The organism is Nocardia niwae NBRC 108934 = DSM 45340 (assembly GCF_001613465.1).
Taxonomy (GTDB): domain Bacteria; phylum Actinomycetota; class Actinomycetes; order Mycobacteriales; family Mycobacteriaceae; genus Nocardia; species Nocardia niwae.
The window spans coordinates 1-57,671 of sequence record NZ_BDCK01000021.1 but is presented as its reverse complement, the minus strand read 5'-3'; the positions used below and the strand labels follow the sequence as shown (position 1 = coordinate 57,671).

46 protein-coding genes and 4 pseudogenes (1 of these 50 running past the window's edge) are annotated in these 57,671 nt (G+C 68.1%); 17 read left to right on the top strand and 33 right to left on the bottom strand.

The window, feature by feature from the left end:
- The 4 genes in view from NNI01S_RS14075 to NNI01S_RS14060 are tightly spaced (each overlapping or abutting the next) and all read left to right on the top strand, a layout consistent with a single transcriptional unit that may run on beyond the window.
- A protein-coding gene (locus NNI01S_RS14075) for a hybrid fatty acyl-AMP ligase/type I polyketide synthase (RefSeq protein WP_157114785.1) crosses the window boundary here: on the top strand, positions 1–86 show its final stretch. It extends 9,919 nt beyond the left edge of the window; the window shows 86 of its 10,005 coding nt (coding positions 9,920–10,005); its start codon lies off the left edge, out of view; the stop codon is at positions 84–86.
- Complete coding sequence (locus NNI01S_RS14070) at positions 83–2,347, top strand: thioester reductase domain-containing protein (protein WP_245676110.1); 2,265 nt, start codon at positions 83–85, stop codon at positions 2,345–2,347. The genes NNI01S_RS14075 and NNI01S_RS14070 overlap by 4 nt, the downstream gene beginning before the upstream one ends.
- A complete protein-coding gene (locus NNI01S_RS14065; RefSeq protein WP_063020535.1) occupies positions 2,347–3,444 on the top strand; it encodes an alpha/beta hydrolase in 1,098 nt (365 codons plus the stop codon). The genes NNI01S_RS14070 and NNI01S_RS14065 overlap by 1 nt, the downstream gene beginning before the upstream one ends.
- Positions 3,441–4,691, top strand: a complete 1,251-nt coding sequence (locus tag NNI01S_RS14060; protein WP_245676109.1) for a glycosyltransferase — start codon at positions 3,441–3,443, stop codon at positions 4,689–4,691. The genes NNI01S_RS14065 and NNI01S_RS14060 overlap by 4 nt, the downstream gene beginning before the upstream one ends.
- On the opposite strand, the gene NNI01S_RS14055 is transcribed toward NNI01S_RS14060, so the two are convergent.
- Positions 4,674–5,663, bottom strand: a complete 990-nt coding sequence (locus NNI01S_RS14055) for a Gfo/Idh/MocA family protein (RefSeq protein ID WP_063020534.1) — start codon at positions 5,661–5,663, stop codon at positions 4,674–4,676. The two genes, NNI01S_RS14060 and NNI01S_RS14055, sit on opposite strands and share 18 nt — an antisense overlap.
- Positions 5,664–5,709: 46 nt before the next feature.
- Positions 5,710–6,354 carry a TetR/AcrR family transcriptional regulator gene (locus NNI01S_RS14050; protein WP_063020533.1) on the bottom strand — a complete coding sequence of 215 codons (645 nt, stop codon included), beginning with the start codon at positions 6,352–6,354 and terminating at the stop codon, positions 5,710–5,712.
- A gap of 158 nt (positions 6,355–6,512) precedes the next feature.
- Here NNI01S_RS14050 and NNI01S_RS14045 point away from each other — a divergent pair, with 158 nt between their 5' ends.
- A complete protein-coding gene (locus NNI01S_RS14045) occupies positions 6,513–7,925 on the top strand; it encodes an NAD(P)/FAD-dependent oxidoreductase (RefSeq protein WP_063020532.1) in 1,413 nt (470 codons plus the stop codon).
- The gene (locus NNI01S_RS14040) at positions 7,918–9,705 is read left to right on the top strand and encodes a hydroxysqualene dehydroxylase (protein ID WP_063020531.1); all 1,788 of its coding nucleotides are present in this window, start codon (positions 7,918–7,920) and stop codon (positions 9,703–9,705) included. Before NNI01S_RS14045 ends, NNI01S_RS14040 begins: the two co-directional genes overlap by 8 nt.
- A 24-nt stretch (positions 9,706–9,729) precedes the next feature.
- On the opposite strand, the gene NNI01S_RS14035 is transcribed toward NNI01S_RS14040, so the two are convergent.
- Positions 9,730–10,509 carry an alpha/beta fold hydrolase gene (locus NNI01S_RS14035; RefSeq protein WP_063020530.1) on the bottom strand — a complete coding sequence of 260 codons (780 nt, stop codon included), beginning with the start codon at positions 10,507–10,509 and terminating at the stop codon, positions 9,730–9,732.
- 542 nt (positions 10,510–11,051) lie between these two features.
- Positions 11,052–11,465: a DUF7144 family membrane protein gene (locus NNI01S_RS14030; protein ID WP_063020529.1), complete on the bottom strand. Its 414-nt coding sequence runs from the start codon at positions 11,463–11,465 to the stop codon at positions 11,052–11,054.
- Positions 11,466–11,690: 225 nt separating this feature from the next.
- Between NNI01S_RS14030 and NNI01S_RS14025 the strand changes: the two genes are divergently transcribed.
- Complete coding sequence (locus NNI01S_RS14025) at positions 11,691–14,309, top strand: helix-turn-helix transcriptional regulator (protein ID WP_157114784.1); 2,619 nt, start codon at positions 11,691–11,693, stop codon at positions 14,307–14,309.
- A gap of 57 nt (positions 14,310–14,366) precedes the next feature.
- The gene (locus NNI01S_RS14020; RefSeq protein WP_063020527.1) at positions 14,367–16,022 is read left to right on the top strand and encodes an alkaline phosphatase D family protein; all 1,656 of its coding nucleotides are present in this window, start codon (positions 14,367–14,369) and stop codon (positions 16,020–16,022) included.
- Between the two features lie 21 nt (positions 16,023–16,043).
- Here NNI01S_RS14020 and NNI01S_RS14015 read toward each other — a convergent pair whose 3' ends face one another.
- From NNI01S_RS14015 to NNI01S_RS13990, 6 genes are all read right to left on the bottom strand, one after another.
- Positions 16,044–17,186 carry a metallophosphoesterase gene (locus tag NNI01S_RS14015; RefSeq protein ID WP_063020526.1) on the bottom strand — a complete coding sequence of 381 codons (1,143 nt, stop codon included), beginning with the start codon at positions 17,184–17,186 and terminating at the stop codon, positions 16,044–16,046.
- Positions 17,187–17,262: 76 nt separating this feature from the next.
- The gene (trpB, locus tag NNI01S_RS14010; protein WP_063020622.1) at positions 17,263–18,504 is read right to left on the bottom strand and encodes a tryptophan synthase subunit beta; all 1,242 of its coding nucleotides are present in this window, start codon (positions 18,502–18,504) and stop codon (positions 17,263–17,265) included.
- 168 nt (positions 18,505–18,672) lie between these two features.
- Positions 18,673–19,896, bottom strand: coding sequence for a serine hydrolase (locus NNI01S_RS14005; protein WP_063020525.1), 1,224 nt, complete (start codon positions 19,894–19,896; stop codon positions 18,673–18,675).
- 83 nt (positions 19,897–19,979) lie between these two features.
- Entirely contained in the window at positions 19,980–20,159 is a 180-nt protein-coding gene (locus tag NNI01S_RS14000; RefSeq protein ID WP_174554399.1) for an OsmC family protein, read from the bottom strand.
- Positions 20,160–20,239: 80 nt separating this feature from the next.
- Positions 20,240–21,721, bottom strand: a complete 1,482-nt coding sequence (locus NNI01S_RS13995; protein ID WP_063020524.1) for a phospholipase D-like domain-containing protein — start codon at positions 21,719–21,721, stop codon at positions 20,240–20,242.
- Between the two features lie 105 nt (positions 21,722–21,826).
- Complete coding sequence (locus NNI01S_RS13990) at positions 21,827–23,038, bottom strand: NAD(P)/FAD-dependent oxidoreductase (protein WP_063020621.1); 1,212 nt, start codon at positions 23,036–23,038, stop codon at positions 21,827–21,829.
- A 495-nt stretch (positions 23,039–23,533) separates the two neighbouring features.
- Between NNI01S_RS13990 and NNI01S_RS13985 the strand changes: the two genes are divergently transcribed.
- Positions 23,534–24,730 (top strand): L,D-transpeptidase, encoded by a 1,197-nt coding sequence (locus NNI01S_RS13985; RefSeq protein ID WP_157114783.1) that lies wholly within the window; start codon positions 23,534–23,536, stop codon positions 24,728–24,730.
- Positions 24,731–24,896: 166 nt separating this feature from the next.
- Here the strand turns inward: NNI01S_RS13985 and NNI01S_RS13980 are convergent, their stop codons facing one another.
- Entirely contained in the window at positions 24,897–25,682 is a 786-nt protein-coding gene (locus NNI01S_RS13980; RefSeq protein WP_063020523.1) for an HpcH/HpaI aldolase family protein, read from the bottom strand.
- 487 nt (positions 25,683–26,169) lie between these two features.
- Here NNI01S_RS13980 and NNI01S_RS13975 point away from each other — a divergent pair, with 487 nt between their 5' ends.
- Complete coding sequence (locus NNI01S_RS13975; RefSeq protein WP_063917460.1) at positions 26,170–27,513, top strand: amidohydrolase family protein; 1,344 nt, start codon at positions 26,170–26,172, stop codon at positions 27,511–27,513.
- Positions 27,514–27,711: 198 nt separating this feature from the next.
- Here the strand turns inward: NNI01S_RS13975 and NNI01S_RS33460 are convergent.
- The 8 genes and pseudogenes from NNI01S_RS33460 to NNI01S_RS13945 form a co-directional block, all read right to left on the bottom strand.
- Positions 27,712–27,957, bottom strand: a pseudogene (locus NNI01S_RS33460) (PadR family transcriptional regulator); the annotation flags it as partial.
- Positions 27,936–28,357: pseudogene (locus tag NNI01S_RS33455) on the bottom strand (3-hydroxyacyl-CoA dehydrogenase family protein); the annotation flags it as partial. The pseudogenes NNI01S_RS33455 and NNI01S_RS33460, both read right to left, overlap by 22 nt.
- 73 nt (positions 28,358–28,430) lie before the next feature.
- Positions 28,431–30,266, bottom strand: coding sequence for an acyl-CoA dehydrogenase (locus tag NNI01S_RS13970; protein ID WP_063020522.1), 1,836 nt, complete (start codon positions 30,264–30,266; stop codon positions 28,431–28,433).
- A gap of 443 nt (positions 30,267–30,709) precedes the next feature.
- The gene (locus tag NNI01S_RS13965; protein ID WP_063020521.1) at positions 30,710–30,925 is read right to left on the bottom strand and encodes a hypothetical protein; all 216 of its coding nucleotides are present in this window, start codon (positions 30,923–30,925) and stop codon (positions 30,710–30,712) included.
- Between the two features lie 193 nt (positions 30,926–31,118).
- Entirely contained in the window at positions 31,119–32,708 is a 1,590-nt protein-coding gene (locus NNI01S_RS13960; protein WP_063020520.1) for an FAD-dependent oxidoreductase, read from the bottom strand.
- Positions 32,705–33,601 (bottom strand): alpha/beta fold hydrolase, encoded by an 897-nt coding sequence (locus NNI01S_RS13955; RefSeq protein ID WP_063020519.1) that lies wholly within the window; start codon positions 33,599–33,601, stop codon positions 32,705–32,707. The genes NNI01S_RS13960 and NNI01S_RS13955 overlap by 4 nt, the downstream gene beginning before the upstream one ends.
- Positions 33,598–34,452 (bottom strand): alpha/beta fold hydrolase, encoded by an 855-nt coding sequence (locus tag NNI01S_RS13950; protein WP_063020518.1) that lies wholly within the window; start codon positions 34,450–34,452, stop codon positions 33,598–33,600. The genes NNI01S_RS13955 and NNI01S_RS13950 overlap by 4 nt, the downstream gene beginning before the upstream one ends.
- Before the next feature lie 237 nt (positions 34,453–34,689).
- A complete protein-coding gene (locus NNI01S_RS13945) occupies positions 34,690–35,595 on the bottom strand; it encodes a LysR family transcriptional regulator (RefSeq protein ID WP_063020517.1) in 906 nt (301 codons plus the stop codon).
- Between the two features lie 633 nt (positions 35,596–36,228).
- Between NNI01S_RS13945 and NNI01S_RS13940 the strand changes: the two genes are divergently transcribed.
- From NNI01S_RS13940 to NNI01S_RS13930, 3 genes are all read left to right on the top strand, one after another.
- Positions 36,229–37,242 (top strand): zinc-dependent alcohol dehydrogenase, encoded by a 1,014-nt coding sequence (locus tag NNI01S_RS13940; RefSeq protein WP_169812968.1) that lies wholly within the window; start codon positions 36,229–36,231, stop codon positions 37,240–37,242.
- A complete protein-coding gene (locus NNI01S_RS13935) occupies positions 37,229–38,389 on the top strand; it encodes a DUF3500 domain-containing protein (protein ID WP_063020515.1) in 1,161 nt (386 codons plus the stop codon). The genes NNI01S_RS13940 and NNI01S_RS13935 overlap by 14 nt, the downstream gene beginning before the upstream one ends.
- 288 nt (positions 38,390–38,677) lie before the next feature.
- Positions 38,678–39,415, top strand: a complete 738-nt coding sequence (locus NNI01S_RS13930) for a TetR/AcrR family transcriptional regulator (protein ID WP_084488787.1) — start codon at positions 38,678–38,680, stop codon at positions 39,413–39,415.
- 123 nt (positions 39,416–39,538) lie between these two features.
- Here NNI01S_RS13930 and NNI01S_RS35290 read toward each other — a convergent pair whose 3' ends face one another.
- Positions 39,539–40,036: a TetR/AcrR family transcriptional regulator gene (locus tag NNI01S_RS35290; protein ID WP_063020514.1), complete on the bottom strand. Its 498-nt coding sequence runs from the start codon at positions 40,034–40,036 to the stop codon at positions 39,539–39,541.
- Positions 40,037–40,487: 451 nt separating this feature from the next.
- Here NNI01S_RS35290 and NNI01S_RS13920 point away from each other — a divergent pair, with 451 nt between their 5' ends.
- The 3 genes from NNI01S_RS13920 to NNI01S_RS13910 all read left to right on the top strand — a co-directional run bounded on the left by NNI01S_RS13920 (position 40,488) and on the right by NNI01S_RS13910 (position 44,616).
- Positions 40,488–40,919, top strand: coding sequence for a type II toxin-antitoxin system Rv0910 family toxin (locus NNI01S_RS13920; protein WP_084488785.1), 432 nt, complete (start codon positions 40,488–40,490; stop codon positions 40,917–40,919).
- 266 nt (positions 40,920–41,185) lie between these two features.
- Entirely contained in the window at positions 41,186–42,235 is a 1,050-nt protein-coding gene (locus NNI01S_RS13915) for an MCE family protein (protein WP_063020617.1), read from the top strand.
- Positions 42,236–42,402: 167 nt separating this feature from the next.
- Positions 42,403–44,616 (top strand): bifunctional 3-(3-hydroxy-phenyl)propionate/3-hydroxycinnamic acid hydroxylase, encoded by a 2,214-nt coding sequence (locus NNI01S_RS13910; RefSeq protein WP_169812967.1) that lies wholly within the window; start codon positions 42,403–42,405, stop codon positions 44,614–44,616.
- A gap of 378 nt (positions 44,617–44,994) precedes the next feature.
- On the opposite strand, the gene NNI01S_RS13905 is transcribed toward NNI01S_RS13910, so the two are convergent.
- Genes NNI01S_RS13905 through NNI01S_RS13895 form a run of 3 tightly spaced genes read right to left on the bottom strand, consistent with a single transcriptional unit; the run spans position 44,995 to position 47,521 of the window.
- Entirely contained in the window at positions 44,995–46,131 is a 1,137-nt protein-coding gene (locus NNI01S_RS13905) for an NAD(P)/FAD-dependent oxidoreductase (protein ID WP_063020511.1), read from the bottom strand.
- Positions 46,128–46,325 (bottom strand): ferredoxin, encoded by a 198-nt coding sequence (locus tag NNI01S_RS13900; RefSeq protein ID WP_063020510.1) that lies wholly within the window; start codon positions 46,323–46,325, stop codon positions 46,128–46,130. The genes NNI01S_RS13905 and NNI01S_RS13900 overlap by 4 nt, the downstream gene beginning before the upstream one ends.
- 11 nt (positions 46,326–46,336) lie before the next feature.
- Entirely contained in the window at positions 46,337–47,521 is a 1,185-nt protein-coding gene (locus NNI01S_RS13895; protein ID WP_063020509.1) for a cytochrome P450, read from the bottom strand.
- A gap of 232 nt (positions 47,522–47,753) precedes the next feature.
- On the opposite strand from NNI01S_RS13895, the gene NNI01S_RS13890 reads away from it, so the two are divergent.
- On the top strand, positions 47,754–48,419 hold the full coding sequence (locus NNI01S_RS13890; RefSeq protein ID WP_063020508.1) for a TetR/AcrR family transcriptional regulator: 666 nt from the start codon (positions 47,754–47,756) through the stop codon (positions 48,417–48,419).
- Positions 48,420–48,483: 64 nt separating this feature from the next.
- On the opposite strand, the gene NNI01S_RS13885 is transcribed toward NNI01S_RS13890, so the two are convergent.
- The 10 genes and pseudogenes from NNI01S_RS13885 to NNI01S_RS13840 all read right to left on the bottom strand — a co-directional run.
- Positions 48,484–48,819, bottom strand: coding sequence for a DoxX family protein (locus NNI01S_RS13885; RefSeq protein ID WP_245676108.1), 336 nt, complete (start codon positions 48,817–48,819; stop codon positions 48,484–48,486).
- Between the two features lie 608 nt (positions 48,820–49,427).
- On the bottom strand, positions 49,428–50,075 hold the full coding sequence (locus tag NNI01S_RS13880) for a TetR/AcrR family transcriptional regulator (protein ID WP_063020506.1): 648 nt from the start codon (positions 50,073–50,075) through the stop codon (positions 49,428–49,430).
- Between the two features lie 176 nt (positions 50,076–50,251).
- Positions 50,252–51,016, bottom strand: coding sequence for a glucose 1-dehydrogenase (locus NNI01S_RS13875; protein WP_063020505.1), 765 nt, complete (start codon positions 51,014–51,016; stop codon positions 50,252–50,254).
- A gap of 76 nt (positions 51,017–51,092) precedes the next feature.
- The gene (locus NNI01S_RS13870; protein WP_063020504.1) at positions 51,093–51,938 is read right to left on the bottom strand and encodes a helix-turn-helix transcriptional regulator; all 846 of its coding nucleotides are present in this window, start codon (positions 51,936–51,938) and stop codon (positions 51,093–51,095) included.
- Positions 51,939–52,073: 135 nt separating this feature from the next.
- Positions 52,074–52,325, bottom strand: coding sequence for a helix-turn-helix domain-containing protein (locus NNI01S_RS36520; RefSeq protein WP_369689667.1), 252 nt, complete (start codon positions 52,323–52,325; stop codon positions 52,074–52,076).
- A 91-nt stretch (positions 52,326–52,416) separates the two neighbouring features.
- A pseudogene (locus tag NNI01S_RS36515) lies at positions 52,417–52,851 on the bottom strand (AraC-like ligand-binding domain-containing protein); the annotation flags it as partial.
- Between the two features lie 390 nt (positions 52,852–53,241).
- Positions 53,242–54,486, bottom strand: coding sequence for a cytochrome P450 family protein (locus NNI01S_RS13855; protein ID WP_063020501.1), 1,245 nt, complete (start codon positions 54,484–54,486; stop codon positions 53,242–53,244).
- A 292-nt stretch (positions 54,487–54,778) separates the two neighbouring features.
- Positions 54,779–55,147, bottom strand: coding sequence for a hypothetical protein (locus NNI01S_RS13850; protein ID WP_063020500.1), 369 nt, complete (start codon positions 55,145–55,147; stop codon positions 54,779–54,781).
- Positions 55,148–55,309: 162 nt separating this feature from the next.
- Positions 55,310–56,572 (bottom strand): hypothetical protein, encoded by a 1,263-nt coding sequence (locus tag NNI01S_RS13845; RefSeq protein ID WP_157114781.1) that lies wholly within the window; start codon positions 56,570–56,572, stop codon positions 55,310–55,312.
- Between the two features lie 408 nt (positions 56,573–56,980).
- Positions 56,981–57,671: pseudogene (locus tag NNI01S_RS13840) on the bottom strand (lytic transglycosylase); the annotation flags it as partial.

Below are 57,671 nucleotides of genomic sequence, written 5' to 3'. Positions count from 1 at the left end.
TCGGCGGCGGCGACGTCGATGCCGAACGGCTCGAGCCCGAGGTGCCGCTGGATCGCCTGCGGACGTTCCGATCCTGGGCGCAATGATCATGGCCGACAAGGAGTTTCCTGTGCACAGCGCGAACGGCGAGTCCCCGCGAGCGGACCGGCGCGACCTCGCCGAGGCCATCGAGCGCGGCGGCGGCCTGGACGTGGCCGCGTTGCTGGCGCGCGCGGGCGGAGAGGCGCCCACCACGACCGCGGCGACCGAACGTCCCGGGGAATGGGATCTCGATTCGCTCACCGCGGCGGTCACCCAGGTGGCGAACCGATTCACCGCCGAGACCGTCGGGCCGGAAACGGATTTCTTCGACGGCGGTGGCACGTCGGTCGCCGCGGTGCAGTTGGTCGCGACGCTGGCCGGCGAGCTCGGCGTGCAGCTCGACCTGGACGACGTGTTCGCCGACGCCCGTCCGCGCAGGCTGGCCCAGCGCTGGCTGGGCGCCCATCCCGAAGCCGCGCGACCGGTCACGACCGTGGCGGCGCCGGACGCGGTGGACGAGCAGCTCGCGCAGCTCATGTCCGATGTCGCAGGCGCCCACCGGCTCCCCTTCGCCGACCCGCCCGAGCGTGTCGTCCCGCGTCGTGTCCTGCTCACCGGCGCCACCGGCTTCCTCGGCAGTCATCTGCTGCTGGATTTGCTGCGCGGCAGCGACGCTCATGTCGTCTGCCTGATCCGCGCGCAGGACGAGGCGGCCGCCCTCGACCGGCTGGCCGCCGCGCTGAGGCGGTTCCTGCTGCCGTGGTCGGCGGAAGTCCGCAGGCGCGTGACGGTGCTGACCGGCGATCTGCGCGAACCGGATCTCGGCCTGTCCGAAGACCGCTGGGCCACGCTGGCGCAGGACGTCGACGCGATCGTCAATGTCGGCGCCGCGGTCGACTTCCTGCGCGGCTACCGGTCCCTGCGCAGCGGCAACGTCCTCGGCCCGTTGACCCTGGCGCGGCTGGCCGCCACCGGCAGGCCGAAACCGCTGCACCACGTCTCCTCGATCGCGGTGTTCAACGAGCTCGGCATCGCCGCGATGGGCGAGGACGATCCGGTGGCGAACGTCGGCAAACTCGTGATCGGCTACGACCGCACGAAGTGGGCCGCCGAGGCGGTCATGCGGCGGGCACGCGAACACGGCGTCGTCGTCACGGTGCTGCGCCCCGGCGGAATCGGCGGACACCGCGAGACCGGCGCGCACAATCCGCGCGACCTCAACAGCGGCATCATCGCGGCACTGTCGCGGTTCGGCACCGTCCCCGCGTTGCGCAATCTGCATGTCGCCCCGGTGGATTGGGTGAGCAAGGTCGCGGCGGCGATAGTGTGCGCGCCGAGCGCCTGGGGACACAACTACCACCTCACCGGCACGCCGACCACGCTGGAGCAGATGCTCGGCGAGTCGGCGGCGATCGGCCTCGACATGCGGGTGCAGCACTGGGCCGCCTGGTGTGACGAGGTGGTGGAACGAATCCGCACCGAGCCGGTGCCGGAGCTGGAGTCGCTGGCGCAGGTGCTGCAGAGCCACGTCGCGCGCCACCCGCTGGAGACGATGGCCTCCGCTCCCGCCGCGGGCGACGAACGCACCCGGGCTTTCCTGCGCGCCCACAACCTGCCCGAGCCGGTCCGCTACGGCGCCCAGTCGCAACGCAAGACGCTGGAGATGCTCGCGGGCACCGGCCTGGCGCGGCTGCCGCAGCCGGAGGACACACCCTATCTGTGGTTCACCGAGACGCTGGTGGGCACGCTCGGGCCCGTCGACGCGGCCGCGGATACGTCCTGCACGCTGAATCTGCGGCTGTCCATCGCGAGCACCCACCAGCTGGCGGCCGGGCGCACAGTCGATGTGAGCGGCGAGATTCGCTGCGCGCGGCTGCACGACGAACCGCTCACCGTGTCCGGAGTGCTGTCGGTGCGCCCGCACGACGGCATCCCGGTGCGGCACGGCTGGAAGCATCCGCTGATGCACTACCGGCTGTCGCTGCGGGATGCCGAGGGCGGCGCGTGGTGGCTGTCCGGCTACAAGTACGCCGAGGCGCGCCGCACCGTCGTGCGGCAGGCGCGCACGCTGACCGTGGAACTCGGCCGCACCGGCGAACCGGCGAGCCTCAGCGGCGAGGTCGCCGTCCCCCTGGAGACCTACCTGCGCGATCAAATCGACGGCATCCACGTGGATCCGCGCTTGTCCGAGCGGCAGCGGCGGACCGCGAAACTGTTGTGGCTGAGCTGGTTCGGATCCCAGCTCGGCAAGGGCCTGCTGGAACCGGCGCTGCGCGTGGGCACCGAGCTGCTGGATCTGCGCCGGAACGCGAAGGAGTCGCGCTGATGCTCACCCCCATCCGCCCGGGCGCCGCGCCTGCCGTGGAGGAGATCCCGTTCCAGGCCGCCGACGGCATCCGGCTGGGCCTGCGTCGCGTCGTGGTCGACGACTCCGACCGGCCCGCGGTCCTGCTGGTTCACGGCCACGGAGTGTCCTCGGACATGTTCCTGCTACCGGAGATCCGCAACGTCGTCGACACGCTGCTCGACGCGGGATACCAACCGTGGCTGCTGGATTGGCGCGGCAGCTGCCGCCTGCCCTACAACGCCGCCGGGCCACGCTTCAGCTTCGACGACGTGGCGCTCTACGACCTTCCCGGCGCCGTCGAGCAGATCCGCGCGCGCATCGGCGAGCGCCCGCTGTTCGTGGTCGCGCACTGCGTCGGCGCCTTGGCGCTGTCGATGAGCCTGGCCGCGGGACTGATACCAGGCCTCGCCGGCGTGGTGGCCCAAGGAGTCTTCCTCACCCCCAAGGTGAGCAACTCGGTGCGGATGCGTGTGCTCGTGGGCGGCGAACTGCTCGGCTCCCGCGTCCACCACGTCGAGTCGGACTTCCGCAAAGTCGGGCTGTGGTCGCGCAAGACGCTGCTCTACGCCATGCTCACCCGGAAAGGCGAATGCACCGATCCCACCTGCCGGATGGTGCACGGCGGCTGGGGCATGGGTGTGGAGCTGTTCGTGCACGACCATCTCGATCCGCGCACCCACGACCGCCTGGCGGAGCTGTTCGGGCCCATCCCGGTCCACGTGCTTCCGCAGTTGCGGCGCATGGAGCTGGCGCACGCGGTGCAACGCTGGAACGACAACGACGACCGCTACCGCGCGCTCCCGGAGAACGCGCTCGACCACGCCGACCGGATCGATTGCCCGGTGCTGCTGTTGTCGGGCAGCCGCAACGAGGTCTGGCTCGATTCGAACAAGTTGTGCCACGACGTGCTCGGCGCCCGCCATCCCGAGCTGGACGTCCGCTACGTGGAGGTCCCGTCCTACGGTCACCTCGACACCTTCCTCGGTCGCGGCGCAGCCCTGGACGTGTACGGGCACATCCTCGAATTCCTCGACGGCTGCCGGCATCCCGCCCCCCGAGCGCAGGGCGCCTTGTGAGCGAACCGGAGGGCGGCGGCCGCGCGCTGCGCATCGCCATGTTCACGGACTTCCACCCCGCCACCCTCGGTGGGATCCAGACATCGATGCGCGCGCAGCGCACGGCCCTGGAACGGCTGGGGCATCAGGTCACGGTATTCACCATTCCCGCACCGGAATCCACGCCGCCGGACCCCGGTATCGTCGTGCTCGCGACCACGGGCGGAGCGACGGTGAACGGCTATCCGGTCGCCCTGCCCACTCGCAGGAACGCACGCCTCGTCGACGCGGTGTTCGCCGAGCGCGGCTTCGACGTCGTGCACGCGCAGACCACCTACGGCGCGGGCGTCGCCGGGTTGCGCGCCGCACGCCGCCACGGCCTTCCGGTTGTGCAGTCCATGCACAGTCGCGACGACTCGTTCATCGAACGCAATTCCCCGTTCCCCTACCTCGCCGCGCTCACCATGCGCGTGCTGCACGGTGCGTTCGTCGGCCTGCGCAAGACGATGCCGCGCCTGCCGGAAAGCCGCACCGCGCGGCACGCCTGGCGGCCGCTGGTCGCCCAGGCACAGGCCGCGGACCAGGTCGTCGTGCCGACCCGGCATTTCGCCCGGCGGCTGGCCGCGCACGGCGTGGACCGGCCGATCCACGTGGTGTCCAACGGTGTCGACGACGACCTGGTCCGCGCTCTTCCCGAGCGCACCGGCGGGCACGACGCCCGGCTGCGAGTGCTCTGGTGCGGCAGGTTCTCCGCGGAGAAACGGCCGCTGGACGCCGTCGAGGCGGTGCACCGGGCGCCGGGCTGCACCCTCGACATCTACGGTGCGGGAGCGCTGGAGCCGCGCCTGCGCGCGGTGATCGACCGGCTCGGGCTGAGCGACCGGGTCCGGCTGCACGGCGAGGTGAGCCAGGCGGAGTGCCTGACGGCCATGCGTTCCCACGATGTGCTGCTGTTCCCGTCCGCGGGGTGCGACACGCAGGGGATGGTGCTGCTCGAGGCGGTCGCGGTGGGTCTTCCAGTGCTGCACTGCGATCCCGACGTCACCGAAACAGTCCCCGAGGGTGGGGAATTCCGGGCTCGTGATTCCTCGACCGGCGCACTGGCCGAGGCGCTGCGCGTGCTGGCGCAGCAGCCGGACCGGCTCGACGCCATGCGGGACGTCCTGGCCCGCCACGCCGACCGGACATTGCAGTCCCGCTTCACCGAACGCCTGGTGGCGGTCTATGCCGAGGCGATCACCGCCGCCTCGTCAGGACGGTTGCCGTAGCGGCAGTCCCGCGGCGGCATAGATCGCATCGATGACGGTCATCGTCGCGACGGCGTCGTCCGGCGAGGTCGGCACCGGCTCCCCGTGCCGCACCGCCGCGAGGAAGGCGTCGAGCTGGTAGGCGTAGGTGCTGCGGCGCGAAATCTTCTCCGTGCGCCTGCCGCGCTCCGATCGCACCCACAGCCTGCGCGGCAGTTGCGGCGCCACCGGGTTGAGCAACCGCAGTTCACCGCGTTCGCCCACCACGCGTGCGCCGATGCGCAGCACGTCCGACGACCACATCGAGCAGCGCACCCGGCCGGTGTGACCGGACGGGAAACGCAGTTCCGCGCTCATCGCGCGGTCGATGTGCGGGCCGCGCAGCTTCGCGGTGGCCGCGACGACCTCCGGTTCCTCGCCGCCGAACACCCGCGCCATGTGGACCGCGTAGCACCCGGCGTCCATCAGCGCGCCACCGGCGAGCGCGTAGTCGTAGCGGATGTCGGAGAATCGCGGCAGCGGAAAGCACATCGCGGCCTCCACCCGCACCAGCTCGCCGAGTTCACCGGAGGTGATGATCTCCTCGGCGCGCCTGGTCATCGGGTGGTAGCGGTAGTGGAACGCCTCCATCACCACCCGGTCCGACGTCGCCGCCAGCGCCGCGACCTCCCGCGCCTCGGCGGCGTTGGCGGTGAACGGCTTCTCGCACAGCACGTGCTTGCCCGCCTCGACGGCTTCCTTCGTCCACCGCCCGTGCAGGCCGTTCGGCAGCGGGTTGTAGATCGCGTCCACATCGGGCGCGGCGATCAGCGCGGCGTAGCTGTCGAAGACCTGTGCGATGCCGTGGTCGCGCGCGAACGCACGTCCGCGTTCCGGCTCACGCGCGGCCACGGCGGCGACCATCACGCCGGGGTTCGCCCTGGCGGGTCGCACGACAGCGGCGGGGGCGATACGGGCGGCGCCCAGGATGCCGATCCGCAGGGGTTGCGTCATGGGCGCGACTGTAGCAATGAAAGCGCCTGTGCGGCCGGGTGTTCCGTCAAGGCTGGGGAGCGTCGCCGTACACCGTCAACCAGATCGCCCGGCCCAGCGCCTCCGCGAGCGCGTCGTCGCTGACGCCCGAACCGGAGGAGAAGCTGGCGGCTATCGCGCGTTCCACCATCGAGGTCAGCACCACGGCGGTGGCCTGCGGGTCGATCGCCGGGCTGATCCGGCCCGCTGCCCGGTCGGTCTCCAGCCGCGATCGCACCACCCGCACGAACGAGGCGACCCGGCCCCGCCAATACGCGCCGACGTCGCGGTCGTAGGCCGCCACCTCGCTCAGCGCCAGCAGCAGCGATCGGTGCTCGCGGAACCCCGCGATCATGGTCCGCACGGCCGCCACCACACCCGCCTGCCGTCCGGTGTGCTCGGCGCTCCACCAGCGCTCGGCGGCCTCGAACAGATCCGCCGTGGCCAATTCGGCCATGCGGATCAGCAGCCGGCTCTTGTCCGGGAAATACCGGTAGAACGTCGACCGCGCCGACTGCGATGCGGCGGCGATCCGGTGCACGGCGATCTCGGTGTAGGGCGTGCCGTCGGCGAGTAGCTCCTCCACGGCGGCCAGGACGCGTCGCTCGAACTCCGCGCGCCGATCGTCGACCGGTTTGCGTGCGTTTCTGGGGACACGGGTCAGCGAGGGCATCCGGCTCCTCTCTGCGGCTCCGGGCCGCTTGCTCGGCTGTGCCGGGTGGGTACGTCCTCCCATTCTGCCGACACGGCACCGATATTGACATTCGGACGGCCACCGCTCACCATCGATCGGACACAGTGTCCGAGACTATGTGACCGAGGTGTTCGGGCATGCGCGGAACCCCCTCTCCGGCAATCGAGTACACCGACGTGGTGGTGGTCGGCGCGCGCTGCGCGGGCTCCGCGGCCGCCGTCGCGTTCGCGCGGGCAGGCCGCGAGGTCCTCGCGCTGGACTCGGCGCGTTTTCCCTCCGACACCCTCTCGACGCATCTGCTCTGGCCCGCGGGCCTGGCCGAACTGCGCCGCGTGGGCGCCCTCGAGCGTGTCCTCGCACTCGGTGCGCCGCCGCTGACCACGGCCTTCGCCGACGGCGGCGGCTATCAGGTCCGGTCGTCGTTCACGCCGGTCGACGGGGTGGATTACGCGATGTGCGTGCGGCGGACCGGATTGGACGCCGCGCTGGTGGCCACCGCCGTGGACGCCGGTGCGCGGATTCGCGAAGGTGTCCGGGTCACCGACCTGCTGTGGTCCGGTGATCGCTGCGTCGGCGTCCGCTATGCCGACGGAGGCGGCGCTCGTGAGGTGCGCGCCCGCCTGGTCGTCGGAGCCGACGGACGCCGCAGTACGGTGGCCCGGCTCGTCGGCGCCATCCGGCCCCGGCTGTCCGCGCCGAGCGGGCGGGACTGCTACTTCGCGTACTGGCACGACGGCGCGGCCGACCGGCGGCACATCGCGGCCCAATGGCGGTCCGGTCCCGATCTCGGCACCGCGTTCCCCTGCGACGACGGCCTGCTACTGAGCCTCGTCCAGCCACCCGCGCACCCCGGCGAACCGGGCGCGGGGCGCGCCGAGCGCCGCTATCACGAGGCGATCGAACGGCTGCCGGGACTTCAGCTACGCCTGCGGGACTGTCACCGGGTCGGGCGAGTGCGTTCGGCCACCCGCTTGGCCTCCTACTTCCGCCGCTCGACCGGCCCGGGCTGGGCGCTGCCCGGGGACGCGGGCCATTTCAAAGACCCGGTGACCGCGCAGGGCATCCGGGATGCCTTGCGCTACGGCCGGCTGCTCGGCGAACTCGCCGCGCCGGCCCTCGACGACCCCGAGCACCTCGACACCGCATTGGCCGAGTGGGAACAGCTACGCGATCGGGAATGCCTTGGCGTCTACCAGTGGACCAACCGGCTGGCCCGGGGCACGGCGATGCGTCCCCTGGAGATCGAGCTCTACCGCAGGGCCGCGGGCGACCCCGCGCTGGCCGACGCGGTCACCGAGATCTTCTCTCGCACCGTCCTTCCCGACGATGTCTTCACTCCCGCACGCGCGGCCGCCTTCGCGGCGGGCGCACTGCGCCGATCGTGGCGCGCTCCCTGGCCGGTCCTCGCGGACCTCGCGGGCGAATGCCGCGACGCGGTCTCCGAACGGAGGCAGGCCCGCGCCTTCACGCGCCCTGATCCTGCCGACGCCATCCAGTCCCGGCCGCCGCGGAGCGTTCTCGCGGCATCTTCAGGAGATCGACATGCATGACCCGCGTCCTCGGCCGACCATCGACCTCACCCGCCGCGACCTGTTGCGCGGCACGCTCGCGGCCGGAGTGGCCGTCGCCGCAGCCCCGGCGCACGCCGCCCCCGCATCACGCCGAACACCCGGGCCGCGCACCGCAGGCAAGTCGGTCGCGATACTCGGCGGCGGCGTCGCCGGGCTGTCGGCGGCCCACGAACTGATCGAGCGCGGCTACTCGGTCACCGTGTACGAGCCGGCGTTCCTCGGCGGCAAGGCCCGCAGCATGGGCGTGCCCGGCACCGGCACCGACGGCCGCGCGGATCTGCCCGGCGAGCACGGCTTCCGGTTCTTTCCCGGCTGCTATCAGAACCTTCCCGACACCATGCGGCGCATCCCCTTCCCGGGCAATCCCGAGGGCGTCGCGGGCAACCTCGTCCGGGTCGAGGGCACCGTCGCGGGCTTCCGGGGCAGGCCGCCGATCTACGCGCCGGTCGAATTCGGTGGCCTCGACCAGCTCGACCCTCAGCGGTTGCAGAACACCCTGATCGGCGCCTTCGGCTTCATTCCCGAGCTGCCGCCGGCCGAACTCGCGTTCTTCGCCAAACAGATGCTCGTCTGGTTCACCTCATGCACCGAACGGCGTTTCGGGCAGTGGGAATACGTGACCTGGGAGCAGATCCTGCGCGCCGAGGGCAAGTCACCGGCCTATCGCGAATACCTGGTCAGCGCGCTGACCAGGATCACGGTGGCGGCCAAACCCCAGGTGAGTTCGGCCCGCACGATCGGCACCATCGGCGAGGCGCTGGTGCTGGCGGGCAGCGGGGCGATCCCGCAGTACTCCACCGGCATCGACCGTATTCTCAACCGCCCCACCAACGAAGCTTGGATCGATCCGTGGGTGACGTATCTGCGTGCGCGCGGCGTGCGATTCGCGCTGGGCCTGCGGGCGACGCGGCTGCAGTTGCGCGATGGCCGGATCGCCTCGGCGACGGTGACCGATCCCGGCGGCCGCACGACGACGGTCACCGCGGACTGGTATCTGTGCGCGATGCCGGTCGACAACGCGGTCACGCTGCTGAGCGACGACATCCTCGACGCCGACCCGCATCTGGCCGGCATGCGCGAGCTGCGTACCGATTGGATGGTCGGCATCCAGTACTACCTCGCCCGCCCCACCGAACTGCCGGAAGGCCACATCGCGGCGCTCGGCTCGCCGTGGGCGCTCACCGCGTTGCGTCAAGCGCCGATGTGGGTGGGTGACTTCGCCGCCCGGTACGGCGACGGCACTGTGCGGGAATGTCTTTCGGTGGACATCTCCGACTGGGACTCCCCCGGCATCCGCTTCCGCCGTCCGGCCAAGCAGTGCACCGCCGCCGAGATCGCCGAAGAGGTGTGGGCACAGCTCACCGAATGGCTCAACACCGGGACGGGCTGGCTGCGTCCCGAGGACATCCGGTCCTGGCATCTGGACCCCGGCGTCAGCTGGAACGCGAGCGGCATCCACAACCAGACCCCGCTGCTGGTCAACACGGTCGGCTCCTACGACCACCGTCCGGAGGCGCGCTGCGCCGTCCCGAACCTGTTCTTCGGCGGCGACCACGTGCGCAGCCACATCGACCTCGCGACGATGGAAGGCGCCAACGAATCCGGACGCGCCGCGACCAACGCGATCCTCGACGCCGCCGACGACCCCGCGCCCCGCGTGCCGGTCTTCCCGCTGGTGTCCCTGCCGGTGTTCGAGCCGTGGAAACGCATCGACGCCGACCGGTACCGCGCCGGACTGCCGCACCTGCTCGACGTATGACCACGCCACGTGATGCCCGTCCGGTCAGGACGCTTCGGCGGCGGCGCTGCTCGTAGTGGTCAGAATCGTCTGCGCGACCAGCCGCGGGTCATCGATCATCGGCACGTGACCGGTATCGGGCAGCACGGTGAACACGGCCTCGGGCAGCCGTGACCGGGCAATCGGCCCGTGCACCGGTTCGGGCAGCACCCGGTCGTGTTCCGACCAGGCCACCGTGATCGGGCACGGCAACGCAGTGAGCGGGGCGATCTGTTCGTCGGTGCCGAGCAGGTCGGCGGTGACGGTGCAGCCCAGCAGGTCGCGTAAGCAGGTCATGGCCTGCGCGGCGCTGAGGCGATCACCATGCACCGCGATGTTACGCAACGCGATACGCCGCGCCACCGCGCTGCGCAGTCCCAGCGGGGCGAGGAAACCCAGCAGCCGCCCGGTGAGCGCCTCCCGGGCGATGCGGCGGGTCGCGGCCGACCGGCTTCCGTCGCCGGATTCCCAGAACCCCGCGGGCGAGAGCGCGCAGACGCTCTCGGCTCGTCCGCGACGGGCCAATTCGATCGCCATCCAGCCACCCAGCGAGTTCCCCGCGATGTGCACGCGGCGTAGCCCGAGCCCGTCGAGCCGCCGTTCGATGTCGTCCACCAGATGCTCGACTCGCGCCGGTCGACGCAGGGCGGGCGGGCCGCCCCGATGGCCGATGGCGGTGGGCGTGATCACCTCGTGCCGGGCGGCGAGCAAGGGTGTGACGTCGTCCCACACCCGTTCGGACATCGTGACACCGTGCAGAAGAACGAGCGGGGGCTTGCTGGGCATTGGCGTCCCTTCGAATTCGTAGTGCGGTCCCGAAGGTGGATACCACAACCTCGCCTATGGTGGCAGGGTAAAGGCCGACTCGGCGCAACGATCGCCGAGGTTTGCTCGCGGGAACGCTGCCCGCCGCGTCGGGTCCCCACCCGCCCGCGGTGAACCGCTCCGGTGCCTGGCGACCGGAGTGGGCAAGCGCCACAATGTTTTCCGCGTACCACGCCCTCGGGATACGGCCCGCGCGAGCCTGTTCCTGCCGCGGGGACGGCCCGCCGGGCAGCACAGGATGCCCGCCTGCGCGGCGGCCCGCGTCCAGGACGGATTCCGGCAGCGACCGGGTAGAACACGACGTCCGCGACCGACCGCACACGGCCTGCGGCGCTCGGCAACAGCGCCGACAGGTCGGGCGCGGCAGGCCACGGCCGACCCGCTCCGGGACCGCGCGCACAGCCGGTGCGGTGACGGGCGCGTTCGCCCCCGCCCCTTCGCTCAGGTTCGGCACGCACTCCGGTGTCCCGTACGAGGGCGCGCGGCCGCGAATGTCCGCCCGATCAGACGGCTTCCGGCCGCCATGTCGCCACCGCCCAGATCACGACGATGTTCAACGCGATCACCAGGATCGACCATGCCGGGTAGTACGGCAGCCACATGAAGTTCGCGATGATCGACAGGGCCGCCAAAACGATCGCCACCACTCGCGCCCACGTCGCGCCGGTCATCAAGCCCAGCGCCGCGACGACCAGGAGGATACCGAGCACGATGTGGATCCAGCCCCACGTCGTGGTGTCGAACTTGTACACGTACTCGGCGCCGACGATGATCAGCTCGTCCTCGGCGACGGCGGAGATCCCTTCGAAGATCGACAGCACACCCACGGTCAGCAGCAGAATCGCGGCCGCTATGGACGTGCCCGCCGCGATGCCACGGCGGACGGGGTGTGGCTCCGGTTCGGTCATGTGCGTCATCGGTCGCCCCCTTTCTCGGGAAGTAGTGGACGGACGCCTTCCGAATCTCCACCAGTCACACCGTCCGGCACTTCACCCGTTTCGGGTGACTCCGATATTTCGCGGCCTCGCGAAATGAAAATTCCATAACGACGACACACGAGGCGATAGAGCCGACTTCGCACCGGGTAAGTTCCGCTACCGAGGCGCGGTAGTGATCTGTCAGCACACGGCCCGGGAGGCACGGTGACCACCTCGCACGTTCCCGCTCTACGCCGCATCCCCACCGCGGCGCAATCCGCTGCCGAGATACCGGCATTGCCGTTCACTCCGATCCCCCGGCCCGAGCTCTACGCCGCCGCCGACCGGTTGTCGTCCGCTCGCGACGGACACGTGCTGCTGATCTGCGCACCCGCCGGGACCGGGAAATCGGTGCTGACGGCCGACTGGGTCGCCCGGCGCGCCGCGAGCGGATCCGACGTCGCCTGGCTGACGGTCACCGACCAGCTCGACGACGCCACGACGCTGTGGACCGCGCTGCACGCGCGATTCGACAGCGCGGTCACCGCATGCCCCGGACCGCCGACCGCTCAGGCCGCCGCGCTGGTCGGAATACTGGCGGCACGGACGACGCGCACGGTCCTCGTGCTCGACGACGCTCATCTGCTGACCGACCCGCTCGCACTCGCCGGCGTCGAATACTTCCTGCAGCATGCCCCGCCGACCGTCACCACGGTGCTGTGCGCCCGCTTCGCTCCACCGATCCGCTGGCACGTTCTCGACCTGCACGCCCGGCTGACCCGGTGGGGCCAGGGCGAACTCGCCTTCACTCCGGCCGAGATCGACGGGCTGTGCCGTGACCACGGATGCGAACTCACCGACGCCGACCTCGAGACGCTGTCCACCCTGACCCAGGGCTGGGCCGCACTCGTGCGCATCGCCGCGACCCAGGTGGCCGCCAGATCCGACGACCGCGCCGCGGCGCTCACCGTGCTCGCGCGCCCGGCGCGCGCGATCGCCGATTACCTGACGAGCGAACTCGTCGCGGGATTGCCGCCCGCGCTGCGCCAATTCCTCACCTACATCAGCATTCCGGTCGCGTTCACCGAGCAGCTCGCCGACGAACTCGTCGGCGGCGGCGCCGGCCATCATCTCAACGAACTCGACCGGATCGGTTTCCCGATCGTCTCCCTCGTGCGCGATGGCGACGTGTGGTTCTCCTGTCATCCGCTGGTGCGTGCCCTGCTCCTCGCCGAGGCACGCCGCCTCGGGCCGCAGCAGTGCGCCGAACTGCATCGTCAGTCGGCCCGCTGGTTGCGCTCCGCGGGACTGCCCGCTTCCGCGCTGCCGCACGAACTCGCGGGCGCGGACCCGCGACAGTTGTGCGAGTTCCTGTCCACCTGTGCGTTGCGCATGGTCCTCGACGGGATGGGCGCGACGCTGTTCGATCAGCTGGGCCGCTCGGCGCCCGCCCTGCTCGACGACCCGTTCCTGTGGCTGGTGCGCGTCGTCGACGCCTTGGCGGCCGGCAGCACGGCCGCCGCGGTGGCCTGCCTGGACACCGCGCGAGCGCGGCGCGCCGCCAAGGTCTCCTTCGCCTCCCGCGAGCGCCTGGACGCGCTCACCCTCGCCGCGACGATCGACGTAGCGGCCACGACCGGGGCCGTCCCGGCCGGTGTCCCCGACGAATTCACCCCGACCGGCGACCCCGATCTGGACGCCTACACCGAGATCCAGATCGCGACCGCCCTCGTCGCAGGCGGCGCCGTCGCGCGCGGCGAACAGCTGCTGCATTCCGGACTCGCCCTGGCCGAGCACGCGACCCGTCCCCGCTTGGTGCTGCGCGCGCTGACCCGGTTGGCGTTCGCCGCCGACGCCGTCGACGCCGCCACCGCGATGCGCGACCGCGCGGCGCGCGCCCTGGCGATCGCGGAGGAACACGGCCTACTGGAGACGACCGACGCCGTCCAGGCGACCGCCGTGGCCGCCTACGGCGCCTACCTGCAAGGTGAGACGCCCGACGCGGCCCAGGTCGCCTCCGTCCTCACCGAGCGTGTCGATCACGACGGCTCCTGCGGTCCGGTCGCCGGATGGCGCGGCCACGTCGTGGGCCGGCTGCTGGAGCTCGAGCGGGCCGAGGAGCAGTCGGCCGCGGTCGACGCGCTGCGCCGCAGCCTGCTCGCCCTGCTGCAGCACCAGGCGGTGCCGGCCGCGACGGGCAGCCTGATCCTGCCGGTGGTGTGGGCGCTGTTGCGCGTGCACGATGCCAGGACGGCGCAACTACTGGTCGAACGCGCTCGCGGCATCGTCGGGGACGTCCCCGAGGTGCGATTGGCCGACGCGGCGCTGCACGCGGCGGCCGATCGCCGCAAGGCCACCTGCGCCGTCCTCGAACCGCTTCTGGATCGCGCCGGCGACCTGCGTCCGGTCAGCACGGTCACCGGTTGGCTGCTGTACTCCGCGGCGCAGCACGAGTGCAGGGCCCCGGCCAAAGCCCTCACCGCACTGGAGCACGCGCTCGGATCCGCCACGCCCCACCGGCTCCTGCGGCCTTTCCTCGACGTGCCCGCCGCGATGCCTCTGCTGGACAGCTACGCGGGCCGCCTCGGCCGGGCGGAGAGCTTCGCGGAGTCGATCCGGCGGCATCCCGCCGCGCGCCGCAGGCCCGCCTATCCCGCGCTGACCCACACCGAGATGACCGTGCTCAAGCAGTTGCCCTCCGGCCGCACCGCCCAGCAGATCGCCGAGGACCTCGGTGTCTCGGTCAACACCGTCAAGACCCATCTGCGCGGCATCTACGGCAAGCTGGGGACGAATTCCCGGGTCGACGCGCTCGACCACGCGCGCCGGGGCGGCCTGCTCTGACGCCCGACCGGCGCCCGCGTCACCTTCCCGCCGCTGGGCGGCGTCCTACGCTGATGTATGGCCCTCTCACGTCGGGAACTGTTCCGCGCCGGCGCCGCTGGCTCGGCGGCGGTCCTGGCGGGCGCCGCCGCGGCGAGCAGCGCCCGGTTTCCCGCCCCGCGCCGCCTGGGCGACCCGTTCTCCCTCGGCATCGCCTCCGGCGACCCCGCCCCCGACGGCGTGGTGCTGTGGACGCGACTGGCGCCGGACCCCCTGGCGCCGGACGGTCTCGGCGGCATGCCGGTGGCACCGGTCACGGTCGACTACGAGGTGGCGCACGACGAGCAGTTCCGCCGGGTGGTGGCCCGCGGGTCGGCCGTGGCCACGCGCGCACTCGGTCACAGCGTGCATCCGGAGGTGCACGGGCTGGCGCCGGATCGCTGGTATTTCTATCGGTTCCGGGCGGGCTCGGACGTGTCACCGGTGGGGCGCACGCGCACCGCTCCGGAACCCGGACAGGCCCTGGCGCGGCTGCGGTTCGCATTCGCCTCCTGCCAGTCGTGGAGTTCCGGCTACTACACCGCCTACGAGCACCTGAGCCGGGAAGACCTCGACCTGGTCGTGCATCTGGGCGACTACATCTACGAGCGGGCCTGGCTGCGCGGGCGAGCGGGCGTCACGATGGGCCCGCACTTTCGCGACGAAGCCGTCGACCTGCCCGGCTACCGGCTGCGTTACGCACTGTACAAATCGGAGCAGCCACTGCGGGCCGCGCACGCCGCGTTCCCGTGGCTGGTCACCATGGACGATCACGAGGTCGACAACAATTGGGCCGCCGGCTCCCCCGGCATCGGACTGGACATCTGGCGCGTCCCCGCCCTGTTCCGGCGGCGCCGGGCCGCCGCCTTCCAGGCCATGTACGAGCACCAGCCGCTGCGCTTGGCGCAGCTGCCGTCGGCCGCGGGCATGCGGCTGCATCGCCGCTTCCGGTTCGGCGACCTCGCGGAGATCACGATGCTCGACACCCGCCAATACCGCACGGCGCAGGCGTGTTCGGACGTCGCGGTCAGCGGCTGCGCCGAGCGCTTCGCGCCGGACCGCACAATTCTCGGTGCGGCACAACGGGAGTGGCTGATCGACGGGCTGACCCGCTCACCGGCCCGCTGGCAGGTGCTGGGCAACCAGGTGGGCATGAGCCAGAACGACTCCGATCCGGGCCCGGGGATCGCCGTCTCCACCGACGCCTGGGACGGCTATGTCGCCGACCGCAACGCCGTGCTGGGCGCCGCCGCGACGCGTGGCGCGGGGAACCTGGTGGTGATCACCGGCGACCGGCACGAGAACCAGGCGGCCGATCTGCGGCGCGACTATTCCGATCCCGGATCACCGGTCGTGGCGGCGGAATTCACCGGCACCTCGATCACCAGCAACGGCGACGGTACCGACGTCGGCGACAAAGGCCGCAGACTGCTCGCGGCGAACCCGGACGTCAAGTTCTTCAACGGCCAGCGCGGCTATGTGCGGGTGGAACTCGATCATAAGCTGTGGCGCAACGATTTTCGCGTCGTTCCCTATGTGCGCCGGCCCGGCGCGCCCATCCATACGCGCGCCAGTTATGTCGTGCAGGACGGCATTGCGGGTGTGACCGAGGCGTGGAGTTCCGCCGACCCGCCCGTCGCGCCACCCGCGTCCGATGCCGCCGGCCAGGCCGACGCCGACCGTGGCCCCCGTTGAGCTGCCGTCCGGAGCGGGGGCTCAGCCGGCCGCCTGCTCCGAACGCAGGATCAGCACGGTGATCTCACTCGGGGCGAACACCCGCAGCTGCGGCCCCCAGAACCCGGTGCCTCGGCTGGTGTAGAGCTGAGTGCGGTCGCCGTGGCGGCTCAACCCCGCGACGACGGGCTGGTCGAGACGAACGAGGTAGTGGAAGGGCCAGATCTGGCCACCGTGGGTGTGGCCGGAGATCTGCAGCGCCACACCCGCGGCCGCCGCCTCGGTGATCTGCTTGGGCTGGTGGGCGAGCAGCACGACCGGCGCCTGCGGGTCGGCCCCGTCGAGCGCGGCGGACAGATCGGGACCGTGGCCGGGCAAGGCGACGCCGGTCGGATCGTCGATGCCTGCGATCACCAGTCGATCGTCGCCGCGGCGCACGATCTCGTGCCGGTTGTGCAGCGGCTGCCAGCCGAGCGAGGCCATGTGATCGATCCAGCCTTGGGCATCACCGAAATATTCGTGATTGCCGGTGATGTAGAACCGGCCGAGTTCGGCCTCGACCTTGCCGAGCGGGTCGACCTGCGCGTGCCGCTTCGCCACGGATCCGTCCGCGAGGTCGCCTGCGTGACAGGCGATATCGGGGCGCTGCGCGTTCACCACCTCCACCACGCGTTCGGACCAGCGCAGCCGATCGAGTGCCGCGTAATGGGTGTCGGTCACCACGACCATGCGCAGTCCGTCCAGCGCGGGGCCGAGACCGGGGATGGACACCTCCACGGTGCGCACCCGCGGCACCCGGCGCGCCTCGACCACACCCCACGCCACCAGCACGGTCGTCGCCGCGATCACGCCCACCGCGACCATCCCGGATCGAGCCGGGTCGGCCACGCCCGCGACGGTCAGACCGGCGCGCGCGACATTGCCCAGCACCGACCAGCTGAACAGCACCCACATCACACCGAGCAAGGTGTCGCCGACGATCGAGGCCGCGTCCGACTGCACGGGGCCATGACCGAGGAACATCGACGCGGGCAGGGCCACGAACCCGAGCAGGAACAGCGTGGAACCGAGCCAGAACAGCGGGCCGGATTCTGCGGTGGGCGCGGCCACCAGCGTCCACCAGGGTAGTAGGAACAACACGGCGGGAATCGCCGAAAACAAGATCAGGCGGGGCACATACTTCAAGAGGGCTCGTCCTCGTGCGCGGGTGTAGCGCGCGGTCCCTCTCCGGCGCCATGGGCGCTGTCGACCATAGCAGCGGTCACGCCACACCGAGCCGCTCGGCGGCCACGGTGAGATCCTTGTCCCCGCGACCGGACAGACACAGCACGATCAGGGAGCCGTCGGAGATTTCGCCCCGGTCGGCCATTTCCATCAGGTGGCCCACGGCGTGGGCCGATTCGAGTGCGGCGAGGATGCCTTCGGTGTGGCTGAGCGCCTGCATGCCGCGCAGGGCGACCGCGTCGGTGGCGGCTCGATAGGTCACCCGGCCACTGTCCTTCAGATGGCTGAGTTCGGGACCTACGCCGGGATAGTCCAGTCCCGCCGCGATGCTGTGGGTGCGCGCGATCTGGCCGTCCTCATCCTGCAGCAGGTAGCTGTAGGAGCCGTCGATCTCACCGGGGCTGCCCATGCACAGGGTCGCCGCGTGCTCGCCGGTGTCCACGCCGAGCCCGGCCGCTTCGACGCCGATCAGCCGCACCCGTGGGTCGTCGGCGAAGGGATGGAAGACCCCGATGGCGTTGCTGCCCCCACCCACGCAGGCCAGCACGTAGTCGGGCAGCCTGCCCTCGAGGCGCGCGATCTGGTTCCTGGCCTCCGCGCCGATCACCGTCTGGAAATCCCGCACGATCCGCGGGTAGGGCGCGGGCCCCGCCGCGGTGCCGAACAGGAGGTGGGTGGTGTCCACGTTGGCCACCCAGTCGCGGACCGATTCGGTGATCGCCTCCTTCAGCCGCCGCGAACCGATGTCGACCGGCCGTACCTCGGCGCCGAGCAGCTTCATTCGCAGCACGTTCGACGCCTGGCGCCGCATGTCCTCGGTCCCCATGTAGACCACGCAGGTCATGCCGAGCATCGCCGACACCGTCGCCACCGCCACGCCGTGCTGGCCCGCGCCGGTCTCGGCGATGATCCGTCGCTTACCCATCCGGCGGGCCAGCAACGCCTGCCCGAGGGCATTGTTGATCTTGTGCGCGCCGGTGTGAGCCATGTCCTCGCGCTTGAGATATACCCGGGCGCCCGGCACGCCCAGCAATTCCCCGAAGCGCCGTACCTGGTGCAGCAGCGTGGGACGGCCGACACGGTCCCGCAGCAACTCCCGGTACTCGGCGCCGAAACCTGGATCGTCCCGGGCGAGATGGTAGGCGTCCTCCAGGTCCAGCAGCGCCGCCATCAGCCCCTCGGGCACGAATCTGCCGCCGAACACGCCGAACCGCCCGCGTTCGTCGGGGAACGTCTCGCGCCGGTATCCGCTCACCGCCACGTCATGATCAATCCTCATCAACACCAACGCTTTCACCGCCAAAGAGCCGACGGGTCAGTCTGTTCCGCTAGCGCTAGCACAACCCGACGGGTTGGCAACAAGCGAGTTAACAGACTAAATCCTTCGGATGGCTAAGGTGTTCTCACTGGTGGAGGCGATCCGCGCGGGCCGCCGCCCGGCGCCTGGCTACCGGTCGGCAGGCACGGTGGCGGAGACCTGGGCGACCAGCCGCCACGGCCGTTCGGTATCGATCGTGGCCTTGCCGCTGGTGAGAATCGCCCCCGACAGCCCGCGCGCCGGGTCCGCCCAGCCGTACTGGGTGGTCAATCCGCTGCGGCCGAAGTGGGATCCGGTGTCGCGGCCGAATTTCGATCGGCGCCCGCCGAGTTCGAAGCCCGCTCGGCTGACGCGACCGGCGGCACCCGGGATCCAGCGCGCCGGGCGCACCGCTTCGTCCAGCGTCTCCGGCCGGATGACGCGCCGTCCGTCCGGCGCGCCGCGCGTGAGAATCTCGTAGAAACGGGACAATTCGGACGCGGTGGTGATCAGATTGCCCGAAGGCAGCTCGGCGGTGAGAAACGCGTCGGTCGCCGCGCGCGACGCCCGGTCCATCCGTCCGCCGACCGCCTTGCGCGCCAGGTAGCTTGCGGTGCGCGAGGGAGGCGGACCGGTCTTCACGCTGGGCACGATCTTGTCCACGTCCTCGGGGCGCACGCCGAAGTTGGTCCAGCGGAACCCGTACGGCTCGAGCACCTGCTCGGCGAGATGCTCGCGCAGCCGCTTGCCGGTCGCGCGGCGCACCAGCGAGCGCAGGATCAACCCGAGCGTCAGCGCGTGATACACGCGGAACCGTCCCGGCTTCCAGCTCGGGACGAGGTCGGCCAGCGCACGCACGGCGAGTTCCTCGTCGAGCACCAGATCGACGCCCTGGTACGGCGGTGGGACGAAAGGGATCCCGGCGGAGTGCGAGAGCACGTCACCGATCGTGATGGCGGCCTTGCCGTTGGCCGCGAACTCCGGGATGTAGTGCGACACCGGCTCGTCGAGCGTGAACGCGCCCTGTTCGACGAGCATGAACATCAGCGCACCGGCCACGCCTTTCGCGGTGGAGAAGCCGCAGAACGGCGTGTCCGGCGTGGCCAGGACCTTGGGCGTGTCCGGCCCGTCGCCGGGCGCGTTGCCCCACCCGTGGCCGATGGTCCGGTTCAGCACGATCTTGCCGTCCCGGCGCAGGCAGACCTGGATCGCGGGGGTGGCGCCCAGGCGGTACCACGCCTGCACCGACTCCCACACCGACTCCACATCGGCGCGGCTGAGCCCGGACGCCGCGGGATCGTCTTCGGGGCCTCGGGTCGTCACTTCCTCCAGGTCGTCGACGATCGGCACGGTTCCGGCCGTTGGTGCGCTCACCCGGCCAGCTTATCCACCGCCCGAGCCGGTCGCCGCCGCGCTGCTCATCGCGGCGGCCCGTCTCGTGATTACGGAGGCCGATGTCACAGGCGGGTGCCGTTCACCACCAGTGTCACGTCGATGTCGCCGCGCGTGGCGTTGGAGTAAGGGCAGACCTGGTGGGCCGTCTCCACCAGTCCGGCCGCCTGCTCGCCGGTGACCGACGGCAGTGCGATCCGCAGCTCGACGCCGAGTACGAATCGTCCGCCGTCGCTCGGGATCAATGCGACCGAAGAGTCGATCTCCGCGTCGTCGGCGCGCAGATTTCGCCCTGACCCTCCTCTACGGGCGGCACCACCCTGCCTCAGCGCTGCGCCACCGCTGTCTTCAGCATGCGGATGCCCCGGCTCAGCAACGGGTTTCCCCACAGGCTCGGTGACGCGTGTTCGGGGTCCATGAATTCGTTCTCCGCCAGCGGGCTGTCCTCGCCCTCGACGGTCTCCGGCTCGAACCGCACCAGGGTCCGGCCGTTGCCACGCAACGTCTCGACCGTGCGCAGCAGCGACGACGTCTCGGCGAGGGTGTCGTCGAACTTCGCGGGTTCGGCATCGAGATGCTCGCAGATCAGCTGGCGCCGAATATCGAGGATGGTGTCTCGCAGCAGGTCGCCGTCCACGGTGGCGGGGGTGACCTCGACGGCCAGATCGCATTCGGTGTCGAAGCCCATCGAACGGTTGTTGAGGTTCGACGATCCCACCCGCAGCAGCCGGTCATCCATCACCAGCACCTTGGCGTGGACGTAGATCGGCGCACCGGCCTCGGTGACGGGGTAGTAGACGCCGAATCGGTTCTCGGTATCGGCCCTCCACAACAGATGCAGTAAGCGGCGGCGGGCCCCGTCCATCGCCTTCCGCTCGAGCCAGCCGTCGGCGTTGCGCGGCAGCACCAGCACGATCTCCGGACCGTCGGGCTCGCGCAGCCGCGCGGCGATCGCCTCGGCGAGGGTGCGCGAGGCCAGGTACTGGCTCTCGATGTACAGCGACCGTGTGGCGCCCGCGATCGCCGCCAGATACAACGCCTCGATCTCCCGGACTTCGGCACGGTCGGCGAGCTCGGGGAAGGTCCGGGCGATACCCACGTCCACCGATCGCATCGTCGGCTCCAGACCCACCGGCCAGGGCGTGTCACCGGCGATCTCGTCGACCGCCGCCAATTGCTGTCCCGTCGCAGCCTTCCACCGCGCGCGGGCCAATTCGCCGATCGCCTTCGCCGCGTCCCCGTCGACGGCGGTGGTCGCGTCGTGCCATGGTCCGTACCGGTTGCCGTTGGGCTCGGTTCGGTAGTGGTTGTCGTCCCGATGGTCGCTGGTGTCCCAGCGATCGACGGTCATGTCGATACCACCGCAGAACGCGAGCGTGTCGTCGATCACCACGATCTTCTGGTGATGCGCCGAACCGATCGGGTGCGCGCCATCCATCTCGAGGTGCAACCGCCGATCGGTCATCCAATTGACGACGAAGATCGGTGTCATCCCCCGGCTGATCGCCGCGAACGCGCCGACATTCCACTTCAGCAGATAGATGTCGAGATCCGGTCGCTGTTTCGGCAGCCAGGACAGGAATTTACCCAGCCGATTGGGGCCTTCGAGAGTCTTGTCCCGGGGTTCGAACTTGATCCGGGTATCGAAGTCCCAGCCGATCAGCACGATGCGCTTGCGAGCCTGCAACATCGCGGCCTTGGCATGACGGAAATAGTCCGCCGCATCGACGATGCACGCCAGCCGATCGGCCCGCGCGATCTGCCAGCAGGTTTCGCCGGGGGTGAGGATTTGTCGCTCGTCGCTCATCTGTAGTCAGTCTCTCGTCCAGCCGGACACCCGTCCCCGCAGGTGAACGATTCACAGTACTGCGCGATCGCTCCCCTTCTCGGTGGGGTGCGGAGCATGGGCGGACTAATGGCCGTGCTCGGGCGCGGTCTGCAGTTCGGGCGCGGCGGCGGCCAGCAATGCGGCGCGGTCGCGGCTCAACGGAGGATAGATACGGCGGGTGTTGATGGCACGCTTGGTGTCTTTGGCCTGCTCCCCGCACGCGACCACCCGTCGCTCCCAGCCCTCGGTATAGACCGCTCCTGCCGGTCCCAGATCGAGGACCGTCACATACCAGGGGATCCGCAACGGCTTCATGGGTTCGCCCAGGAGATCGCCGATGACGTTGTATCCGGCCCATCGGCCCATCGGGCGGCTGTGCTGGCAGGACATCACCGACATATGCTCGTCGTCCATTTTCGCGGCGGCGACGTCACCGGCGGCGAACACCCCGGGCACACCGCAGACCCGCAGACAATCGTCGACGGGCAGCCGGCCCAGCCGGTCACGGTCGACCCCGAAATCCGCGGTCAGCGGATTCGCACGCATACCGGCACACCAGACGACGGTGGCGGCGGGCACCACCTCCCCCGAGGAGAGCCGCACGCCACGCTCATCGATGGCGACGACCCCGACACCCAACCTGGTCTCGATCCCCGTGGCGGCCAGCGCCGCCTCGATGACCGGTCGCGCCGATACACCCATGTCCGAGCCGACGAACGGGTTGCGGTCGATCAGGACGACCCGCGGTGCGACGGCACGCGCGGCAAAGGCGCCGGCCAGCATCGCCGGCAGCCCGGTCGCCTCCTCGATCCCCGTCAGACCTGCCCCGACAACGACCACTGTCGCGGCCGCCGGGTCATCGGGGCCCTCGGCAAGCAGGCGCAGATGGGCTTGCAGTTCGATCGCCGCGTCATAGGTGTCGATGTCGAAACCGAACTCCCGCAGGCCAGGGATATCGGGCTTGACCACCTGGCTGCCCAACGCGAGCACCAACCGGTCGTAGCCGTGAGCGCCTGCTGTGGATTCCACGAGCCGCGCCACCGCATCGATCGCCGTCACTTCGCCGAGGATGTGCTCGACTCCGACCGGATCGAGGAGATCGCTCAGCGGGATGCGCGATGTGCTCAGATCGGTCTCGTAATCGCGCACGCGGATGTCGTGGTAGGGCGTGCAACTGATCATCGTGATATCCACGGTTCCGACCCCGAGTTCGTCGAGCCGCCGGGCCGCCGCGAGCGCTGCCCACAAGCCCGCGAAGCCGGACCCGAGAACCACGACACGCGAAGCATCGGTCACCGCAGCGCGCTGCACGTCGTCATTCTATGACGTCGGCCGGGCTCGTGATCGTTGCTGCGCACCACCGGTCAACGCCGCCGAAAAGCTCGCCGACGTGGTCTTACCCACACCCGGAAGTCCGCCGCTGACGATGAGCGCGCCCCATCCCGCCGACGGCCAGGCGCCTACCGGACGTGCCGCTGATCGCCACCGATGACACCGGCTCCCGGCATTCCGGATTCCGCAGAATGATGCGGTTCATATGGCCACACACGATGACCGACGTGGCCGGATCGGCCGTGGGCAAGGTGCCGATGTTGGAGTCGGCACAAAGGTCTGATCCCGGGGCCCGGCAGGCGACCGACCGTCTTACGACGGTCCGGATCAATCGAGGAACGGTATCGGTTGTGCGGCGGATCGGTGGAGATGCTGGTCGTCGGCGTCACGGGCGGGGTGTAGCTGCCCCATGCTGGCGGACAGAGGTCGGCCCAGCACCCCGCAGAAGGGAGATAGACGGTGACATTGGGACGTCGTCGCCTGTTGATCGGCTTCGCCGGTGCGGGTGGTCTGGCCCTGGCCGGTTGGGGGTGGTCGCGAGAAGCAGCGCCCCCGCCCGAGGCTGCCACGATTCGATTCGATCCCCCACCCGGCGCCCACGATGTCCAGGCGCGCAGCCCCGGCACGATCACCGTCACCGACGGGACGCTGCGTTCGGTCGAATGGGTCGATGAAACGGGCAGATCGCTGCCGGGCGTATCGGCACCCGATCAGCGATCCTGGACCAGCACCGAACCACTCGGTTACGGGCATACCTATACCGCGAAAGCCGTGGCTCACGGCGACACCGGCGACGTCGCCGCGACGACAACCTGCACCACAGTGCGACCGCGACAGCTCGTCGACGTCTCCCTACGCTCCGCCAATCTCGTCGAACTGGCCGAGAACGACACCTACGGAGTGGGTTTCGTGCTCGTCGCCCATTTCGACGAACCCGTCGATCGCGCCGCCGCGGAAAGCCACCTGAAGATCACCACCGAGCCTGCCGTCACCGGCGCCTGGTACTGGCTCGACGACCAGAACGCACACTGGCGGCCGGAGCACTATCACGCACCGGGGACCAGGATCACGATCGCGGCCGAACTGTTCGGTCTCGCCCTCGGCGAGGGCCGCTACGGCCTGCGTGACCAACAGGTTTCGGTGATCATCGGGCCCGCGCACGTCGCGATCGCCGACGACGACACCAAACAGATCGAGGTCTTCGACAACGGAAGCCTGGTGCGCACCATGCCGACCTCGATGGGCATGGGCGGCACCGCGGTCGTCGGCGGCAGAGCCATGTCGTTCTGGACTCGCCCGGGTGTCTACACCGTGCTGGACCGGAACAACCCGGTGATCATGGACTCCGCCAGCTACGGCCTGCCCACCGGCTCCGCGCTCGGCTACCGCACGAGCATCGACCACGCGGTCCGCATCAGCCACGACGGAATCTTCGTGCACGCCTTGGCCGCGAGCATGTGGGCCCAAGGCAATACCAACGTCTCACACGGCTGTCTGAACATCTCCCCTGCCGATGCCGCATGGTTCTACGACTTCGTCACCCCTGGAGACGTCGTCGAGGTCCGCAACACCGGCGGCGACCCCCTCGATATCTGGCAGAACGGCGATTGGAGCATCCCGTGGCCCGACTGGCTTCGCGGTGGCGCACACGCCTGACACTGCCACACGGACGGGCGCCGCACAGGACGACAGCGGGCCCGGCACGTGGAAGGAGCAGCAGCCGCATCGCAGACTCGAAGGTGACCGCATCGGCGTTGCTTCGGCCGTGTACCGCGGTTATGAATTCCGGCGTAGTGATGGAATGTGCTCGCGCATTGTCCAATCATCCTTCAGACACCTGCGCGAGATGGCTTTTGACAATCTGGTCCAGGTGCACCAGGTCATTGGCGATGCTGACGTAATTGAAGCCTTCGGCTAGCCGGCGGGCGGCGGTGGCGCCGTCCGGGCAATGGATACCTACAGCTTTTCCCGCGGCTTCGGCCGCCTTCCGCACGGTGCGGAGGGCGGCCTCGAACTCGGCGTCGACTGCGGGGTCGGTTGGCGTGGCGCCGCCGAGTGCGAGGCGTAGATCCGATGGTCCGATGTAGATTGCGTCGACCCCCGGAACGGATGCGATCGCGGTGGCATTCTCCAGTCCGGATGCGGACTCGATCATCACCACGCAGGCGATTTCGGCGTTGGCCCGGGCCGGCGATGGCCCGATTCGCAGCGCCGCGCGCAGAGCCCCGTTACTCCGGCGCCCGACAGGCGGGAAACGACACGCCGCCACCGCGGCTTCGGCCTCAGCGGCCGTTTCGACCATCGGCACGATAACGCCGCGGGCACCCGCGTCCAGCGCCTGGGCGATCCAGAATTGATCGTTGGCTTGCACTCGAACAAGCGCGGCCGCGCCGGTGCCCGCGGCGTCGATCGCGGTGATACCGGCCAGCAGGCCCCGGTATTCGATCAGGCCGTGCTGCGCGTCGAGGCAGACATACTCGTAGCCGGCCATCGCGATCCGTTCGGTGGCTACCGGGTTGTCGCACACCACCCAGTAGCCGACGGCCTGTCGCCCTGACCGTAACCGGTCAGCGAATCCGGCCGTGCTTCTGATCGGATTGCTCGTCATATGACCTCTTCTCCATTCGATCGGTAAGCTTTCCGACTCCCGTGCGGGGAGTCGACAGCGCGTCAGCGCACTGATCGGAGGTCAGCGCGTCCAGCCATGTCGTGGCCGCGCCCCTCCATCGCGGCGGCCACCGCCCGCCGCGGTTCGCATGGCAGCCGACGCCACCGGAACAGAGTCGGGCGAGACCGCACGGCAGTCGGCCATCGGCGGTCGACCATTCGTCCCAGCGGCAATCGTCGGGCGGACGGCGTGGTCTTGATTGTGCTGACGCTGTGGTCGGCAAGTCCAAGACCAGAAACGCAGGACATGCATAGGCAATGCCTATAGGGCTCGTAACGGATGTGCCCCAGGGCTGCCTACGCAGGCACGCTGCGCGTCCAGTTTCGAAGGGACTGTGCGTTGACATCCACCGTCATAACGGCAACACTGTAACCATTATGATGGATGTGGCTTGCAACCCACTCTGCGTGTCCGATCGGAGGCGGTCATGAATTCCGACGCTCGCTTGCTCCTGCGCGGCGGGATCGTCCTCACGATGGACGAAAATCTCGGCGATCATGAGCGCGGCGATGTACTCATCGAGGACGGCAGGATCATCGAAGTGGGGCAGGATCTGACCACCGATGCCCAGGTGCTCGACTGTGCGGGCAAGATCGTCCTCCCCGGCTTCGTGAACTCGCATCACCACATGTTCCAGACCGCCCTGCGCTCGTATTGGGCCGACGCTCTCGATCTGGACTATTTCATGCAATCCCGGGCCGGAGCCGACGCGCTGTTCCACCAGTACACGCCCGAGGATGTCTACTGGGGGCAATTCGGCGGGGCACTGCAGAACCTGGCCGCGGGTACCACGACAGTCGTCGACACGTCGCAATGCTCGTATACCCCCGAACACACCGACGCCGCGCTCGAAGCAATCCGCCGATCCGGAATCCGATGCGTCTTCAGCTTCTCCCCTTCCTTCGGCGATCACGAGCCGGATCCGTCGTATGCCCATCCGGATGACATCCATCGCCTCATCGAGAACGCCGGTCCGGCCGATGATGGAACGCTCGTCCGCGTCGCGCTCGGCTACCACGTCGACGAGGACTTGTTCGAGCTCGCCCGAGACCTCGGTTTGCCGATGTTCGCGCATGTCAATGACACCAGTTGGGGTTATGTGCTCGAACAGTTCGAGAAGGAGGGACTGCTCGGCCCCTGGGTGACCTACATCCACTGCCTCGGTCTCGAGGAAGCCGCGTGGCGAGCCATCGAACGGACCGGCGGCAAGGTGTCGGTCTCCACGTGCGCCGAGCAATCGCTCGCGATGGGCGAGCCGGCCTTGCAAGCTGCTCTGCGGCATGGCATTTCGACGAGTTTCGGCACGGACACAGTCGGCATCGCGCCGGTCGACTTCTTCTCCCAGATGCGTGCGGCCTTCCACTGGCAGCGCAGCCGCATCCGAGCGGCGATACAGAGCAACTCAGCCGAGGTTCAGCCGATCTCGGTGCGCGAAATACTCCGAATCGCCACACTCGGCGGAGCCGAAGGCGCGCACCTCGACCATCTCGTCGGGTCCCTCACCCCCGGCAAGCGGGCCGACGTCATCGCACTGAACGCACGCGCACTCAATGCCGCGCCGGTGAATCACGCGCCGGGCGCCGTCGTACAGCATATGGACACCAGCAACGTCGATACCGTGATCGTGGACGGGCGCATCGTCAAGCGCGATGGCCGACTCCTCGGCGTGGACGTCGAAGAGGTCATGCAGCAACTCGAACGCTCGGCAGCCGGACTCGTCACTCGTTCCCGGGCTACCGACATCCTCTTCACGGGTTGCCGACAGCAGTAGGGCGACGCCATATTCGACATCATGCGTGGCAAGGCTCGGGCATGACCCATTCGAAATGGGTGGCAGCCGGAACCTTGCCCCGACGGCGTCAGTGCGACGCAGGATCACACTGCGGTCGACCATCGAGAACCGGACGATCCGGTGTCGGCGAAATTGTGAGGATGTGGCCGTGGCCGTCCGGCGTTCGATGACGCCGATGGCGAACTCGGCCCATCCAATGTTCTCTTGCCCGAAGGAGATGCCGCGCAACAGCGTGAGGTATGGACCGACACGCTCGGCCTCGGCCAGATATGCCTGTTCGCTGCGACGGTTGAGCCAACGCTTGCGAAGGCGTTCGTAGCGGGCCGATTTCGCGGCCGGCTTGGCAGGCTGGGCGATATAGTGCCGCAGCGTCTCGCGGCCGGCCTCGGTGATGGAGTGCAGCCGTTTGCCGGGATCGGGCACAGATCAATGTCCTCCGGGGCCGCGACGACGCCCTCCTCGAGCATGATCCGAATCTCCTCGGCGATCGCCCGTCTGGTCCGCTCGAGCACCTGTCCGGCGCTCGACGGGGTATCGGCTTGCGGCCACAGCGCGGCGACCTCCGGATCAATGGCTTGTTTGCCGTCGAGGTAGGTCCACACGCCGGGCTGCCGGCTTGGACGAGTGCCTGCAGGTCCGGCGAGCTGGCGCAGGGGTCCGGGTACGCGCAGTGGAGGGTATCCCCGGTGTGCAGCGCAATGGCTGGTCCGACAAGCGCCAGCGGCGCGAACGGCGACATGGGCATGCCGAGCGCTTCGACGGCGTTGTCTGCTACCTCGAACGGAGCGCCCTCGTCCACGGCGGCTACGAGTTCGCCCAGGGTTCCCCGCAGCTTGTCGATCTCGGTGTGCACTGTGAATCGTCAGGAGCCCGCGAAAGGCCGGGCGTTCGTGGACTCAGAAAGCACCGTCAGGCAAATCCATGAGTGTGCCGGTCACAGAGGTCACCACTCGCCTTGCGGAGGACAGATCCGGCAGTACGGTCCTGCCGAAGAAGTCGGCCACAGCCACCTTGCCTTCGTAGAAGGCTCGATCCGTCTGGGATGGTTCGCCGGCGAGCGCGGCGAGTGCGATCTCGGCTTGTTCGAGCAATCGCCACCCGATCATCAGATCGCCGAACGCCAACAAGAACCGCACCGAGCCGAGCCCGATCTTGTACAGCTCGCGCGGCTGTTCCTGGGCCGCCACGAGGTAGCCGATGAGGCCTTCGGTCATTGCTCGTACGTCGTCGAGTGCCGTGGCCAAAGCGGCGCGCGCTTCGCTCAGGCGTGGGTCACCGTTGTCCCGTCGGAGGAAGTCCGAGATCTGGTCCTGCAGGTGCGCCAGAGCGGCGCCTTGGTCGCGGGCGATCTTGCGGAAGAAGAAGTCCAGTGACTGGATGGCGGTGGTGCCCTCGTACAGTGAGTCGATCTTCGAATCGCGGATGTACTGTTCGATCGGGTAGTCCTGCAGGTAGCCCGAGCCCCCGAAGGTCTGCAGCGAGTCGGTCAGATACTGATAGGCGCGCTCGGAGCCGACGCCCTTGACGATCGGCAGCAGCAGGTCGTTCACCCGGCGGGCGAGATCGGCATCCGCGCCGGAGACTTGCTCGGCGCTGACCGGCTCCTGATGCGCGGCCGTATACAGGTAGACAGCGCGCAGACCCTCGGCGTAGGCCTTCTGCATCATCAGGCTGCGACGCACATCGGGATGGCGAACGATCGCCACGCGCGGGGCGGTCTTGTCGGCCATTTGCGTCAGGTCAGGGCCTTGCACCCGGGTCTTTGCATACTCGAGTGCGTTGAGGTAGCCGGTGGACAGAGTAGAGATTGCCTTCGTACCCACCTGCATCCGCGCGTTCTCGATCACTTTGAACATCTGGGCAATGCCGTTGTGTACGTCGCCGACCAACCAGCCTTTGGCGGGAATCCCGTGGCCGCCGAAGGTGAGTTCGCAGGTTGCCGACACCTTCAAACCCATCTTGTGCTCGACATTGGTGACGAACACTCCGTTTCGCTCGCCGAGTTCCCCGGTGTGCGGATCGAAATGGAACTTCGGCACGAAGAACAGGCTCAACCCCTTTGTGCCCGGCCCGGCACCCTCAGGACGTGCGAGAACGAGGTGGAATATGTTCTCCGCCAGATCGTCGGACTCGGCTCCGGTGATGAAGCGCTTCACACCTTCGATGTGCCAGCTGCCGTCGGCTTGTTCGACCGCCTTCGTGCGGCCGGCGCCGACATCGGACCCGGCATCGGGCTCGGTCAGCACCATCGTCCCGCCCCACCGGCGATCGACGGCGATCTTCGCCCAGCGTTTCTGCTCGTCATTGCCGACCCGGAACAGGACGTCGGCCATCACAGGCCCCAGCATGTAGAAGAAGACACCAGGATTGGCGCCCAGCAACAGTTCGTTGATCGCCCACGTCACCACCCACGGGGCGGCAGTACCTCCCAGTTCCTCGGACATGCCGAGCAGAAACCACTCCGAGTCCTGCCAGGTCCACAACGACTTCTTGAAGCTGTCCGGCAGAGCGACCGAATGTGTTGCCGGATCGAAGACCGGCGGATTCCGGTCGGCATCGACGAACGAGGCGGCCACCGGACCTTCGGCCTGCCGCGCGGCTTCCGACAGCATCGAGCGGACGGTGGCGGAGTCCAGATCCCCGAAGTTTCCCGACCGCAGGATCGCGTCGAGGTCCATCACCTCGAACAGGTTGAACAGCAGGTCGCGGACATTGCTCTTGTAGTGACCCATGAAGACCTTTCATGACGCAGCACCGCGCTGGATCAGCAGACCGCAGTGCATCTGCTACTACTCAATAAATTTACTATTAAGCGTAACCAGAATACGGGTGCAGTAGCAAGCGCCCACATTCCGGACCAGACCGGTCGATCACCAGCAATCTTCAGTGCTCTTCGACGACAGCAGCGACTTCGCCGTGGTCATGCGTGATCTGCGAGGGCCCGAGGTCGGCCACGTCGCCGAGGACGTCCCGATCCGCGACCCGCCTGAGCCATCACCTAGTCGTGTCCGCGACTAGTCATATAAATGACTATTTTTGCCCATAGGTGCGGACGACCTCGATCCGCATTCGGTTCACGAGCTCGTGGCTTGGCAACGTGGCGACGCGTCCCGTGGACGACGTATGCGAACGTCTGCCGTGATTCACCGGGGCCAGCACCGGCTCGCCGAGCGCTTCAGAGACTGCCCGCGGAATCCGGCCCGCTCAGCGGCGAAAAAAGGAATTGGCACGGCATTGCTGGATAGCTGTGATCCACGCGATCGTCGACGGCGGCGGCGCGGGCCCAACCCTTTTCGATCGCCTCCTGTGCGAACGTCAGGGCCGCCTCACGGGAGGCGACGAAATGCAACGGTGAACCGAGACCGAAGTCGACCATCAGGTGCCACGACATCGCTTTTCCGATCCGATAGACGTCCCGTCAGCAATGCCGACGCCGACTGCCCGATCTCTCCGGAGCACTCGGGATCGAAGCTGGCCCAGCCGCATCGTGCCCGTGCCGCCCACGACGTTGCCGCCGCGGTCGACGTGCGGACGCTGGTTCTCCGGGCAGGTGTCGAAGCGAGGACTACGAATTCCGTTGTGCTTCACGGCTTCGCCTCGGTGCCATGCACGGCGGAAGTGACCGCGGCGGCTGGGGTCATCGCGCTGATGGCATTCAGTGTGCGCGAGGTCCGGTCGGTGGTGGCGATGGAGCCGATGTAGCCGTCGGGGCGGATCAGCAGCAGGGTGGAGTCGGTCAGGCCGTAGATCCGGGCGAAGGACTCGGTGATGTCGATGAGGACCGCATCGGCCCGCACCTCATCACCGCTGTCGACGGCGATCCTTCGCAGCCCCGCGCCCGCCGCAGGCCAGGACAGCGCGGCCAGGTCCCTGGCAGCTGCGCGACCGTAGGCGATCGCGGTGAAATGCGGTCCGAGGAACAGATCGAACAACCTCTGCGCTCCGCCCGTCGCGTTCAGCAGTTTTGCATCCGGCGCACGATCTCCCGCCTGCAAGGTCGCGGTTCGTTGGGCATTGTCCGCCGCGAGCGGGCCGCCGCGGTAGTGGAGGCCGAGCTGGCGTTCGTCGTCGCCGCGTTTGATGGACGCGGGGTCCAGCTTGGACAGGCCTTGGTATTTCTCGATCGACAAGCCCAAGACTCCGGCCGCGATCGGCTGCCGCTCGGCTTCGTAGGTGTCGAGCAGGCTCTCGGGCGCCCCGGCGAGCACCTGGCCGATTTTCCAGCCCAGGTTGTAGGCATCCTGCACACCGGTATTGAGTCCTTGCGCGCCCGTCGGGGGGTGCACGTGGGCGGCGTCACCGGCGACGAACACCCGTCCCGACCGGTAGCGCTCGGCCAGGCGAATGTTGGGGCGGAACACCGACTTCCAGCTGATACGCGACAAGCGGATGTGTTTGTCGCCGGTCTGCTTGCGAAGGCGCGCGTTCAGGCTGTCCTCGTCCAGAGCGGGCTCCTCACCGGGGCGCAAACGGATCATCACCTGGAAGCGGTCGGAATGCGGTAGCGGGCACGCGCCGACGAACCGGCCACCCGGACGCGGCCACGCATGCCAGCGGTCCCGGGACAGACCGTCCACCACGGCGTCGACGATGATCATTCGATCGGCCTCGTCCGTGGTTCCCTCGAACTCGATGCCCGCTGTCTTGCGGACCATGCTTGCCCCGCCGTCAGCGCCGACAAGGTAGCGGGCGGCGATCTCGGTGACACCGCTGGGACCGGAGACAGTCGCCACGACCGCGTTCGGATACTGTTCGAATCCGATCAACTCGCACCTTGTTTCCACGGACCCGCCCACCCGCTGCAGCCCGGCGCGCAGCGCGGCGTCGGTGCGGAACTGCGGGATCAACCACGTATTCGGATGCGGCACATCGGAAGTCACGTCGTTGTGCGACATCATGCGCCAGGGAATGTTCAGCGGACCCGCATGGATGCCCAACAGCGGGTAGTCGGCTCCGCCGGCGCGGATGTCGTCGAGGACGCCCAGATCTTCGAGGACTTCCAGGCTGCGCGGCTGGACTCCCTTGGCTCGCGAACCCTCGAAGGCGTGCGCGGCCTTGTCGATGATCCGCACCACCAGTCCGCGGCGGGTCAGATCGATCGCCAAGGCGGTGCCGGTGGGCCCGCCGCCGACGACGAGCACGTCGATGAGTTGGATGTTCGGCTCGGTCGTCATCGGTTCATGCCTTCCTTGGCGGCGTCGACAAATGCGATGAACCGCCTGCTCATCTGGGCGGGCTCCTCATAAGGGACCATGTGCCCGCACGGCGAGAAGATGTGCGACTCGGTGGGCGCCAGCAATGTGCAGACTTCGTCGAAACTCGTGATCGGAGTTACCTGATCTCGGTCGCCCCACAGCAGCATTCGCGGCACCGGCAGGTGTCCGGTTCGCCGGTAGAGATCCTGGCGGGCGCCCAGCGGAAAGTCGGCGATCGTGGCAGCCAACGCGTAAATCGAGCCTTCGAATCGGTAGCACTCGCGCACCATTGCGGTGAGTGCCGCGGACCGCTGCGGATCTCGAACGTTGTGCGACAGGTGCCGGTCGAGCATTCGGCCGCCCAGACTCTTGGCCAGGAAGGTGCCCAACGACTCGTGCCGCAGCACCTTCGCGGCGGCCGGCGCGGGCTGCAACCCCGCGGGGCCCGCCAATGTCAAGGTAGCGATCCGGTCGACGTGCCGCTCGGCGAAAGCCATGCTCACCAGCGCACCCATCGAGGTTCCGACGAGGTGGAAGGGTGCCGGCACCCCCAGACGCTCGGTCAAATCGGTCAACTGCCGCACGAACAGCGCCTCGTTGTAGGGGGCCTGCACTCGATCGGAATAGCCCCGTCCGTAAGCGCTGTAGGCAAGGGTGCGGAATCCCCGCCGATGAAGTTCGGCGGCGAGCTCGTCCCAATAGAACAGAGGGACGGTCAGACCGCCTGCGAGGACGACGGTCTCCGCGGCGGCGGGCCCGCTCAATTCGTAGTGAGTGATCCCATCGCCGCATCGGAGGAATTCACCGCGCAGTTCGTCCCGGGTGGTTCCGTCCAGGCGGCGGGTCTCGCCGCGGGCCACGAAGTACTTCATCGCTGTTCCTTCGTCCGTGAGGTCACTTCGGTGGTCGAGAAGTCCAGAACCGCGCCCGCTACCCAGGTCGGGTCTTCGTCGGGGAGCAGGTGGCCGGCGCCGTGGTGGACTCGTTCGTGGCTGCCGGGGATATCGCGGGTGAAATGCTGGCCATCGATCGAAGCGCTGCGCAGCACGAGCGTCGGCGTGGTGATGCTCGGGATCTCGGCCGTGCGATCGAGCTGGTCGGTATTGGCGAAATCGATGAATGCCTGCTGGTTCCCGGGCCGGGTCAGCATCGCATATACCCGGTCGACCATCGCCTCATCCACCACCGAGGATCGCGACCCCACCGCCGAGCGCAGATTGCGTTCGGTAGCCGACCGAGAAGCCAGACGCGGCAACAACAATCGGCCGATCGGGTTGCGCGCCAGCCGCAGCGCCAGCGGCAGCGACTTGCCCGGATAGCCGGTCGCGTTGATCAACACCAGTCGATCCACGCGCCGTGGGTGATCCAAGGCGAAGTTCCAGGCGATGTTGCCGCCCAGCGAGTTCCCCACCACCGAAGCCTGGGGTACCTCGAGCGCATCCAAGAAGGCGGCGACGGTCTCGACGAACGTCTGCACCCGGTAATCGCGGTCGGTGCGCGGACCCGTGAGGCCGAACCCGGGAAGATCGGGACGAATCACGTCGAACGACGACGACAAGGTAGCGGCCACCAGGTCGAAACAGTGCAGCGAGGAGCCGCTGCCGTGCAGGAGCAGCATCGGTTGCCCCGTCCCGGCCCGCTTGTAGTGGATGGTGTGGCCCTCGACGCTCGCGAAGCGCGAATCAGGGTCGATGTAATCGTCGACAGCTACTCGTCTACCCATAATGGTTACAGTGTTGCCGATTTAGGACGGGCAGTCAAGGGATAATGGCAACATCGTGACCGATATTTGCCTACCGCTTGCCCAGGTCGCCGGTTCGCGAGCAGGCGAGCCCTACCACTTGCTGGTCTCTCGACCAGGTGACCGGGGTGGTCGGTCAGTCGCCGGGTAGAGCGAGGCGGATCGGCCGAGCCGCCCGGAAACCACCGGCAACGACTGCGGCCGACCCGACCCGGCCCACTAGCAGCGCAAAGCGCCTGCGGGCAGCTCCTCCGCCGCGGTGAGAGGCAGCTCGAGGGAGGCGAGCAGGTCTCGGTACCGCTGCGCCAGTTGCGTCGGCGTACTGCGGCTGTAGGCGACGATCTCCCGGTAGACCCCGGGGCCGATCCTTCTGGCGTGCCGAATCCAGCCGCCCGGGACGGCGTTGTCGGGCACCAGCGCTACTCCCAGACCCTCCATGGCGAACAGCAGTGCCGCGGCCACCTGCCCGGTACGCGCGACGGCTCGCGGAGTGAAGCCGAGGGCGGTGGCCGCCCGGTCCACTATTTCGCTCATGCCCTGCTCGGGCTCGTAGAGGATCCAGTCGGCTGCGGCCAGTTCGTCGACCTCCACCGTGGAGCGCGTGTCGTGCTCCGCCGGGCCGACCAGCACCATCTCCTCGTAGCCGAGTGAGACCACCGGCCCCTCCCACAGTTCGGGCCGCGGGCCGACCGCGATGTCACCTTGTCCGCCACGGACTGCCTCCTCGAGAGCACGGCGGTGCGAGAAGTCGTGCACTCGAAGAACAGCCGTCGGGAACAGGGAGTGCCACCGGACGGCGCTCGAGGGCAGGATGCCGGAGGCTATCGACCGGACGGTCGACACGTGCACGTCGCCGCTTCGCCCCTCGACCACTTGATGCACTGCGTCCGCGGCTTCACCGACAGCCCGCACCACACGCTCGGCATGGGGCAGGAAGGCCCGCCCGGCGGGCGTGAGGGCGAGTCCATGGCGGCCGCGTTCGAGCAGTTGCGCGCCGAGTTCCTTCTCCAGCGAACGCATCTGCTGCGACAGCGACGGCTGGGAGACATACAGGCGCGCCGCGGCGGCACTGAACGACCCGCTTTCCCAGACGGCGAGAAAGTACTCCAGCTGGCGCAGTCGCATCGGATGAAGTTACCGCCGTCCCTGTCGGCTGCGGACACAGAGCGAGCGAGTCACTCGACGCAATTCGCTCCGCCGTCCCGGCGAGCGAGCCGAGCGAGCCGGGCGAGCCGGGCGAGCCGGGCGAGCCGGGCGAGCCGGGCGAGCCGGGCGAGCAGATAGTCGACTTCCGACCGCGCTCGGCTCGACTGCGCCCATCTGGGCGTGCGCTGGGTATCGGAGGCGAGCGCACGGCCGGGCCCGCACCCGGCCGCTGTTCGTAGTGCAGCAGCGGCAGATGCGCATCGAAGATGTCGTGGCCTTCCCCGGAACGGCCGGATCCAAAATCCACTCCCTCGACCGAACGCCGATGAATTCGGCATTTCCAGATATTTCACACAGTAATATCGCGGCCAGGAGCGAGCACAATATCAATTTTCGTCCCGGTCCATAGGTAGAACTTATACCTGCAGTACGACGTCCGATCGGTGGAATAATTCCAACGATGAGCACAGCAACGCCGTTGGACACAGAAGAATTCGCTCACATAGCCTCCTGATGGACCATAAAAGGACAACGAAAGGCGATGTGGTGTCCCTTCCGGAAACTATGCTTGCGGCGGTAATCGGCGAGCCGGGGATTATCAAGACAAAAACCATGCCGGTGCCACGTCCAGGCCCCGACGACGTTCTCGTGCGGGTACACCGGGCGTCACTGTGCGGCACCGACCTCAAGGTCCGCAGCCGTCGTTTCTTCCACGGCGCCGGCCCGGCGCCGGACACCTTCATCCCCGGCCACGAGTACGCCGGCGTCGTGGTCGCGGTCGGCAGCACGGTCGACGAGTTCTCGGTCGGCGATCGCGTCGTCACCGAGGCACATCGAGGTTGCATGCGATGCCTCAACTGCCTGTCCGGCTCCTACACCGACTGTCTGAACTACGGTGACCAGGTCAAAGGCCATCGGGTACAAGGAATGACGGTCAACGGCGGCTTCGCCGAGTATGTCGTCAACCACGTCTCGACGCTGTACCGGCTTCCCGATGACATCGACTTCGACTCCGCCGTCGTGCTGACCACCGTCGGCACCGTGATGCACGCTTTCGACGTGCTCGACTCGCTGCTGGTGGGCGCCGGCGTCGCGGTGATCGGTCCCGGACCCATCGGATTGATGGCCGTCCAAGTCGCCCGCGAACTCGGAGCCGACCCGGTGATGCTCATCGGCACCCGCAACAACCGACTGGAGATCGGAAAGCGATTCGACGCCGACTATCTGCTCAACTCCCGCGAGGAGGACGCCGTCGCCGCGGTTCGGGAGATCACCGGCGGACTCGGTCCCGACGTCGTCGTGGAGTGCTCCGGCGCCGCCGCCGCGGTCGACGACGCGATCCACATGGTCAAACGCGGCGGCAGAATCGTGCTGGCGGGCTTCTTCGAACAACCGGTGACGGCTGACCTCAATCACGCTGTCATGAACGGAATCTCGATCCACACCATCCGCGGCGAAGGCACACGCTCGGTGGCGAGGGCCCTGTCGCTGGCCTCGCGGGGACGACTGCACACCAGCGCCCTGGTGACCCATCACTTGCCGCTCGAAGACATCGCCGAAGCATTCGACACCTACGCCGAACGGCGAGACAACGCGATCAAGGTCATGCTCGATGTCGCCGGATGAGATCACGCTCGCTCCGGCCCACGAACTGGTCGCCACCGACATGGCCGCCTGCGCGGCCGCATGGCTGGAATCACTCGCCCCCGGCCAACGAACACAGGCGCAGTTCGGCTCCCCCTTGGCTCCTGACGCTGAGGCCGAGCGGCTCCGCTGGTTCTACACCCCGACCGACCACGGTGGACTCGCTCTCCGCGACCAGACCGCACGCCAGCAGGGCTTGGCGATGCGACTGGTCGCCTCGGGACTGTCCGAGGCCGGATACGCCACTGTCGCCACCGTCATGGGCCTGGAGAACGTCCTCGATCAGGTCGAAGGATGGCACGTCCGCTGGGGACGGCAACGAGGCCGAGACCCGGGTCTGTACTGGCTCAGGTTGTTCGGCCGACCCGGTGACCCGGTCTGGGCATGGCGCTTCGGCGGCCATCACATCTCGCTGAACAACCTCATCATCGGCGGACGCATCGTGTCGACGACGCCGTGCTTCATCGGAGCCGATCCAGCCAGCGCCGCTCTGCTCGGTGGGACACTCCGACCGCTGGGCGGGCCGGAAGAGGCAGCTCGGCGCCTGGTCCGATCGCTGGACTCCGACCGGTTCCACACGGCATTACTGCACGCCAATGCCATATCCGACATCGTCTCCGGCAACCGGCCGACCATCGCCCATGGCGACGCGATGATGCACATGCAGGATCTATGGCGCGGCACGTTCACCGATCCGGCGCTGCGAAAGCTGGTCGACGACGTCGACCTGCGCGCCGAAAGCGGTAGCGGATACACCGAAGCCGACCATGCGGCCATGGCGATCTCCTTTCCCCCGAAAGGTTTGGCCGCACGCGACCTCGACCTGGAGCACCGGCACGTATTGCGGCAGCTGATCAGCTTGTACACCGGTCGCGCGCCGAGCGCACTGGCCGATGCCCACGCCGCACACTACGAGGCCGACAACATACTCGACGACGTCTACTTCGGATGGGCGGGCAGCCTCGAGGCGGGCGAGCCGCACTATTACCGGATCCAGGGCCCGGACCTGCTCATCGAGTACGACAACACCCAGCGTCACGCCAACCACGCACACTCGGTCTGGCGCAACCCGCGGTCGGATTTCGGGCTCGACAGTCTGGCCGACCATCTCCGAAACTCCGCGCATTGAGACGTGCTGCCGGTCTACCGGCAGCACGTCCGGGCATCAGGCTGGGCAGCACCGGATCGGAGTCGGCGGGTGGACAGCGCATGCTCTGGGCGGGCCGTCCGGCCAAGCGGTTCGGCGGCAGCGAAAGGCCGGTTAGCCGGACTACCGCCCCGGTGGTGCGAGTTTGCCGGGTCGCACGCGTTGTCCAGGATCGACCGGCGCGGCGCGACCACGCCATGGCATGTTGCAGGATATTTGCGGCATGATCGAGCTATAAAGGCGACGTCGTCACCGTTATATGCTGATCACATGTCCGGCCCGCCGATCCGGGAGAATGCGAGCGTGCCCACCGCCGATTCAGACGCCGCCGAAACCGCCGTCCGCCGCTCCCCCGGCCGCCCGCGGGTGCCTTTCGAACGGATCGTGACCACCGCGCTGCGCCTGGTCGACGAGGAGGGCGCCGACGCGCTGTCGATGCGCACCCTCGCCCAACGCCTCGAAACCGGCACCGCGGTGCTCTACCGAGCCGTCGCCAACCGCGCCGAACTCATCGCGCACGTCGTCGACTGGGTCCTGGGTGAGGTGGTGATCGAAGACGCAACCGACGGCGACTGGCAACGCGCGTGCGTCGCCGCCGCCGAAGCCATCTTCGACGCCCTGCATCGCCACCGCGGGGTCGCTACCCTGCTCATCGAGCAGGTACCCGTTGGACCCAACGCACTGCGCCTACGCGAGCAGGTTCTGGCGATGCTGCTCGCCAACGGGTTCTCTCCAGAGGCCGCGTCCATGGTGTATGCCACTATCGCCCGCTACGTCGTCGGCTTCGCCGCACAACTCCGAGGCCACGACACCGAAGCCAACATCGATCCCGGCCCGATCACCGCCCTCTATCGCCAGCTCGACCCGGCACAGTTCCCTGCCACCATCGCGGTCGCCGACTGCCTACCCGCTCAGACCCTGGAAAGCGAGTTCCGTTTCGGACTGCAGCTTTTCGTCGCGGGCCTCGCGCCGCTGCGTGCCGCGGCGGCCGAGCCGGATTCCGCCTGATTCGGCGCGTTCGGCAATACTCCGCGCCGATGCCATGCCGAGACCTGTCGACGAAGTCACGATTTCGACTCTGCGCGGACAGCACCCACCGCAGGCGCCGCGCACGCTGCTCACCGAGCTGTCTCAACGGTGCCCCAGCGCAGAGAGGGCCTGCTGAGCGAGAGTATCCATCCACGCCGCGGTCACCGCGGCCGGATCGCGCTGTGAGGTGCGCAGAATCGCAAGGACGACTCCGCCGACCAGATCGAGCGCGGCGCCCAGGTCGTGGATGTGGAAGCATTCCGCCGACATGCCGGCGCGCAGGCCGGTGGCCAGACGCGACTCGATGTCCGGGTCTTCGAGGATCCGGTATCTCATCGCAAGGATAATCGCAGCGATATCGGGGTGCGTGACGCCGACCTCGCCGAGCGCCCGCAAGTGCGCACGGACGATGTCCGCCGGATCCTCGATGCCCGCCGCAGCGTCGTCGAGCATCCTCCCGAGGTCCTCGATCACCCCAGTGATGACGGTCTCGAAGAATTCGTCTTTGCTACCGAAGTGGTCGTAGAAGGATCCGATTGCGACACCGGCGTCGTGTGTCAGATCGGCGATACCGATCCGTTCGGCTAGATCGCTACCCAAGGCTCGCCGTCCCGAACACATCAATGCCGCGCGCGTCCGAATGGCGCGAAGCGCCCGCGCACTCGATCGATCGGCGACCTGCGGCAGCGGCGCGTCGGCGCTCCCGTCGCGCGGCTGGCTACGAAGACGTGAGTCCGGGTCGATCTGCTCACCGATAGCAACTCGTCCACCCATAATGGGTACAGTGTCGCCGTTATAGGCGCGTCCGTCAATGGCCTGTCGCGTATCGCCGGTCGACGCTGGAGACCAGCGAGCCCACGACGTTTGCCGCCACCAACTGGACCGTGCCGACCCGGCGAAGGGGTTCCAGCCTGCCGTTGCGATCCGCCCCGCGGACTGCCTTCCATGACCTTGGCAGACCGAATCATTTCGGATACGCTGTAGCCGAATATCGTCACTCCGGTGCGAGGACCTCCCTCGCCGCGAGGTGTTCCCAGGACAGGAGAACCGCATGCGCACCGTTCGAACCAGCGCCACCTTCGAGGCGCGTCCCGAGGAGATCTGGGAAGTCGTGGGCGACCTATCCCGCTGGGGCGAGTGGCTGGTGATTCACAAGTCATGGAAGAGCGGTGTTCCGGCCGAAATCGTCAGCGGCACTACCGCCACGGCGGCCGCCAGCGTCATGAACATGCCGGTGACCATCGAGTGGACGTTCGAAAATGTCGACGCGCCCCGCATGATCACCATGGGCGGAATCACCAGGGCCGGCGTCAAACTGGCGCTGGCGATCAGCCTGCGAGAGCAGGCCCGGACCACCGAAGTCGACGTGACGGCGAGCATCGACGGCGGCATGATCAACGGCCCCATGGGCGGGGTCTTCAAGAACTCCATCGTCGGCGCGCTCGACAGATCGCTGAAGAAGGTTCAAAGCCTCGTCGCCTGACGCCCGATCGACAGCCGCCGACCAGCAACTCGATCCGTCGCTTCGAGCGCGGTCTTCGGCTCCCATGAAGCCACTCGACGGTGCGATCCGCAATCGCGATGGGCCCAGCGATGTTCCGCAAGATCGCTCCGTAAGCCACCCCGGTAACCCAGCAATGTTCATCCCGCAGAGGGGTGGAGCATCAGGCAAGACAGTGAGGCGTGCCCGTGCCGAGATTCAGTTCGGCGACCAAGTTCAGGCCGGTCGAAGCACTCGCGATCAGCGCGATGGCATTTACGGTGGGAAGCTGCTCGCTGCTACCGAACGCGGCGAACGACGCGTTGCGAGAAACCACGCAGATCACCGCGGATTTCGACAACATCGCCGGCATCTACGTCGGCAACCCGGTCACCGTCCTCGGACTCGAGGTCGGGAAAGTCGAGAAGGTCACACCGAAAGGCACGCTCGTCGAGGTGCATCTGTCGATCGAGTCCCGGGTGAAGATCCCGAAAGATGCTGTGGCGGCGATAGTCTCGCCGTCCATCGTTACCGATCGCCACATCGAACTCACCCCGGTCTACACCCAGGGCGAGACCCTCTCCGGCGGCGCGCACCTGCCGAAGTCCAGGACCAAGACCCCGGTCGAACTCGACACCATGATCAAGACCATCGATCGGTTCGCGGCGGCGCTGAAACCGCAGGAAGGCACCGAGGCGCTCGGCCCGATGTCAGGCCGGGTGCTCTACCCCATGCTCGAGGGCGACGGCGTGAAGATTCGTGACACCCTCGAAGCGCTGTCGGCCGCGTTGAAGGTCGGCGTCGACAACAAGGACGCGGTGTCGAACATAGTTCTCCGGCTCAACGAACTCACCACCATCCTCGCCGAGAACGACCAGACGGTCCGCGACTTCAGCAACCGCATGACCCAGATGACGGGACTGCTCGCCGAGCAATCCCCCGGTCTGCAGGCGACACTCGACCAGCTCACCGTCTTCCTCGCCAACACCTCCGGCACCCTCGGGCAGTACCAGGCCCAACTCGCGGGCACCCTGACCGGACTCACGAACGTCACCGGCCAGCTTCGCGACAACGCCTCCGGCCTCACCGAAGTCGCCGACCTCACACCGATGGTGTTCCAGAACATCGACAACATCATGGACCGCGAGAACGGATGGGTGCGAACCCATGTCATCATCCCCACCGCCCTCAACGGTGAAATCATCAGTCTGTTCTGCGAGCGCATCCAGATGAAAGCCGACGGCTGCCGCACCGGCAATATGCGGGACTTCGGCCCCGACTACGGCCTGACCGCCGCACTGCTCGGACTGACCAAATAGCATCCCGGAGTCCTGGTGTCCGTCCACCGGCGCGCGTTGGCCATGGCTCGCAGTTGGGGGGGCGGGCCTGCATGTGCACCGAAGGTATCGCGCAGCGCCCGATACATCGAGCCTTGCCAAGATATCGGACACGATGTTGCCTCAATATCCCGCTGAATCAACCACCGATGGAGCTTCTGACCAATCCGGTCGATGTGTCTGCTGCGGTGACAATGTCTGAGGAGTACTGCATGTCCGACCGATTCGACGTTGCTGTGATCGGACTGGGTCCGGTCGGTGAGCTGGCGGCTCTTCTGCTTGCACGTACGGGACTGACGGTGTTGGCACTCGAGCGCGAAGGCGACGTGTATCCCAATCCGCGCGTCGGCGTCCTCGACGGGGAAGCATTGCGCACGCTGCAAAAGGCTGGGGTGTATGAGCGCGCCGTTTCCGACATGCTCCTCGGGGCAGGCGCCCAATGGGTGTCGGCTCGTGGCAAGGTTGTCGCGACGACGTTACCGACGGAGAAAATCCAGGGACATCCATGGCTATCGGCGATCTACCAGCCGTTGCTGGACAAGCATCTTCGGGCAGCGCTTGCGGAGTACCCGGACGTCGATATCCGACTCGGTCACACGCTCACCGGACTGAACCAGGACAGCGAAGGCGTCGACCTGGAGTTTCGTGATCCCAACGGCGAAACCAGCCGCGCTCGTGCATGTTTCGTCGTAGGCTGCGACGGCGCGAATAGCGCCACCCGCGAAAAGATCGGCGTCCAACTCGTCGGATCCGAATACACCGACACGTGGCTGATCATCGACGCGAAACTTCCGGAGCCGATCGCACATCACCCGTATTTCAAGATGACGCTCGACCCGGCAGCGCCGAGCCTCACGGGCCGCCTCGCTGCTGGCGGGCACCGCTGGGAACGCAAGGTAATGCCTTGGGAGAACAAAGAAGAACTTCTCACACCCCAGGCGGCGCGAGGGGTGATCGGTGCGGAAACGAACCCCGACACCGCACAGATCCTGCGCCATCTCGTCTACGACTTCCGAGCCAAAAGCGCTGAGTACTGGCGGGCCGGACGGGTGTTGCTGTGCGGAGATGCCGCCCATCTGATGCCGCCGATGATCGGCCAGGGCTTGAACTCGGGAATCCGGGATGTCACGAACCTGACCTGGAAGATCGCGGCCGTAGTGAACGCGGGTGCGCCGCTGGATATCCTCGACTCCTATGAGGCCGAGCGCCGCCCGCACGCCGACACGATAACCGCGATGTCGGTTCGCATGGGCCGTCTGGTCACGATGCAATCGCGCCCGGCGGCGGCGATGCGCGACGCGGTGGCCGGAATGCTCCTGCGCGTTCCGGCACTCCGAGAACGTGCTCGCCAAGGCCGCTGGCGCCCATCGGCCCGGTACCGACGCGGCCTGCTGTTGGCACGACCATCGCTGCGCTCGCCGGTGGGCCGCTTGTTCCCTCAGCCCATGGTGCGGACGTTCAGCGGCGCGGAGCATCGACTCGAGGACATCTCGGGCTCCGGCTGGCGGATCGTCGGCTGGGAGGCCGATCCACGTGAAGCGCTCTCGCCACACGGCCGTCGCATCGCGGAGGACGTTTTGAGCGCGACCTACGTAACGCTGACCGCGCCGGGAGGCCGTCCAGTCCATCGGGGGGCGCGGACCGAGATCCTCGAAGACCTCCATGAGCTGGCCCGTCCATTCTTCAGGCGGCAGCCTTTCGTCGTACTCCGTCCCGACCACTATGTCTGTGCCAACCCCGCGGCGACCGCACTCGACGACACCCTGGCGAAGTTGGCGCAGCGGGTATCGAATGCATCGGCATCGGGTCCTGGGCAGGCGGGCACCCAGGCGGTCGAGCGAACCGGTGTCTGGAAACTCGATTCCCGAACAGCGAACGTCGGGTTCGCCGCCCGCGGGCTCTGGGGACTACTCCCGGTATCGGGCCGCTTCAGCCGAGCCCGCGGCTCGATCACCTGGGAAGAGGATGGAACGGGCACAGTGCTGCTTGAACTTCAGGCCGCTAGCATCGCGACCGGTCTCGCCATGCGAGACCGGCATCTGTGCGCACCCGAGTTCCTGGATGTGCAGACGCACCCACTGATTTCGTTCCGTGGCAACGCCGTCAGTCGCGGCTCCGCGCGACTCGGTGTGGTCGGCAAGCTGACCGTTCGCGACACCACCACCGAGCTGCACCTGGATGTCGAGCTCGAACTGGACGGCCCTGGAATCGTCGCCTCGACGACCGCGCGGATCGACTTGGCCCCTTATGGCTTCGCGCCTCCGCTCGACATGGTCCGCCCCGAGGTCAACCTCGAAATCCGGGGACGACTCATCCCCGTCCACCCGGAAACCGAGAGTACCGACGTGCGTTCCCCCGCCTGACGTCGACCAGGTAGCCGTCGTAACCGACTTCGATCGATGCACGCTCCAGACGTGGAGGCCGACCACCGCCGTGCCACCACGCACACTCCGTTCTGGCGTGATCCGCGGGCGGATTTCGGACTGGACAGTATGGCCGAGCATCGCCGACGCTTGCATCGAACAACGCCGGTTGAACGGCTGCCCTGGCGTCACTCGGGCAGCCGTTCAACCGGCGTTTCAGAACATGGGCGCGGGATTCTGCCCGTTCGGCGGCGAAAACAGGCATCGTCAAGGCATAGCCACTCGCAGCGTTCCGGTTTGTTCGGCATCTGCCGTGCAGGACTACGGCCTGACCGCCGCACTACTCGGACTGCCGAAATAGCGTGGTCGCTGTCCAGATCAATCGCACAGCAGGTTGGCCATGGCTCGCAGTTTGGGAACCGGCTTTCGTATTCCGTAGGCGACGACAGTGGCTCGCGCGTCGCCGAGATCCCAGCGCAGCAGAGCGGACCCGTCGGCCAGGCTGCCCTCGACAGTCGTCGGTTCACCAGCGACCGGCAGCGGGCCCACGATCTTGATGGAGAGGCCGAGAATCTCCGTCCAGAAGTAGTCGTCGGCCGGTGTCGTTCGCGGTGGCAGCCCGAGAGCGGAGGCGGCAGCGACCTTGGCTTGCGCGACAGCGTTGGACCAAAACGGTGCGCGGCGCCCCTCGGCGCGCAGATACGTGACGTCGCCGGCCGCGTATACCCCGGGCACGTTCGTCGAGCACTGGCGATCGATGCCGATGCCCAGGTGGTCGGCCACCTCGGAACCGTCCAACCACGCGGTGTTGGGGACTTCCCCGGCACAACTGATCACGAGATCAGCGGACAGTACCGAGCCTTCCGCGAGGACCACACCGCAGACGGGATCGCCGGCGAGTGTGACGAAGTGCGGTGTCCGCACGATCTGGACGCCGTGCCGCTCGGCGCGGGCGGTGACGGCGGCGGAAAGAAACGGGCCGAGAATCCGCTGCAGCGGCGGGTCGACATCGACCACGGTGACCGGAACACCGCGGGCGACGCAGGCGCTGACGACCTCCATACCGAGGAATCCAGCGCCGATCACGATCGCCGAAGTCGCCGTGGCGAGCCGAGTACGCAGCAAGCGGGCGTCGGCGAGCGTCCGGAGAACGAGTTCGCCGCTCTGTCCCGGGGTCGCGAGGCGGCGGGCATCCGCCCCGGTCGCGGCGATCAGGGCGTCGTAGCCGACGATTCGGCCGGTTCTGGTGGTGACCGTGCGATCATCGAGGTCAGCGGCTATGGCGGGCTCCCGGACGAGGTCGACATCCAGGCCGTCGAGCCGATACCGCAGTGTGTCCTCGGCGGCGGGGTCGTGCAAGACGACTTTCGACAGCGGCGGCCGCGCGTACGCCCCCTGGCTCTCGGCGCCGACGATCGTGATCGAACCGGTGTGGCCGAGGGTGCGCAGCTCACGAGCGGCGGTGACCCCTGCGATGGACTCGCCGACGATGACAAGCGAGTCGGGTGACCTCATGGCTGTTCGCGCAGGGCGGCCACCGGGCAGGAGTTGACAGCTGCTCGGGTGACGGCGACATACTCGTCGGGAACGTCGGCGCCTTCGAACCTATAGGTCAGTTCGGCGTCGTCGTCGAGGCTGAACACGGCGGGGGCCTGTTCGGCGCACAGGCCATGGCCTTCGCAGCGGGGGTAGTCGACGGAGATCTTCATGCGATTGTCTTTCAGGCGGGGACGAGTTGCAGGGGCGAGCGTTCGAGGCGGTGGATGATGTTGTTCATCGCCCATTCGCCTGGGCCGGTGAGTTCGATGCGTTCGACGCGGTCGACCAGCGCGCGGAGCATGGCTTGGGTTTCCAGCCGGGCCAGGCCCTGTCCGGCGCAGCCGTGCGTGCCGTGTCCGAAGCCGAGCTGGCGGGCGGCGTCGCGGCGGATGTCGAAGGTGTCCGGGTCTTTCCACTCTCGTGGGTCTCGGTTGGCGGAGGCGTAGATGACCACCACCCGCGCGCCTCTGGGGATTCTGGTGCCGGACACCGTGGTATCCCGAGTTGCTTTGCGGGAGAACGCTCGCAGGGGCGACTCGTACCGAACCACCTCGTTCACCGCGTTCGGAATCTTCGCCGGGTCCGCCCGCAGCATCTGCCACTGATACGGATGGGTGGCGAAGAGGTATAAGGCGCTGGAGATCGCGCCGATCGTGGTGTCCAGCGACGGAGCGAGATAGTCGATCAGCAGCGCAGGGCATTCCGAGCGTGGAACGTGGCCGGTGTCGGCAGCCTGCAGGACCTCCTCCCCAGCACTGCCGGGCAAGATGTCCCGGTCGCGGGCGAGCCGCCGGGTGAAGCGCATCATCTCCGCACTCGCCGGGGCGGTCCGGATCGACTGGCTGTTGATCGGTCCCATCGAGTCGAACGTCGCTCCGGCCCAGCGCAGCAGGTGCTCGCGGCCATGCTGTGGCCAACCGATCAGATCCGGGACGACCGACATCGGCAGCGCGGTCGCGAGCTCGACTCCATCGATCACACCGCGCGAGACCGCGGCCTCGACCGCGGCCACTGCCTGCCGATCGATCGTTTCCCGCATCGCGCGCAAAGCCTTGGGCGTCAGCCGGTGCGCCAGTATCGCGCGCCGACGGCTGTGGTCCGCACCGTCGCTGTTCAGGGTGGTGCCTCGGGAGAGCCGGTTGGCCACCGGATTCAGCGCGACGCCCGCGCCGGAGATGAAGGTCTCGTCGTCCAGCAGCACGGCTTTGCACTCTGCGTAACGAGGCAACGCGTACGCACGCTGCTTGGGCAGCCACACCACCGGGCCCAGCTCCCGCAACCGCGCGTAGTGCGGATAAGGGTCGAGAATCGCCGCCCGGGAATACAGGTCGGGCTCATAAGCCTGGGCGGCGCTGCGGTTGCGCATCGAAACTCCTCGAACACAGACGTTGGCCGGTGGCAGACGGGTCGAACTCCGCTCGAGGTCGCAGTCCGCCCGGCCACTTCGCTGCGGCGCCAGGAAAACGGAAGTTCCCGTGAGCGCCGATACCAGGCTACGACGCTGGTTGACTACATGTCAATGACTTACAATCAATTTGTATTCCCGCCTGGTGACCCCCCACTATCGGAGGGGGTTACCGTCGACGGAAGGGAAACCGATGACCGCGACAGCACCGAAAGGCCGAACGACGCGGGCGGCGCAAGCCGCCGAGACCCGGCAGCGCCTCATCGACGCCGCGGTCGAGATGTTCTCCGCGCACACCTACGAGGAGGTCGCCGTAGCCGACATCGCCAAGTCGGCCGGCGTCGCCCACGGGCTGCTCTTCCACTACTTCGGCAACAAACGCGGCATCTACCTGGAGGCCATGCGCGACGCCTCGGACCGGATCGTCCGCGTGCAGAAGTCGGATCCCGGCCTTCCGGCCACCGAGCAGATCCGCGCCGGCCTGACCGCCCACTTCCGCTATCTCGCCGCACACCGAGGGTTGGCGCTACGCCTGGTGCTGAGCGGGCGCGCCACCGATCCCGAGACCTGGGAGGCATTCGAAGCCGGGCGCTGGCGCGCCATCGAGAGGTGGACCACCCTGCTCGGCCTCGATCCCGGAAACTCCGCCCTGCGGATGATGATGCGGTCGAGCATCGGCGCGCTCGACGAAGCCACGGTCTACTGGTTGCAGAACGACGAACCGTTCGATGCGGAGGCCATGGTCGACTGCGTCCTCGAGATGACCGTGGCCGGAATGCGCGCCGCTGCGACCCTCGACCCCGAACTGGACGTCACCGATGCGGTGAACACCGTGCTCGGCGCCCGTCGGAATCGGTGAGTTCGCCCCGCTGCACTCGTGCGGTGATCGAGCCTTCCCAGCACCGGAGCCCGTCGCCCGTTGTTCAGTGCGCTCCGAACACAGTGGCGACATAGGCGATCGCGATCGAGCCGATCAGGATCGACGGGGCGAATTCGCGTGGCCCGTCGCCGATTCGAAGATGAGTGACGAGCGCTCCAACCATCATCGACGCCAGGCCGAGTCCCGCAGCCGCGCCGAGCGGCCACCACGCGATCCCGACGAGCAGTCCGACGGCACCAGCTAGCTCCAGCGCCCCGATTCCGCGGTAGCCGGAAACGGAGAAACCCGTATGTTCGGCTCGCTTGCGCATCTCCTGCACGGCCATAACCTTGGCGACACCGAGCGGCGCGAAGCCCACTGCCAGCAGTACGGCGAGCACGAGGGATGCGACTGTCATCGCGATTTGCCTTCCATTCGATCGCGCGGCCGACCGCGAGTTCCGGCGACGGACACATCAGCGTCCCGGAGTCGGCTGCACGGAACTCGCCGATAAAACTTGATCGGCATCAACTTCTAGGTGCCGGGCAAGTCTCACATCGAAGTTGATTTTCGTCAATATATGAGGACCGCCTACCCGACGGAACCAGGCAGTTCCAACTCCTCGCACTACCCACCAGACCTGCTGCCATGAACCCCACACCTCTACGGGGGCACGTGCCGCCCACCCTCCGCCGCTCCGCACGGCCGGGTGCGGCGACCGAATGGAATCCTGGACGGCTATACCCCGAATCGGCCGCCACGCTGGTGCTCACCGCCGCGCTGGATGTGCTGATGGTCGGCCGCCATTCCCGTCGTCGGCGCGATCATCACCGGCTTTCGGTACCCGCGCGGAGGCCCGCTTCCTGCTCTGCCCTCACCGGTCGATAGGCCCTACCGAGGCGCATTCGTGGACATGTCGGCAGGGTCGCGGAACGTCGCCGGGCCGTCATCGCGGTGATCGTCACCGCGACGGTCGGCGGGTGACCCCGTCCGAGTGCCTGCCCGGGGTCAGGCGCCCCGCGCGCGCAACCCCGCGGTCACCACATCGGCGACGAATTCCGCGTGTGCGCGGACCGCAGCCGGATCCAGCGGATCGAGCGGATCCAACCGCTTGGCGAACGGGGTGAGACCGAACGGTGCGGCGCCGCCGTGCGCGACCAGGAAGTGCACACTGCGGATGTCGGCAGCGGTGAGCACGCCTCGGTCGACCAGGACCTTCAGCGGCGCGGTCAACCGGAGGTAGAGCGGCTGGATGTGCGCCTCGAACAGATACGCCAACCTGGGACTGTCGGTCGCCGCTTCAACGGTGACCAGTCGCAGTACATGCGGATGGGTTGCGTGCAGCAACAAGAACTGCACGATCGTCTCCCGCACCGCAGCCGGCAGATCCGATTCCGCCAGCGCGACATCGAGGCTCATGCCGTCTGCGATTTCACCGAACGCCCAGTCCACAGTCGCGAACCACAACTCCTCCTTGGAGCCGAAACGCTGATGGATGAGGTTGTGACTCACACCGAGTTCGCGGTTGAGCGCGGCGACCGACGTGCCGTCGAACCCGTTGGCGGCGAACACCTTCAATGCCGCCGACAGGATGTCGGTCAGCGAGGCCGGCGACAATTCGGCCGGTGGGCGCCCCCTGCGTGCCTTACTGGTCATGCGATCAAGCCTAGTCAGGATATTGACGCCCTCCAACTTCCATGCTCTCTCGACTTCGCTGGTCCCGAGGCGACGACCACCGCTATGCCTTCCTCGCCGCGGCCGACGACAGCAGACCAGCGAACCGACGAGCGCGAGCGAGCCGCCGGGGAAGGCGGACGGCTCGGCCGGCCCGGCTACAGCATCGCCGCCGGGATGACCGAGATCAGGCCGCCGTCGACGAGGATGTCCTGCCCGTTGATGTAGGACGCTTCGTCCGACGCGAGGAAGGCGACCGCCGCCGCGACGTCCTCCGGGGTTCCGACGCGTCCGGCGGCGACCGTGGTGGCGATCGCGGACTTGACCTCGGCGGATGCTTCGGCCTGGAAGGCTGGGGTGTCGATGTACCCGGGGCTCACGGAGTTGACGCGGATACGCCGGGTCGTGAGATCGGCGGCGAAGGTTCGGGCCAGACTCTGCACCGCGGCTTTGCTCGCGGTGTAGAGGGCGGCGGCGGGTGCGCCGCGATACGCGGCGAAGGACGCGTTGATGACGATCGCCGCGCCGTCCGGCAGGAGGGGCAGCGTCTGCTGGATGGTGAAGAACGCGGCCTTGAGATTGGTGTCGAGGACGCGGTAGAACTCACCTTCGGTGACCTCGTCGATGGTTTGGAACGCGCCGATGCCCGCGTTCGCGAACACCACGTCCAGTCGTCCGAACCGGTCGCGGATGGTCGTGGCCAAGGTTTCGAGATCGGTGAGATCCGCGGCGTCACCGGCGATTCCGAGTGCCCGATCCCCGAGTTCGTGGACCGCCGCGTCGAGTCGCGCCTTGTCGCGCCCGGTGACGATCACCTTCGCTCCTTCGGCGATGAGCCGGTGCGCGGTGGCCAGGCCCATGCCGCTGGTTCCGCCGGTGACGAGTGCGATCTTGCCGTTGTATCGGGAACTGTCGTGCGTCATGGTTCCAGCGTGCCGACGCCGCCCCGGAGCGAACAGTGCGCATTTATGGTGGGTGTGGGACCACCACCCTGCGATGTCAGGCGGGCGAGGCGACGCGCACAGGGTGCAGCCGTTCCAGGCGCTCGCCGGTGGCGGTGCCCGGCCGCGGGTTGTACAACACGAGCTGCCATTCCGGATGGTCGGCCACCGTCAGCGTCGTCGCGTCGAAGAACAATTCACCGAGGTCGGGGTGGCGCAGCGCGTTCACCGCCTGTGCCGGAACGCCGACTTCTTGCCGATCCCAGAGTTCGGAGAATTCCGGGCTCACCAACCGGAGATTGTCGACCACCCTGCGGAAGTCGGCGTCACCAGGACAGATGGCCGCGCTTGCCCGATAGGCGGCAACGATGGCGGGTGCGTTCGCCGCCCACAGTTCGTCCATCGCGCGGTAGCGAGGATTGGTGAAATAGGTGAGCAGGCAATTGTGTTCGCCGTCGCCGTAGCCGAACACGACCCGCGCGGCGTCGTTGCAGGCGAGCATATTCCAGTACCGGTCGCGCAGCACGGCGGGCCGCCCGGCCCAGGCATCGATCAGCTGCTGCACTTCCGGCGTGACGGCTGTGGCCGGCGCGCACTCCAGGGGAGGCGGATTGAGTCCTGCCAGCAGGTACAGATGGATCCGTTCCGGTTCATCGAGCATCAGGACCCGCGCGATCGCATCGAGCACCTCGCCGGACACGGTGATGTCGCGCCCCTGCTCCAACCAGGTGTACCAGGACACGCCGACCCCGGCCAGCACGGCGACCTCTTCCCGTCGCAATCCAGGCGTGCGCCGCCGACCCGTCGCCGGAAGACCGACATCCTCGGGCCTCAGCAGCGCACGCCTGGTGCGCAAGAAGTCACGTAACAACTCACGGCGTGGCGGCACGGCTTCGCTGGTCATAAGCCACGGTAACAAGCGACCGGTCCGGGGCGGCAGGGCTCCGACGATCGCGCCGGTCACTTCCCGGCCAGGCACTGCGTTGCCGTGTGCATCGGCAGCCGAGCCGCTGCGCACGCCGGAGATTCCGCGGGCGGGCTACCCCTCGGCGCCTGTGCCGAACAGTTCCTCCCGCAGCTGCGCCGGGGTTTGCCCGAACTGCCGTTGGAATGCCTCGCGGAACCTACGTGTCGTGCTGAAGCCGACCTCGGAGGCGATCCTGTCCATGTCGATGGGCAGTGGAGTGGACAAGCGCCGACGGGCGAGGTCGAGGCGGAGCTGGCGCAGCATCGCGCCCGGTGTCCGGCCTTCGGTCGCCTTCAACACGGTGTGCAGCGTCTTCAAGGACATCCCGCACATTTCGGCGATCGTTCCCGGCGTCACGGTGGGATCGCTCGCCTTCTGTTCCATGAGTATCCGTGCGCGCGAGCGGGGCGTCTCCGGGGCGGACGAGGCGGATCGACTTCTCGGGGACGGTCATGATCAGCGCACGAATTGTCTCGTCGTGCGTCATGTACACCGGGCTGCCCCAGTGGAAGAGGCTGATCTTGCCCGGACGGAAAACTTCCTTGGAACCACCCTGTGCGAGTTTGAAACTCCCTTCCAGCGGGATGAGGAGTCGGTAGCCGTAGTCGCCGTCGCCGCGCACGTCTCGTCGAGAGCGCTGGTAGTCGAGGGCGCCGGACTCGAATCGGACGATGTGGAATTCGCCGACACTCCGGCCGAGCGCCGATGAGCTGAAGTCGTCGTCGTGGAAGGCGAGCCCGACCCTCCCCTGCCAGGTATGGAGCCAGTCGTGCCAGCGGGCGGCCCGGTCGGCCTTCGGCTCGTCTTCGCGCGTGCCGAAAAGGACTTGCCGGTAGTCCGGATCGGTCATGGGGAGCCCTTTCGCACGCCGCCGCAAGCTACGAAACCGACCACAAACCTACAAGAGGATCGTCGTGCTGCCGAGTCGCGGTCATGGCACGCCTTCCGCTGCTCCCTACCCCTTCAGCAGTACTGGAAGCCTTCCGTGCCCGGTGGATACGAACCCGGGTACGGTGCCGAGTTCGCTCGGAGGAAGGGCGAGTTTCATACCCGGATACCGCTGGAAGATCGAGGGAAGGCCGACCCGGCAGAAGGTAAATCGTCTGGTCGAGTGTGCTCGGCGTCGTTTCGTGGCCCGCGTTGATCGTCGCGCGTGCTCGTCATCTCCTCGCCGCGGCTTTCCCGGAGACAGGGATCCGGATCGTGCAGCAGCCCGATCGTCGTCGAATGCCCTGCTGGTCTACGGATTGCCGCCCAGACGGATCGGCGGGCTCTGAGGGAAGATGACCGGCAGCGAGGACAACGCCCGGTGGAACGGCCCCGGTCGCCACCGCAACTGGGACGCAGGCACCGCAAGCTTCATCTCGGGCAGGGCATCCAGCAGCTGGTCGATCGCGTCCTGCACGATCAGCTCGGCCGCCGAGCGCGCGGGACAGGCGTGCGGGCCCGTGCCGAACGCCAGATGTGACCGGTTGTCGGTGCCATCGCCCGTCCGGATGGCAGGGTCGTTGTTGCAGGCCGCCATGCTGATCAGGACCGGCTGGTGGGCCGGCAACCAGGAGCTGCCGATGAAAACCGGCTGCCGCGGATAACTGACGCGGTAGTTCGACGTCGGCGGATCGTTGAACAACACCTCGTCCAGCGCGGCCCGCGTAGGCTTGCTCCCGTCGAGCGCCCGGCCCGCGAACCGCTCGTCGGTCAACAGCAGCAGCACGGTGTTCGCGATCAGGTTCAGCGGCGGCTCGATTCCGGCGTCGTACAGCCGCACCAGCTGGTGCAGCATCTCCTCGTCGTCCAGCCCGGCCGGGTGCTCGATCAGCCAGCTGGTGACATCCGCGCCCGGATAGATGCGTTTGAACCGAGTCAGTTCCACCAACGCCTCGGACAGCATCTGGTTGCCACGTTCGGCATCGACGCTGTCGCAAATCGCCGCCATCCCGATCGCCGCGCGTTGGCTTATCACGGTGGGGCTGCCGAGCAGCGCATTGAGTGTCCCGAAGATGACGGGCAGCGCGTACTGGCTCACCACATCGCAGTGCCCGTCCTCGCAGAACGAGTTGATCTGCGGGATGGCGATCTGTTCGATGGTCGCGTGCAGCCGGTACAGATCGACTTTGCCGAGCGCATCCGCGGCCGCCGACCGGTACCGCGTATGGTCCTCGCCTGCGCCGCGGATGGGGTTGGGCCGCCACTCCATCATGGGCCGGATCGGACAGTCGGCGGGGACCCCGCGTTCCCCTACGCGCGGATCGGAGGGGAAACGCTCCGGGTCGTGGAGGATTTGCAGGGCGGCGTGATATCCGATCACCAGGGTGGCCGGAACACCTGGCGCCAGGTCCACCGGTGCCAGCGAGCCGAAACGGCGCCGCATCTCCCGGTAGAACTTGTGCGGGTCGGCCGCGAATTCCTCGGAGTAGAGATGCACTCGCGGACCATCGAAGTCGCTGGGCGCCGCTGTGGCGAGGGTTCCGGTGTCGGAAATCATCACTGGTTCCTATGGGGTGTCGAGGTCGAAGACGACCGCCGGGTCGAGGCACCGTGGGCCGGGCGGTGCGGTCACGTCGGCCCGAGGCCGCTCACATGACGCGGGCTGCTGCACGCCCGGACAGGTCGACGTCCTCCTTGCCTGCGAACTGACGAAAGCGCTTCTCGCACAGTAAATTTTGGCAATAGCCAGGCTCTACCGTTTTCTTGTAAGTTTGCGGACATTCTTTGTAAGGCGCGGGCGCTCTTCACCCACGCGGTGCGCGCGCCGGCGGCCAACCCATCGCCGTGCTTTACAGCAGTTCGATCCGACCAGGCTCGGGTAGCGCGTGTGGACGTTCGTCCGTATACCAGGCGTACTCGATTGCGCTGAGCCACCCGTTCTCGACCCACAACATGATCTCGCCGATCGGTTCTCCATTGCGGTCGGTGACCGCGCCGCCGGCGAAGATCCCATCCGGCGAACCGGATACTCGCACCGCACTGGGCCGCACCACCAGATCGATACTGGGCGAACCGACGCCCCACGTGGCGACGACCTGCGAAAACGGAACCTGCGCCAGGTACGCGGAGGCATCGGCGGCGTCCGACGACAGCAACTTCGCCACGACGCTGGTTTCGAGATCGGTCAGGGTCCGCGGTGGAATCGGCACACCGCTCATCGGTCTCCTCGGTTCTCCGCTACGATCAGGCCGCCTTCTTTGCGCAGGCCGCCGACCAACTGGCCGATACTACGACCCGGATCACCGATCCGGGTCGCTACGCCGCTGCCTTCTTCATCAGCGAGTCGTGCCTGCGCTCCTGGCGCGCGAGACCGGTCGGTGTCAGCGGCCGTTCAGCCAGCTCTCCTTCAGCTTCGCGTGGTTGTCCCACCATGCCTGGACGGCTGCCGGATCGGCGTTCCAGGGCGGCGGTGGGGACTCACCCGGGAAGAGGTAGGTGTCGTCGGGAGCCGCGGCGGCGCTCGGTTGCGGAGCCGGCGGTTCGAGGGATTCCGTCGACGGCGGCGTGCGCGGGTGCGGCGGCGGTTGCTGCTCGGCAGGCGGCGGGACGGGAGCAGGCGGCACGGGTGGGACGGGCAATTGCGCCTGGGCATTCGCCGGGTGCGGCGCCGGTGGCGGCGGCACCGGCGGTTCGGGATACGGCTCGGGGGTGGCAGCCGCGGCCGGTACCGGCACCACCGGGGCTTGCTCGACCGCCGGCTCGACCGGCACGGCAGCCGGATTCGGGCCGACCGGCTGCGTCGCGGAGACCGGCACCCGTGCCGGTCCGCCGATTTCGGCGTTGGCCGGGCGGTCGTCCCGCACTTGCCCGACCGCGACGGCAGCGCCGCCCAGCAGTGCGGCCGCGGCCGCCCCGGCCAGGATCACCCGGCCGCGGTGTCGGCGATCGGACGCCACCGGCGCCTCCGCCGGGCTCCGGAACGGAGCGGCGGCGACCAACGCCGCGCCGTAGGCGGCGGCATTGGCATGGTCGGGCGCGGTGTGCACGGGTATGGCGAAACCGGCGCGGAACGCGGAGAGCACGTCCGCGTTTCCGGCGGAGGAGCCACACAGCACGACGGCGTCGGGCGACAATCCGGCCGCCTCGAGGGCAGGCCGGATCCGATCGACAGCCATCTGCGCGGTCGCGGCGTCGACGACTCCGGACGACCACCCGCCAGAGGCGAGGATCTCTGTCCGATTCGGCCCGATCACGAGATAGGACGTGTGGTAACCGACGACCTCGAGCGCCAGCAGGGTGCTGTCCTCGGCCGTGCCCGGCAGGTCAGCGAGCAGCGCGAGCAGCGCTGTCTTGGTCGACACGAGCGACGACGACCGCCACGACGCCGACGACAGTTGCGAGACGATTGCCCTTCTTTCGGCCACCGTACGGTAGGCCACGGCGACATCGTCGATGCCGGTGCCGGGTTCCGCGTCGGCCGTCAACGCGTCCAGCGCGGCGGCCACCGCCGCGGCGGTGGAGTGCGCGACCGGTTGTTCGATCTCTTGCAGTACGGCGGGCCGGGTGCCCTGCCGTGCCGTAGACGCGAGCAGCACCCCGCGCACCACGGCCTGTTCCGCCGATATTCCGACTGTGGCCCTCATGAGATCACCTCTGCTCAACCGGTCTCGGTAAGGGGTTCGTCACCGCGGACGCCGACGATTGGCCAGAATCCGCCGAGCGCCCACCGCACGAGATGGCGTCGTCGAAGACCATGAGCGGTCCATGACCTCCACAGCGCCGCTAGTAGATGCCACGCGTTTGCTATGAATCACAATACGACGGTCGGAGCGGTCCGGATACGGCTTGGCGGACGCGTCGCGCCGAGGCGATCGCGTCGGGACAGTATCGAAACAGCAATGTTTCACAGTAGGGCTCAGGAGCGGCGGTGAGCAGACCGCCAGCGACGTTCGAGGTGGCGACCGCAGCGGTTGATCTCGCAAGGTTCGCGACTCCCCGGCAACGCCCACACACGGGGGTCGAATGTGCGGGAGGCCTGAAGGGCAGGGCCGTCAGCCCGCCGGCGGCGAGGGCGGAGCCGGGAGCGGGATGACGATGCCGAACGGAAGGGTGATCCCGGGCTGCGGCGTCGGCGTTGGCACCGGCTCGGCGTCGGGCACGGGCTCGGGTTCGGGTTCCGGGGCGGGCGGTGTGGTGATGGCCGGTTCGGGGTTGCGCGGTTCGGCGCCGCCCTGCTCCGGGGCTCCGGGCGCGAGGCCGGTGGCGGCGTCCTTCTCCGGTGGCACGCACTCGGCCGCAGGGGCTCCGGCATCGCCGTCCAGGTTTCCGGACGCTTCGGGGCCGTTCGCGCCGGGGTCCGGTAGGCGCCCGGGCGCCGCCCCGTACGGCTGCCCCGGCGCGAGCGGGATGCGTGCGATGCCGGGCTGCCCGGGTTGCGGCATCGGCGCGGGAACGGGCTGCGCGACACAAGGATTCACCGGCGGTGGCGGCGGGCAGAAGATGCCGCACGGGATCGGCGGCAGACCCGGGAGTGTGATCATCACCTGCGTCGGCCCCTGCTGCCGCGGCGCGGGCGCGGGCACTCGCGGCGACTCGACCGGGGCCGGCACCGCCGTGGTCACCGCCGTCATCTCCGCGCCGGGACCCACCGCCGACAGCGTGCCCGGGGCAACCAGATCCGGCGAAATCCGCACCTGCGTCGGCACACCCCCCGTCCGATACGCCGCCGACCAACTCAGCACG

What these genes read in the sequence shown, in the direction of transcription:
- NNI01S_RS14070 (WP_245676110.1), top strand. Translation starts at nt 83, where the DNA reads ATGATCATGGCCGACAAGGAGTTTCCTGTGCACAGCGCGAACGGCGAG.
- NNI01S_RS14065 (WP_063020535.1), top strand. Translation starts at nt 2,347, where the DNA reads ATGCTCACCCCCATCCGCCCGGGCGCCGCGCCTGCCGTGGAGGAGATC.
- NNI01S_RS14055 (WP_063020534.1), bottom strand. Translation starts at nt 5,663, where the DNA reads ATGACGCAACCCCTGCGGATCGGCATCCTGGGCGCCGCCCGTATCGCC.
- NNI01S_RS14050 (WP_063020533.1), bottom strand. Translation starts at nt 6,354, where the DNA reads ATGCCCTCGCTGACCCGTGTCCCCAGAAACGCACGCAAACCGGTCGAC.
- NNI01S_RS14045 (WP_063020532.1), top strand. Translation starts at nt 6,513, where the DNA reads ATGCGCGGAACCCCCTCTCCGGCAATCGAGTACACCGACGTGGTGGTG.
- NNI01S_RS14040 (WP_063020531.1), top strand. Translation starts at nt 7,918, where the DNA reads ATGCATGACCCGCGTCCTCGGCCGACCATCGACCTCACCCGCCGCGAC.
- NNI01S_RS14035 (WP_063020530.1), bottom strand. Translation starts at nt 10,509, where the DNA reads ATGCCCAGCAAGCCCCCGCTCGTTCTTCTGCACGGTGTCACGATGTCC.
- NNI01S_RS14030 (WP_063020529.1), bottom strand. Translation starts at nt 11,465, where the DNA reads ATGACGCACATGACCGAACCGGAGCCACACCCCGTCCGCCGTGGCATC.
- NNI01S_RS14020 (WP_063020527.1), top strand. Translation starts at nt 14,367, where the DNA reads ATGGCCCTCTCACGTCGGGAACTGTTCCGCGCCGGCGCCGCTGGCTCG.
- trpB (WP_063020622.1), bottom strand. Translation starts at nt 18,504, where the DNA reads ATGAGGATTGATCATGACGTGGCGGTGAGCGGATACCGGCGCGAGACG.
- NNI01S_RS13995 (WP_063020524.1), bottom strand. Translation starts at nt 21,721, where the DNA reads ATGAGCGACGAGCGACAAATCCTCACCCCCGGCGAAACCTGCTGGCAG.
- NNI01S_RS13980 (WP_063020523.1), bottom strand. Translation starts at nt 25,682, where the DNA reads ATGACGAGCAATCCGATCAGAAGCACGGCCGGATTCGCTGACCGGTTA.
- NNI01S_RS13975 (WP_063917460.1), top strand. Translation starts at nt 26,170, where the DNA reads ATGAATTCCGACGCTCGCTTGCTCCTGCGCGGCGGGATCGTCCTCACG.
- NNI01S_RS13970 (WP_063020522.1), bottom strand. Translation starts at nt 30,266, where the DNA reads ATGGGTCACTACAAGAGCAATGTCCGCGACCTGCTGTTCAACCTGTTC.
- NNI01S_RS13965 (WP_063020521.1), bottom strand. Translation starts at nt 30,925, where the DNA reads ATGTCGTGGCACCTGATGGTCGACTTCGGTCTCGGTTCACCGTTGCAT.
- NNI01S_RS13960 (WP_063020520.1), bottom strand. Translation starts at nt 32,708, where the DNA reads ATGACGACCGAGCCGAACATCCAACTCATCGACGTGCTCGTCGTCGGC.
- NNI01S_RS13955 (WP_063020519.1), bottom strand. Translation starts at nt 33,601, where the DNA reads ATGAAGTACTTCGTGGCCCGCGGCGAGACCCGCCGCCTGGACGGAACC.
- NNI01S_RS13950 (WP_063020518.1), bottom strand. Translation starts at nt 34,452, where the DNA reads ATGGGTAGACGAGTAGCTGTCGACGATTACATCGACCCTGATTCGCGC.
- NNI01S_RS13945 (WP_063020517.1), bottom strand. Translation starts at nt 35,595, where the DNA reads ATGCGACTGCGCCAGCTGGAGTACTTTCTCGCCGTCTGGGAAAGCGGG.
- NNI01S_RS13940 (WP_169812968.1), top strand. Translation starts at nt 36,229, where the DNA reads ATGCCGGTGCCACGTCCAGGCCCCGACGACGTTCTCGTGCGGGTACAC.
- NNI01S_RS13935 (WP_063020515.1), top strand. Translation starts at nt 37,229, where the DNA reads ATGTCGCCGGATGAGATCACGCTCGCTCCGGCCCACGAACTGGTCGCC.
- NNI01S_RS13930 (WP_084488787.1), top strand. Translation starts at nt 38,678, where the DNA reads ATGTCCGGCCCGCCGATCCGGGAGAATGCGAGCGTGCCCACCGCCGAT.
- NNI01S_RS13920 (WP_084488785.1), top strand. Translation starts at nt 40,488, where the DNA reads ATGCGCACCGTTCGAACCAGCGCCACCTTCGAGGCGCGTCCCGAGGAG.
- NNI01S_RS13915 (WP_063020617.1), top strand. Translation starts at nt 41,186, where the DNA reads ATGGCATTTACGGTGGGAAGCTGCTCGCTGCTACCGAACGCGGCGAAC.
- NNI01S_RS13910 (WP_169812967.1), top strand. Translation starts at nt 42,403, where the DNA reads ATGGAGCTTCTGACCAATCCGGTCGATGTGTCTGCTGCGGTGACAATG.
- NNI01S_RS13905 (WP_063020511.1), bottom strand. Translation starts at nt 46,131, where the DNA reads ATGAGGTCACCCGACTCGCTTGTCATCGTCGGCGAGTCCATCGCAGGG.
- NNI01S_RS13900 (WP_063020510.1), bottom strand. Translation starts at nt 46,325, where the DNA reads ATGAAGATCTCCGTCGACTACCCCCGCTGCGAAGGCCATGGCCTGTGC.
- NNI01S_RS13895 (WP_063020509.1), bottom strand. Translation starts at nt 47,521, where the DNA reads ATGCGCAACCGCAGCGCCGCCCAGGCTTATGAGCCCGACCTGTATTCC.
- NNI01S_RS13890 (WP_063020508.1), top strand. Translation starts at nt 47,754, where the DNA reads ATGACCGCGACAGCACCGAAAGGCCGAACGACGCGGGCGGCGCAAGCC.
- NNI01S_RS13880 (WP_063020506.1), bottom strand. Translation starts at nt 50,075, where the DNA reads ATGACCAGTAAGGCACGCAGGGGGCGCCCACCGGCCGAATTGTCGCCG.
- NNI01S_RS13875 (WP_063020505.1), bottom strand. Translation starts at nt 51,016, where the DNA reads ATGACGCACGACAGTTCCCGATACAACGGCAAGATCGCACTCGTCACC.
- NNI01S_RS13870 (WP_063020504.1), bottom strand. Translation starts at nt 51,938, where the DNA reads ATGACCAGCGAAGCCGTGCCGCCACGCCGTGAGTTGTTACGTGACTTC.
- NNI01S_RS36520 (WP_369689667.1), bottom strand. Translation starts at nt 52,325, where the DNA reads ATGTCCTTGAAGACGCTGCACACCGTGTTGAAGGCGACCGAAGGCCGG.
- NNI01S_RS13855 (WP_063020501.1), bottom strand. Translation starts at nt 54,486, where the DNA reads ATGATTTCCGACACCGGAACCCTCGCCACAGCGGCGCCCAGCGACTTC.
- NNI01S_RS13850 (WP_063020500.1), bottom strand. Translation starts at nt 55,147, where the DNA reads ATGAGCGGTGTGCCGATTCCACCGCGGACCCTGACCGATCTCGAAACC.
- NNI01S_RS13845 (WP_157114781.1), bottom strand. Translation starts at nt 56,572, where the DNA reads ATGAGGGCCACAGTCGGAATATCGGCGGAACAGGCCGTGGTGCGCGGG.